This window comes from Bacillus sp. A015 (genome assembly GCF_053851875.1).
Genome location: NZ_JBSPZB010000005.1, coordinates 1 through 57,671, shown reverse-complemented (window position 1 = coordinate 57,671; position 57,671 = coordinate 1). Strand labels below are relative to the sequence as shown.

Sequence of the window (57,671 nt, the reverse complement as noted above, 5' to 3'; positions counted from 1 at the left end):
GAATCTTTTCGATGTTTTGTTGTATACGGATGAGCACATCAGTGAGACGCTTTCGTTCTTCATCACTTACGTTTTCAAGCATTTCTGAGATAAATCGTTCTTTTTCTTTTTTAGAAGCTTCGATTCTTGTTCTGCCTTCCTCTGTCAGACGGACAAGCGTGACTCGATTATCTTCCGGCTTTCTTCTACGCGTGACCATTCCTTTTGTTTCTAACTGTTTTAAGTGACGTGTCACAGCCGCACTATCAATATTTACTTTTTTCTGTAAATCTGATTGGCTGATTTCATCGGCTTGGAATAACAGTGATAGCAACTCCAGTCTTGATTGGCTGATGCCCGTGCATGCTTCGAACTTCACGCCCATCATACGGTTCACGCACTGCAAACGATATAATACCTCTGCTTCTTCAGAGCAAAATGCAGTCAATGCCATCCCCTCTTTTCTATTCAGATCAATTAGTTGATATATCAATCATTGACTCGTCAACTAATATACACCCATTGTTTCATGATTGCAAGAGGTTTGTTTCATAAGATAAATCAACTCTACCAAAATAAATAAAAAGTCTAGTATTTAAATCCACCAAAAAAAATATTGACTTTATTACTATAAAATGTAATTATTATAAAAGTAAGCTAAAATATAATAAAGGATGATAATTTTGAAAAAGAATTTTCTTAAGTTTTTAACAGTTATTATGATTTGTTTAATTATGATTATGCCAATAGTAACTCAAGCAGCAACAGCAACTAAAGATTTCAAATTTGATATGACCCACCAATTATATATTGGTAAATACAAGTCAACTAAAAATTCTGTAACTGGAAAGATAAACATGACAAGTTGGGGTGGTGATACCTATTTTACCATTCATGTATATGAACAAAAGAACTGGTGGAGTAATGCTCAGTTAGTTACTCGTCTAGGATTTGAAAAATCCAGTAAAGGTTCCCCATATACAGATACCGACTATTCTGTAGAAAAAGGGCACACATATAGCTACGAAATATGGAAAAATTATAATTATAAGAGAATCAAAGGTAATGGTTCTCTGAGTTACTGATAATCTTAGATTCAGGGAGAGTCTCATATGTTAAATCCTTTTCTACCCTATTTCATTATATGTGGGATTAGTTTAGTGATCTTCGTATATAAATTTATGCGCGGTACTACAAGTAAAATCTTATTTCTATACTATATATTGTTTTCTTTATATATTGCTAGTCTTGTTTCACTAACTTTTTTTCCATTTCCTTATCAAAAGAAGTTAATAGAAATCATGATAGAAGACAATTTAGGTACTATTCATAATTTTATACCTTTTAAAACAATAATTGTCACACTTGAATTAGGCCTGACATCATTTATAAAACAAATCATTGGAAACGTTATTCTATTCATACCACTTGGATTTATTCTGCCTATTCTTTCTTCATTTTACCAATTACGAAAGGTTATTTATATAGGTTTCCTAGTGAGCCTGAGCATTGAATTGATACAATTTGGTTTAGATTTGATTGTAGGCTACAATTATAGAAGTTTTGATGTTGATGACATCATAACAAATACTTTAGGTACTTTAATTGGAGTCATAATTTATAAGTATTCAAAGAATTTATTAGATAAGTACAACTTAACACTACGTTAATATTTTTAGCAAAAAAGGACAAAAGCAATGGATCACTTTTGTCCTTTTTTCTATTCTGTAATAACTGTATGAATTAAAGTTGGTGCATCGGCATGATCAGCAATGCGGATGTTGTCGTAAATTTTCTCCATCACATTCGCAACATCTTCACGATTCGCATGCAGCGTCACGAGAGACTCGCCTTTTTCTACACGATCGCCCACTTTTTTGTTCAGCATAATGCCGACAGATAAATCGATATCATCTTCTTTTGTTGCACGTCCTGCTCCAAGAATCATCGCTGCAACACCGATTTCGTCTGCGACGATTTCAGCGACAACACCTGCTTCTTTAGCAGGTACTTCGATTTGGTAAGGTGCTTGCGGCAGTTTTTCAGGCTGATCCACAATCGAGCTGTCTCCACCTTGGTTTTCTAAGAATTCCTTGAATTTCTCTAGTGCTTTTCCGTTTTTCATCACTTCAATCAGCTTTTCTCTCGCTTCATCAAGTGTGTTCGCTTTTTTCGCAAGAACGACCATTTGACTTCCTAGTGTGAGTACAAGCTCATTTAAGTCTTCAGGACCTTCACCACGCAGTGTGTCGATAGCTTCCTTCACTTCTAAGGCATTTCCAATCGCTAAGCCTAGCGGCTGAGACATGTCAGAAATTACAGCCATCGTTTGTCTGCCAACGTTGTTTCCGATACGAACCATTGCTTTTGCCAGCTTCTCAGAGTCTTCAGGTGTTTTCATGAAGGCACCTGCACCCGTTTTCACGTCTAGTACGATGGCATCTGCACCAGCAGCAATTTTCTTACTCATAATCGAGCTTGCAATGAGCGGGATGGAGTTAACGGTCCCTGTCACATCACGAAGAGCATACAGCTTTTTATCAGCTGGCGTGAGGTTGCCTGATTGCCCAATGACTGCTACTTTATGACGGTTCACCAGCTCGATGAACTCGTCTTTTGTAATTTCTACGTGGAAGCCTTTCACAGCTTCAAGCTTGTCCACTGTTCCACCTGTATGCCCAAGGCCGCGCCCAGACATTTTCGCAACAGGTACATCAAGTGCTGCAACAAGAGGAGCGAGTACAAGAGTTGTTGTATCGCCTACGCCGCCTGTTGAGTGCTTATCTACTTTAATGCCGTCAATGGCAGACAGGTCAATCGTATCCCCTGAGTTCGCCATAGCGAGTGTTAAGTCTGCACGTTCTTGATCCGTCATATCTTGGAAGAAAATCGCCATAGCCAAGGCACTTGCTTGGTAGTCAGGAATTGTTCCGTCCGTATATCCTTTGACAAAGAAAGAAATTTCCTCTGAAGATAATTCTTTTCCGTCACGTTTTTTCGCAATGATATCTACCATTCTCATTGTTCTCACCATTCCTTTTTTAAATTAGTAAATCAAACCGACAACGCCTGCAGTTAAGAAGCTGACGAGTGTTGCACCGAATAACAGTTTTAATCCAAAGCGTGCGACAACGTTTCCTTGTTTTTCGTTTAAGCCTTTGACTGCTCCAGCAATGATACCGATAGAGGAGAAGTTCGCAAATGACACAAGGAATACAGAGATGATGGCTTCTGTACGTGCAGTAAATTGGAAAGCATCACCTGAAAGGATTTGCATCGCCACAAATTCGTTGGACACCATTTTGGTTGCCATAATACTTCCTGCCTGTACCGCCTCGCTCCAAGGTACACCGACAAGGAAAGCAAATGGAGCAAAAACATATCCAAGTACATCTTGGAAAGAAACGCCAATGACCGCTGTGAAGATTCCATTAATCATCGCAATTAACGCAACGAATCCAATCAGCATCGCAGCTACAACAATGGCTACTTTGAAACCATCCATAATATATTCGCCAAGCATTTCAAAGAAGGATTGTTTTTCTTCTTCTACAACTTCGAGCATGTCTTCGTCCTTAGACACTTCATATGGATTGATGATAGACGCGATAATAAATCCACCAAATAGGTTCAGCACAAGTGCTGTCACAACGTACTCTGGTTTAATCATTTGCATGTACGCACCGACAATGGACATCGATACAGTCGACATCGCAGATGCACACAATGTATAAAGACGCTGCTGTGGTAATAATCCGAGCTGTTTCTTAATGGAAATAAAGACTTCTGATTGACCTAAAATTGCAGATGCTACTGCGTTGTAGGATTCTAGTTTCCCCATTCCATTTACTTTACTAAGCAAATACCCAATTCCGCGTACGATAAGCGGGAGAATACGCCAATGCTGCAGGATACCGATCAAGGCAGAAATAAAGACAATCGGCAGCAAGACGTTAATGAAGAAAGTTGACGCATTATCATTCATTAACCCGCCAAATACGAAGTTGATTCCTTCACCGGCATAGCCTAGAAGCATTTGGAATCCTTTTGCAAATCCTCCGACTAGGAAATTTCCAACACCTGTATTGAGCAGAATATAACCTAAAATAAATTGCAGTACAATCATGACAATGACTGGACGGAATTTCACTCGTTTTTTCCCATTACTAGCCAGCCATGCAATGGCGAGAATCACCAGCAAACCGATGATACCAATCACGTATTTCATGTTTTTCCTCCTCGAATGAATTCGTTTACATTAATGCGCTTGTATGGAACAAACCCTATTTCGCAAACAAAGTGCGGAAGAAATTCCCATAAATGAGATCCTTCCGCATATGACTTTTTCATTATTTAATGCGTCATGAATGTTATCCTACCATAGGACCGTATGAATTAATAGTCTTTCGAAGGAGCTGATTGATCCCCTTTAATAATGGAAACGCCTGCACTGGCACCAATGCGGGTAGCACCTGCAGCTGTCATAGCCTCAACATCTTCTTTTGTTCTCACGCCGCCTGATGCTTTCACACCGATGTCAGGTCCTACTGTTTTACGCATCAATGCGATGTCCTCAGCGGTTGCACCGCCTGTACTAAATCCAGTCGATGTTTTCACAAAATCAGCGCCAGCTTTCACAGAAAGCTCACAAGCTCGTACTTTCTCTTCATCTGTGAGTAAACACGCTTCAATGATGACTTTCACAAGTGCCTTACCTTTCGCTGCGTCTACAACCGCACGGATATCTTGTTCAACCACATCATATGCGCCGTCTTTCAGTGCCGCAATATTGATGACCATGTCCACTTCTGTTGCTCCGTTTTCAATCGCATCCATTGTTTCGAATGCTTTGACCGCCGTTGTACTTGCGCCTAACGGGAAACCGATGACTGTACATACATCAACGCCTGTTCCTGCTAGTTCTTTCGCTGCAAGTGACACCCATGTTGGATTGACACAAACGGATGCAAATTGATGAGTTTTTGCTTCTTCAAGTAACTGCAAAATCGCAGCTTTAGTTGTATCTGGTTTTAGTGCTGTATGATCAATGAGCTTTGCTATCGTCATGCTTCACACTTCCTTTTAATTATGATACTTTCATCATAAATGACTATTGAACAATTGTAAACATAGTTATGAAATTTTGTTCATCTATTTTGTGACATTTAAAAGAGCTCTTGCTGTGTGCTGATCAATGATCAATACGTTCGCATATTTTCCTCTAAGTGCCCCGTGGATAGAGGCAACCTTTCGATGGCCGCCAGCGGCAAGAATGGAGCGTTCTTTCTTTCTTAAGTCATCAAGCTCCACACCGATTGTGCGATTGTTAATCGCTTCACTGCAAATGCGCCCTTCTTGATCATAAAAGCGCGAACAGATATCTCCGACACTGGATGACTTGAGCAGCGCTTTTTCTTCTTCACGGAAATAACCAAGCCTAAACAAAAGCGCCTCATCCCTTACCGTCCCAACAGTAAACACAGCGATATTCGCCTGTTTGCCCATTTCAATGATCCGCTGAATATGTCTGTCCTGTTCGACCATCTCTTTAACGGCTGCACTATCAAACACAACAGGAAGCGGCAAATAGCGTGGTGCTGTTTGAAAGGCCTCCGCAAACAGCTGGATGGTTTCCGCAGAATATGTATTGACATGTGAGTGGCTGATTCCGCCCTTCAGCTGGACAACCTCTACACCTTTTACCTGTTTAGGTTGCATGTTTTGTGCAATTTGATACATCGTGGTTCCCCAGCTCACCCCGACGATATCACCGTCTTTCACCGTGTCTTGCAAGTAATCTGCACCAAATTGGCTCAGGTAATCGGTGATGGTCGGATAGTCGTCCTTTGGCGAAAACACTACATGAGCTTCGAGCAGATCGTATTTTTCCTTGAGCAATGAAGACAGCTCGTTTAAATCCTCAAACGGGTCCATCACCGTGATTTGGACGTACCCTTTTTCCTTCGCATATTGAAGCAACCGAGACACAGTCGGTCTAGACAGATCAAGCTGTTTGGCGATTTCCTGCTGGCTGTAATCAGATAAATAATAGAGCCTTGCCGCTTCAATACTTAGTTGCTGTTTCTCCCGATCCATTCGTACGCCTCCTTTTTTTCTTCTATCATAACAAATTGTTCACCTGATCATGCACAAATGTTCATTTGAAGAAAATCGTATAGGCGGCACGGAAGGTCTCATTCTTCTCTAAAGTTTGAATACCGAATTTCTCCTTGTACTGCCCATTCGTCCCTTCCATATCGGCGATGCCATACCAAGGCTCAATACAAACAAAAGGAGCCATCGTTCTCTTTTCTTGATCATAAGGAGACCAAATGCCAACGAACGGAAAACCACTGAGGTCGACCTCAACCCCATGACCCTCTTGAGAAGTCAATGACACTCGATTGATATGACTAAAGATCATCGCATCATGCTGGAAAAGCTCTGCCTGGAGCTTAATCGGCTCAAGCTGAACACCTTTCTTCTCTCTTACAAGTGAATCCTGAAGTTCATATTGGACTGGATCATGTTCGGTGGAAGGTGTCAATGTCAGTGAATAGTCTGCTGTTTGCTCCCCTTCAACAAGCGGGACATGAAATGCTGGGTGCCCACCAATAGAGAAATACATCGTGTCATCTCCGTCATGATCAATTTCCCAGGAAATCGTCAGCCCATTTTCCGACAGTTCATAACGAATGCAAGCTGTAAATTCATAAGGATATTGCTCAACGTGGCGGCCATTTGATTGATATTGAAAAGCCACTTTATCTTTCGCTTCTTCAAATAGATCAAAATCGACATCACGAAGAAATCCATGCTGCGAGAGCTCATACGTTTGATCGCCTATCTTGTATTGATCATCCTTTAATCGTCCAACAATCGGAAATAAGACGGGTGAGACCCTGCCCCAATAAGCCGGATCACCAGACCACATATAGTGACGCCCACTTTCCTTGTGAAGCACCTCTCTGACTTCGGCACCCCTCTTATTGATCTGAATCAATAACTGATCATTTTCAATTGTTCTCATTCAACACATCCCCTTTCCTTCTTCTTTTATTATGACAGGGATTTTGGTTTTGAGTATAAAAATAAGACAATCGCTCCCAACCCATCCATTTCTTCTTCATATAAAAAAATTTTTTAAAAAAGACAGAAATTCGCCAACAAAATGTGATGCTGATTCGTCTAATCTTATATAAAATAAAAGAATCGTTGTTCTTTTGGAGTAACAACAAATAAGAAGCGTTCGACATTGATGGGGGATTCATTTTCATGAACAGCAAGGAAAACCGTTTACGTTACATATTAGGATTAGATGGGCTGAGGGCTGTTGCCGTATTGGCGGTCATTGCTTATCACTTACATATCGGACCCGCAAGCGGCGGGTTTCTTGGCGTTGATTTGTTTTTTGTGATTTCTGGTTACTTGATTACGACGATCTTGCTGCATAAGCAGGATTTGGGCTATCAAGAGCTTTTGCCATTTTGGATGGGCCGGATCAGAAGGCTTCTTCCAGCTGCCTACGTCATGATTTTTTTAACTGTCAGCTGGTGCGCCATTGCTGGTTCAAACGCATTATTGTCCATTCGTGGCGATGCCTTATCGTCCTTTTTTTATGTGAGTAACTGGTGGTACATTTTTCATCAGCTTTCTTACTTTGACAGCTTCAATGCTGTATCTCCACTGAAAAATTTGTGGTCTTTGGCAATAGAAGAGCAATTTTATATTATTTGGCCGGTGCTGTTGATTGCTGGACTGAAATGGATGAAAAATAGAGCCCACCTCTCCATGATCACCTTTGGCCTTGCACTCGTCTCCGCCTTATGGATGGCGATTCTCTATTCGCCAGATACTGACCCAAGCAGGGTTTATTATGGAACAGACACTCGTGCATTTGCGCTCCTGATTGGGTGCAGTCTCGCATTTGTATGGCCGATGCAAAGACTGTCCAGCAGAAAATTACTTCCTGTTGGCAGACGTATTTTACATATCGCTGGATTTGGTTCATTTGCGATTTTCCTTCTATGTGTTTATGCAGTGGACGAATTTGACAGCTTTCTCTACCAGGGCGGTATGTTTTTATTCTGTCTTAATGCAGCCATCTTAATTGCATGCATATGCCACCCTGCAAGTCTCGTGGGGAAATGGCTGTCCTTTAAACCCCTCGTCTGGCTTGGGAAGCGGTCTTATGGTATTTACCTGTGGCATTATCCCATCATTGTGCTGACCACACCGGTTATTGAAATTGGACAGCCTTCCATGGGGCGTGTCACATTGCAGCTCATGGCAATTCTACTGATTGCAGAGGCTTCCTATCGCTGGATCGAACAGCCCATTCGACAGCTTGGATTCAGACAATATTTTGCCTCTTGGTCTATTTGGAAAAAAGGAATCAAACAATGGTCTATGTCCAATAAAGTGTTCCTTGGGATTACCGCAGCTCTCTTGATTTTGTTTACAATTGGCATGTCTAGCTCGTCTCATACATCCCCACATGCCAAGGAAGTGACACAAATTAAGACGGCACCAAAAAAAGCAGGAGACCCTTCGGAATCAAAAGCGAAGAAAAAGAAAGAAAAACACGGGAAAAAAGCAGCAGATCACAAACAATTTCATCAAGTTCTCGCCATTGGTGATTCCGTCATGTTAGATATTGCTCCTAATCTCGAAAAGGTATATGAACAAATCACCATTGATGCGAAGGTTGGCAGACAAATGAACGAAGCCAGCAGTATCGCCCCTCAATATGCTTCATTTAATCATGCTGATGCCGCCGTTATTATTGAGCTTGGCACAAATGGTTATTTTACTGAGGGCACTTTGACATCATTCATTCAGCATTTTTCAAAAGCACACATTTTTCTTGTGAACACGAGAGTTCCAAGGTCTTGGGAAAATGATGTAAATGCAGTGATTCAGCGAGTGGCCGATCAACATCGCAATGTGACCTTGGTCGATTGGCATTCGGCCGCTACAGGACAGCCAGCCTATTTTCAGCCAGATGGTGTCCATCTTTCAACAAAAGGATCTGACACATTGACACAGCTCATTACAGCAAGCATCAAGAAAAAAGGAGATGTGTCGTCATCATCATAAAAAGACTAGCATGGCGCTAGTCTCAGCGTGTAGACAAACCCTCGCATTCGGTGTCAGTCCTGTGTGCCGGTGCTCACGAATGTCAAATTCGCTCCGCTCCGGTACTCGTCCTTCCTAGACTGCAAAGGTTTTCTATCACGCTGAAAAGAAGACAAAGGGCTAAAATGAAGATCATTTTAGCCCTTTGTCAACAATCTGAGACTAGCATGGGCGCTAGTCTTCTTTTATGCCGTCAAAAGGCTGGCTCTAATCGCTAACGCCCGCTCTTCCTTCGTTTTTTGATCAACCAAAGCGAAATCACCGTTCGCATATTTTAGTGAAAATAATTCTTCAATATGAAAAACGCCTGGCTGAAATCGTCTGTTCAATAAGTGCAGGGCCGTGGCACAGGCGACTTGAGCTGTTGCCTGAGACTCATCGTGTCCTTTAATTCCAAGCGTTGAATGATGAACCCTTTCCCCATTCATTCCTGTCACATCCACTTTGACCGCATATTGATCTGTCCCCATTTGAGAGGATTGAATCAACGAGATGGCTCGTTCCTTGATCTTCGGTAAGGTGAGAAATGACGTCATTCCAAGACTCCTCGCGAAAGCCAATGCGCGCGTTGCCACGCGGGAATCAAAACAAAGCCTTGTCGTTACAGAAGGCACGCGAAGCGTTGAAGGCAATGTCTGCTGATCAGAGAAGGGGAATCGATAGGCATACCGCTTTCCAAGTTTCCCGCCAAGGTCTACCTGTTTCCCTCCAGTAAAACTTTTGACTCTTTTCCGCTGACGATGCTCGGTGAGCTCATAGTCAGAATGGACATGATCAATGGTCCATTCAATGGCGGCTTTTCCATGCTGATCGCCCATCCCAAACATAATGCTAATATCCATTTGATCCACTGAAGCGAGCTTAGATGCCGCTTTCGCTGCTAATAAATTCGTAAGACCAGGCGCAAGCCCTACACTGAGCAAAGCAGTTGCGCCCATGCACTGCTGATCCAGCTTTGCCATCTGCTCCATATATACCCCCTTTGCCGAAATATCGAGATAATCGATCCCTGACCGCAAACAGGCTTCAGCAAATGACGTGTCGTCTTGATCAAGACACATGATCACCAGCTTCGTTTCATCCATCCAGCCCGAATTTAACGGCTTTTTGACATCTATTTGATAAGGACGAACCCGCCCTTTTGTCTTGCGTGAAAATTGTTCAGCCTTCTCGTAGCTCCGGCCTGCCGCAAAAATTTGCCCCGGGTACATTTCACTTAACTGAAGACATATTTGCTGTCCGACATGTCCATAGCCTCCAATCACCATCACCTGTGATCTCATCTCTCATCCGCCTCTCTACGACCTCGCTTGCAAACAAGTCCTTTGATCATGCCAGCCTGAAAATAAGGTCTGATGTCTTCAAATCCTGCTTCGATTAAATGTCCGTTCATCTCTTTCTCAGACACAGGGTGCGTCGTGTCTCCCAGCCTTTCTTTAAAGGAAATAAACACTTCTTTTTCCAGGTATTGACGCTGCATGAATAGGGAAAGCATATGAAGCTCCTGCTGAAATGCGTGAGACTTCATATCTCCTTGAATAAAAGCCATCACAAGCGGTGCCCCTGGTTGAAGCCGGCGGGCAATCTCCTGTAAAAATGGCAGCCGATCTTTTACAAAATGAATCACAAGCATGTTCACCGCTGCATCGTACACAGTTTCAGCCGACACCTTGTCTAATGCGGTCTCATGCCAAGTGACGCGTTCCTCCATATGAAGCTGTGCAACCCGCCGTTTGGCCCTATCAAGCATGGACGGAGACGGATCAACCCCTGTGATTTGCCAGTCTTCTTTTCTTTGGAGCATGTTGATGATCTCTTCGCCCCCACCCGCTCCGACAGTCAGAATGCGAGAGGCCGCTCCCTTTAATTCGGTTTCTAATACATCTACTGACAGCTCATGCAAGAGATGATAGCCAGGTACTTTATGTGCAATTGTTGCTGCGTATGATTCAGCAACGGGATCGTGCCAATGCTGGTTTCCTTTCATGTGCTTCTCCCCCAGTTCCTTTCCGCTTTACATGGTTTCCTGTACACTAATGGTATGACATCTTTATTGTAAAAAGAGACATCAGAAAAAACGATCCCTAAAAGTGGGGATTTTTGAGGAGGAGATCAAGTGACCAATCCAGCCACTCATTTTCAGCAGCTGAGACAACACATTCGGGACGAGCTTGCCGCTATCTGTGATTTTGATGGCGCCTGCATCACAACCATTGATCCAGCCACCCTCCTCTCAACAGGTTCCTTCACAGATGAACCGATTGAAGAAATTCATGACCAGCTGTTTCAAAATGAATTTTTAAAAAAGGACGTGCACCAGCATGAATCTCTAGCCAAAGGACCTGTGCATGCTGCGAGCCTGGTCCAGAGCGGAGAATATCTCAACAGCGAGCGCTATCAGCACATCTTGACACCTAAAGGATGGGCAGATGAATTGCGGGCAGCCCTTGTGATTCAAGGAGAATGCTGGGGAATCGCCAGCCTCTATCGTAAAAAGGGAAAGGAACCTTTTCATGAACAAGACATACAAGCGGTCATCCATCAAACACCAGCACTCGCAGCCAAGCTGAGAGATGAGCTTTTCAAAAAAAGAGACACTGAAGCTGATGATGCGGCGAATCAGCAAGGATTCATCATTCTTTCTCATGATCACACCCTTCTTTATGGAAATGAGACAGGGCTTCATTGGCTTCATACCTTCCAAACCTTTGAGCAAATCCATGACCGTGCCGTCATGCCCCGCCCGTTCAGAGCATTAAGCGCTAAGCTTTTATACGGCGGCAGCGCCCAAACCGCAGCCAGCATGACGAGAATGCCTACGGGGCTTTTTCTCTCTCTTCAGGCTTTTCGATTAGAGCAGGCAGCCGGGCAGGCAGAAACCGTCATGATTCATATCAAGCGAGCCCAAACGAGTGATATTCTTCCTTATGCAGCGAAAACGTATCGGCTGACAGAAAGAGAGATGAACGTCCTTGACTGTTTATTAAAGGGCCAGTCTACAAAGGAAATCGCCAGTACGTTATTTATTTCAACCCATACCGTCCATGATCATGTAAAGGCGATGCTGCAAAAAACGAATTTGAGCAGCAGACGTATGCTCGTTTACTTTTTCTCAAACATATAAAAAAAGCGGCTACCTCATGGGTAGACCGCTCTTTCCTTATTTTCTTAGGACTAGCTCATGCAGCACATGTGCCACTCCGGCTTCATTATTGGATTTTGTTACAACATCCGCTACTGCTTTAACATCATCAATGGCATTTCCCATGGCAACGCCACAGCCTGCAAACTCCAGCATCGACACGTCGTTTCCGTTGTCACCAATGGCCATGACTTCTTCGCGAGAAATCCCCAGCTCATGAGCTAGAAGCTTCACGGCATTTCCTTTGCTCACATCAGGGTGCAGGATTTCAAGGAAGAAATCCGTGCTTTTTACCATCATATATTTGTCCTTCACCTCAGACGGGATGGCTTGTATCGTCTTTTCCAAACGTTCCGGCTGATCAATATACATCATTTTCGGCAGTCTCATTGATTGATCTGCCTCTTCGACAGGTACATACTTAAGCGGCAATTTCGTTAAGTACGATTCAAGTACCGTGTATTCACTAATATCGCGATTTGGTGTGTACAAATGAGCTGAATCGAAATAATGCATCGGCGTGTCCAGCTGACGGCTCAGTTCATATAAAGAGGTCAAATCATCATAGGATAAAGTCAGTTCTGACACCACTTCGTTTGTATGGCTATTTTGTACAAGCGCTCCATTATAGGCAATCACATAATCTCCCTCTTGATCGAGTTGAAGCTCTTTTAAGTAGCGGTGCACCCCGCCAATCGGCCGGCCTGTACATAAAACAATTTTAACGCCTTCTGCCTTTGCCTGTTGAATCGCTTCAAACACCTCATCTGGCACCATATGCTGATCATTTAATAACGTACCATCCATATCAATTGCGACTAATTTATACATTCACTGCTCCCCTTTTCTCAGCAAAACGTGCTGTCACTATTTTGAGCAATCATCTACATGATCACATGATGTTTCATCATACTATTTACCTATTTTAGCCTATCGTTTTTTTCTCAAGCTGTCTACTTGTTACCACCTGTAACAAAAATCACTTTATCCTACTCTATTATAACGTATTCTATTGATCCTGCTTTGAGGAGAACTTACCTCCTTTTTTAATGAAACAAAAGGAATAAATAATTACTATAGAATATTTTGAAACTAGCAGTTCTAATTGTATGATGAATAGCAAAGAAAGGAGGTGAAGGTAATGATTACATTTACGAGAGGGAAATTGTCGAAAATGTCTGGTGTACATATTGAAACCATTCGTTTTTACGAAAATGAGGGTGTGCTCCCCGAACCAAAAAGAGCGCATAACGGCTATCGTCTATATGATAAAAATTATGTACTCATGCTATCCTTTATCACTGAAGCGAGAAAGCTAGATTTCTCACTCAAAGAAATTCGCGAAATTATCACGTCACTATTCGAGAAACAGTCCAAAACAGAAGCTGAACAGCTGCTCGAACAAAAAGTAGAAGATATTCAAAAATCCATCCATGAGTTAAAAAAGAGGAAGGCCGCCATTCAATTGTTAACGAAACAAACATTAGCCAACATCAGCTAATTGTAAGGGCTCCCAAAGATGTGCCGGTATTCTTTACTGGCACCCCTATGCACCTAGCTAACGAGTACACATTCTATGAAAACATCAGGTATACTAGAGACAGCTTTACGTGACATCAAACGAGTTTGGAAGGGGTTTTGAGTAGAATGAAAATTGCAACCATTGGAACAGGTGTGATTGTGGAAGGCTTTCTGCAGGCAATTGAACAGCTGGAAGGTGCCTCTTGTCACGCTGTCTATTCAAGAAAGGAAGCAACGGCAAAGAAACTCGCAGATCAATTTGGTGTGCAAACCACTTATACAGATTTAACCGCTATGCTAGAAGATCCACACATAGAGGCTGTTTATATCGCATCACCGAATCGTTTACATAGCGAGCATGCCACGGCTGCATTGAAGAACGGAAAACATGTGATTTGCGAAAAGCCTTTCACCTCTAATGTGAAAGAGCTGGAAGCCTTAATCGCTCTCGCAAAGGAAAAGCAGCTCCTCCTATTTGAAGCCATTACGACCGTTCATATGCCAAACTATCATTTAATCAAAAAGCACCTTCATCAATTAGGCAGAATCAAACTGGTCCAATGCAACTATAGTCAATATTCAAGTAAATATAATCAGCTGCTAGCCGGTGAAACGCCGAATGTCTTTAACCCAGAATTCTCTGGAGGAGCCTTGATGGATATTAATATCTATAATGTCCATTTCATCATGAATCTCTTTGGATCACCGGAGCAGGTTCGCTACCAGGCCAACCGCCATCCAAACGGCATTGACACATCTGGTGTTTTGACGTTCACTTACAATGATTTTATTGCGACAAGTGTCGGCAGTAAGGATACAAGCAGCATGAACTTCGCATTGATTCAAGGAGAAAAAGGATTCATGCATGTGAAAAATGGGGCCAATGGCTGTGAGGAAGTGCTGCTGCATGTTGATGACAAGGTCATCTCACTCAATGCACAAACGAATCCAAACCGCCTGTTTTATGAAGCAGAAGCTTTCCAGCACATTATTGAAACAGACAATCATGAACAGTGCTATGCATGGCTTGAAGAAAGTCTCTCTGTCATGAAAGCCCTTGAAGCCGCTAGAAAAGATGCAGGTATTGTTTTCCCTGCAGATCATGCTTAAGCAAAAAACCGCCTTCTACCGAGAGGGCGGTTTTAAGGTTAAATACTCTTTGAATACGCCACAAGACGCTGAGACATATGATTCACTTCATCGACTGAAGCATTTACTTGCTCTGTTAAAGCAGCCTGTGTTTGCGTAAGAGCTGTCATATTCGAGATGTTTTCAAGAATTTCATCAATTTGCGTTTTCATTTCAGTTAAACTAGACTCAATATTTTCTGTTGCATTGGCACTATGCAGCGCCAGCTTACGCACTTCATCTGCGACGACTGAGAATCCTCGTCCTTGCTCACCAGCTCTAGCTGCTTCGATCGCAGCATTCAAACCAAGTAGGTTCGTTTGGTTCGCCACTTCTTTGATCAAGTCAGAAATATTTTTCGTCTCATCTGCACTGTTTTTCGCTAGATTTGCGGCAGACGTTGACTGCTCTTGAGCTACAGCAAGTTCCTGCGCTTGGTTTGTAACAGAGCTAATGCCCGATACCATCTCACTAATAGAACTTGAAAGCTGTTCTACTTGAGAAGCCATTTCATTGGCTGTTTTCTCTTTATTTTTTTCTAAAGTGATATCACGAATGGTTCCTGCAACACGAAGAGGTACACCTTTCTCATCACGAATGGTTTCACCACCCGCATGATACCAGCGGTACTCGCCATTTTTACTCTGCAATCTATAATCAATGTCAAATGGTGTGCGCCCAGAGTGGTCATTTAAATGATCCGCAAAGGCTTGCAGGGCCATTTCTTGATCCTCAGGATGCAAACGATCGCTCCAGCTGCTCAACACGTTCGGGAAATCTTTTTCATCTGTGAAGCCAAGCGTTTTTCTAAATTGTGGAGACCACCAGAATTCGTTGTTTGGATTGACTGGATCTCCTGCCTCTACGACCATGTCCCAAGGAGCTTCCACAAGCGCACGGTTGATCAGGTCATATCTTGTCACGAATGCTTGCAGCTCTTTTTCTTTCAATTTTTGATCATGAATATCAAAAAGAGCCCCCGCCACACGAAGAGGTACACCCTTTCGATCACGAATAGTCGTTCCTGTTGCTTTGAACCAGCGATAATCTCCGTTTTTCAACTTTAAGCGATATTCGATATCATATGGCGTACGACCAGAATGATCCAATAAATGCGTAGAGAACCCATTCAAGGTGTATTCTTGTTCATCTGGATGAATTCGAGATGCCCAGCTGTCTAAGACATTCGGAAAATCGTGCTCATTTTGAAAGCCGAGCATTTTCCGAAAATCATCCGTCCATGTGAATTCATTTTTAGGATTCACTGGATCTCCTGCTACGACCGTCATATCCCATAAACCAACTTGAATAGCTTTTGTCACTAAATTCATACGCATATGAATATTTTCATGCGCTTCCTGCATCTTTTGCAAAGCTTCATTTATTTGAGCCACTGCTTCTATCGTTTGACTAGAAGAGAACGCAGCAGTATCTAGTCTCCCTGAAAAATCTCCCTTCTCGATTTGTTCTATTAATTGACTGCTTTCACTTAGAAGGATACCCGACGATGAATCATTTGCTTTTCTCATAAACATCTTCAATAACTCCTTTCAGCTCTTTCATACATATTTGAAATATTTTACAGTTATAAACAATCCTTTATTAGGTCTTTAGTAATGCAAATGATATATCGACAAAAACAGACAATTGTTTATGTCATCAATAAGGAAAATGTTCATTTTTTCACGAGGTTTCATATTTTGGTTTTGGGTTAAGGAAGGAATTTATGGAGATAAGTAGCTAAATTGATAGAATAAACCGTCTATTTTGTCTGAAAAATCTCTTTTTTTATATTGACACTGGCGTCTTGAAAAAAGAAAATGGAACATAAGCATTTTTAAAAAAGGAGAACGACATGAGCGCGAATCAGGAACAACAAGAATTAAAAAAGCTTTTATCGCCGCGTCACATTCGCATGATTGCGTTGGGCGGGGTCATTGGTACAGGAATCTTTAAAGGAAGTGCCGATACAATCGGTTTAGCAGGTCCTGGAGTCATCTTTTCCTATGTATTTGCCGGATTGCTACTTCTCATTGTCATGGCAGCCTTGGCTGAAATGGCCATTGTCTATCCGGGGAATAACCTTCGCGACCTTATACAGATTGCGCTTGGTCAACGTTTTTCATTTGTAGTCGGCTGGGTTTACTGTTTTATGTGGCTCACTGTGTGTGTCATCGAGATCATTGCAGCAGGCAGCCTGCTCCAATATTGGATGCCGAACGTGCCGCTATGGTCACTATGTTTACTTTGCTCGCTTTTAGTCATCGGAATTAACTTAAATAATGTAAAATATTTTGGTGAAATTGAGTTTTGGTTCGCTGGAATGAAGATTTTCGTTATTATTGTCTTTATTATTCTCGGTGCAGCATTATTATTTGGGATCATTCCGAACGAACAAAGCACACCTGCTCTCACCAATTATCAAAACTTCATCCCGAACGGATGGGGCGCGATCTTTGCATCTTTATTAGTGGTTATTTTCTCTTATGGGGGCTCTGAATTGATCGGGCTGACCATTACAGAAACAAAGGATGCGGAGAAGGTCTTACCTAGTGTTGTCAAAAGTATGATGTGGCGTATTATTTTATTTTACACATTGCCAATTTTGATTATCTGCGGTCTCATTCCTTGGAATCAAATCGATCCAAATAACAGCCCTTTTGTCCAAGTCTTCTCTGCTGCTGGTATGCAAGGCGCCTCTCACTTCATTAATTTCGTATTGATTACAGCCGTTCTATCTGCGGCCAATTCTGGAATTTATGGGACGACGAGAATGATTCATTCTCTATCTAAATCAGACGGCGGTCCGAAAAAGCTGGCACAGGTCAATAAAAGAGGCGTACCTATTTTGAGTTTATGGGTAACCGTTCTGTTTCTTCTAATCGGAACATTCTTTGCTTACTTATATCCAGAGCAAATTTTTAGTTATATGCTGGCTATTCCTGGTTTTGCTGTTTCCCTTATTTGGATCAGCATTTGTATGGCACATTTGAAACTGCGTCCAACATATCCACAGGAGCCATATTTCAAGGTTTGGCTGTTTCCGTATTTGACGTTATTTGCAGGTCTTGTACTAAGTGTGAGTTTTGTTATGTTCCTATTCAGACAAGAAAACTTGCCTAGCTCGATTATTAGCATCGGTTTCTTAGTCGCTGCCATTATTGCTTCATTCTTAATGAAAAAGAAGGCTTAAACGCTAAAACCCGCCATAGAGGCGGGTTTTTTTCATGAGCTGCTGTCTTCTGTCACTTCAAAATCAACCGACGCTTTTGGGACACCGTTGATGATAATCGATAAAGTATGGGTTCCCGCATAATGCTTTCTCGTCGTCATATTTTGAAAAGACTGGGACCTGACGAATTCTCTACGTATCGCTGAGCCTGTTTCAAATTCTGTGATTTTAAATACCTTTTGATTGCGGGTACCCCGAGCTTTAACGTAATCAATGGCATACTCTACGCGCAGCTTTAGTGGCTTATCAGCCTGAAGAGTAAAATGAAAGGCCATTTTTTCTCCAATTCGAATAGAATGTTGCGCTACCTTTAAATCTGTTACTTGAATGGACGGATCGTCTCCATAGCCAAACATGGCCATAATATCTGGATCGCCTTTTTTTAGTAATGTACGGGATGCATGTTTGACAATCCAGTTCGTATGTTCATTGGTTCCATACCAGCCTTTGACCGTTTGCTTCATCAGATCAGGCTGAATTGCGGAAATATCATTTAAATGATTCGCTACACTTTTTTGCACATACCTCGCCGGATCCGATTTCAAGTTTTCCAAAATAGGCCGTGTAACCGAAGGATTCTTTTTAAGCGCAGGAACAGATACCCCCCATGGCAAACGTGGTCTGCATCCTTCACTAGCCAGCCGGCGGATATGCTCATTTTGATCCTGTGACCACACCAGCATCTGCGCCAGCATGTTGTCTTGATCTTGAATCAGAAATGGCCGAACAGCAAATTCAGAAGTGGAAAAAGGTGTAAAGAATTCGAGCGCCTTAATCGAGATATCCCAATGTGCCAGACCGTACGTCTCGACGTAGTCTGGAAATACGAGCGCACTAAGTCCTGAAAAATGCGGTGCTACCTGACGCAGCACTTCAATTGCCTGCTCATAATCCTCAGGCAGACAGGCATGCATCGATTCAGTGACTCTTCTCATCCGTCCTTTTAGCTCGAGCTGCTGCCAACCCTCTTGAAGCACGAGCCGCTGGAATTCAACAGCATCAAATACAGTCGACTCTTGTGCTAGTTTCTCCGCTAATTCTTGAATAAATAATTCATGATATACATGTTTTAATGGTTCGATCGTATCCGCCTCCCACATCTCAATAACATTATTTTACCCCAATCCGAAAAAAGTGGCATCGCAACAAGCTAAAAACAGCCCAATTCCGGAGAACTAGGCTGTTGCGTTCGCTATATAAACATATTAATGATCATAATAAATGCAATGGCACTAACGGAAATAATCGTCTCCATAGCAGTCCATGTCAAAAACGTCTCTTTAATGGTCATACCAAAATACTCTTTAATCAGCCAAAAACCCGAGTCATTGACATGAGACAAAATCAACGAACCCGCTCCTGTTGCTAACACAAGAAGCTCTCTGCTCACATCCGGCATGGATGCAGCAATTGGGGCTACAATACCAGCTGCTGTCATCATGGATACCGTAGCAGATCCTGTTGCCACACGAATGACCGCAGCAATCAGCCAGCTAAGCAAAATCGGTGAGATTGGCGAGTGTTTGGCTAAATCAGCAATATAATCACCAACACCCGAATCGATGAGCACATTATTGAAGGCCCCGCCTGCTCCAATGACAAGCAAAATGGATGCGATCGGTCCTAAGCACTCATTACTAAAGGAAAGCACCCGGTCACGGCTCATCCCTTGCATAAAGCCGAGGCTGAAGAAAGAATACACCGTTGCAATCAGCAGGGCTGTAATTGGATCTCCGATATACTTGAACACCTGAAACCAAATACTTTCCTCTGGCAAAATAATATCCGCCAATGTGGCAAGCAGCATGAGAATCACCGGCACCAAAATGGTAAACATCGTATTCGCAAAGCCAGGAAGCTTTCGATCTTCATTTCGTTCAGTGAATTGTTTTCTGAGCATCTCTGGAACTGGCTTATGTATCCGTTTGCCAATCCACTTTCCATATAGCGGTCCAGCAATGATAGCTGTCGGCAAACCGACAATAATGGAAAAGAAGATGGTTTTCCCCACGTTGGCATGATAGATGCCCACTGCTGCCATTGCAGCTGGATGAGGCGGCACAAGACCATGCACAACAGACAATCCAGCGATTAACGAAAGCCCAATCGTCACGAGCGATATGCCTGTTTCAATCGCAATGGTAAAAAGTAAAGGAATGAGAAGAACGAATCCGACCTGGAAAAACACGGGTATCCCCACGATAAAGGCAACGAACATCATCGCCCAATGCACATTCTTCGTCCCAAATCGGCCGATTAACGTTTGAGCAATCCGTTCAGCTCCCCCTGATTCAGCCATCATTTTCCCAAGCATGGTTCCAAGCGCAAGAACAATCGCCAGCAATGATAAAGTATTTCCTAATCCCGTTTTAATCGATTGAATGATTTCCTGCAAATCCATCCCTGTGGCAAAGCCGACAAGCATAGAGGTAATAATTAAACTCACAAACGGATTCAACTTAGCGACTGTAATGAGAATGAGTAAAAGGACAATCGCCGCAATCACGATGAATAAAAGCATGTTTTCCCACCTTTCCCCTGATGTTTAACGATTTTGTTTTAATTGCAGCGCACTAATGACATCAAATTCATCCTTCAGTTTGTCATAGAGACGCTCATATAAATAAAACAGCTCTATGTATGTCTCATTGTTCTTCATATTTGGTTCATGACGGGCAGAGATCCGAATCCACTCTTGAACCTCTTCCATCTCTTCCATATGACCTAAACTATGAAGTGCGAGGACAGCCGCCCCAAGTGCCGAAGCCTCATAACTTTCTGGAACAAGTACTTCTCTGCCCATCGTATCCGCTAAAATTTGCCGCCATAGCGGAGATCTTGCAAACCCCCCCGAAGCCCGGACATCCTTTGCTGAACCAGTTAAATCTCTTAATGCAACACCGATCGAGAAAACACTCATAATAACGCCTTCTAATACAGCTCTAATAAAATGCTCCCGTTTATGCTGAAGGCCGATACCAAAAAAAGTGCCTCTCGCATTTGGATTCCAATAAGGTGCACGTTCACCTGTTAAAAATGGTAGAAACAGCAGTCCCTCTGAGCCAGCTGGCACCTTTTCCGCAATATCAATCATGAGATCGTAAGGATCCACACCAAGACGCTTTGCAACCTCTACCTCTGAAGAACCAAATTCATCCTTAAGCCATCTCAGCATAATTCCGCCATTATTGGTCGGTCCTCCTACCACCCAATGCTTGTCCGTCAGCGCATAGCAAAACGTTCTTGATTGCTCATCTGTGATTGGCTTATCTACGACTGTACGGACTGCACCGCTTGTCCCAATCGTGACAGCCACCTCTCCTTTACCAATCGCACCGACACCTAGATTTGCTAGAACACCATCATTCGCACCAACGACAAAAGGTGTATCTTCTGCAATGCCCATTCGCAGCGCAATCTCTGGCTGAAGCCCTCTCAGCTGATGCGTCGTCGGGACAAGTTCAGACAGCTGATTTTCCTCAATTCCAGCAATGCAAAGTGCCTTCTCGTCCCATTGAAGCGTTTCCAAATGAAGCAGTCCTGTTGCTGAAGCGATTGAATAATCAACCACATACTGACCGAAGAAATGATAGAGAATATATTCTTTTATGGAAATAAATTTTGCTGCCTGCTTGAAGACATCAGGCGTCATTTCCTTTATCCATCGTATTTTTGAAAGCGGTGACATTGGATGGATTGGTGTGCCGGTTCTTTTATAAATTTGAAAGCCATCCATGTCCGTAATGATTCGTTTCGCTTGTTCTGCACTTCTGTTATCTGCCCAAATGATACTGTTCGTTAAAGCCTTGCCATCCTCATCCATCACAATTAAGGAATGCATCGCCGTACTAATCCCGACGCCTATGAGATTCTTTACATCAAATGCTGCTTTCGTCAATGCGCCTCTTACACTCGCAATGACGGCTTCTAATATGTGTTCAGGATCCTGCTCAATCCATGCTGGCTGGGGCTGAATGAGATCATAAGGAATCGAATGCTTTGCTATCACTTTCCCCTGTGGTCCAAACAGAACCGCCTTTGTACTAGTTGTGCCAATATCCAAACCAATTACCGCCTGGTTCCCCTTCATCTGTATCACGCCCAATCATTGATTTGAAATAAAATGTCGTGGTGCCGGTGTACCTGATAAATCCCATTATAGGAATATTTTTTTCGACATTCAACAATCAAAAAGAAAATAATTTTCATTTAAAACCTCAGAAACGTTACCACAACAGCATTTTTCACTAATAGAAAAATTTATTTTTGAAACCATTACACCCTTTTTTGAGAAATGGTTTCTCTCATTTGCTTTAAGTTTGTTAAAGTTTCCTGCTGTCTTAAATGCGCAAGTGCAAAATATAGGACGTCAATGACAGTGAGCTGAGCAAGCCTTGCAGACATCGCTTCTGTTCGAAATGCCGTTTCTTGCGTCGATGTATACAAAGTAACATCTGCAAGCTGACTCAATGGCGAGCGCTGGTAGCTTGTAATGCCAATGGTTTTCGCTCCTTTTTCCTTGGCTGTTTTCATCGCATCAAGTAAATCTTTATTTCGACCAGAATGAGATATACCGAGCACTGTGCTCTTTTGATCAAGCAGACCTGCCGACATTGCTTGAAAGTGAGAATCTGTATGAACAATACAATTGATGCCTGTCCTCATAAATTTGTGAAAAGCATCTGTGGCGATGAGACCAGACCCACCGCTCCCATAAAACTCTAAGCGCTCAGCTTCATGGATTAATTGTATGGCTTTTTCTACATCTTCTGGATTCAACAATTGAAAACTATCCTTTAATGCAGTTATATTCGCCTGAAATACCTTTTGCATAAAAACAGCGGTATCATCGTCAAGACTCATCTCTTCATCTACATAATCAGGCTTTGCTTGATCTATTTCCTGGGCAATAGCAATCTTCAAATCTTGATAACCCTCAAATCCAAGCCTTTTACAGAGACGAAAAATCGTTGCCTCTGAGCTCGCTGTCTTTTTGGCAAGCTCTACAATAGACAAATGGATGATGTCGCGGGGTTCACTCGTAATAAGTTCTGCAATTGCTTTCAACTTTGGCGGCAATCCTCTGCTTGCTGCCCGTATCTTTTCAATACTACTTAAACTGACAGAAGCCAATCGACTTCACTCCTTTCTCATTAATGTGAGCGCATACATTTCCTCATGTTCCCATCTTATAAAAAAGAATCCTGTTTGCACAGACTTCTTTTTTAAGAATTCATGACTTGGATCAATAATTCAAAGAAAGCCTCAGCATCTACATCCATACATACTTGGACGTTGCGCTCTTTCTCCCATTGATGCTGAAAATCACATATCATCTGACCATCACAAAACTCACTCTTCGTCTCCACGTCTACATGAAAATCCTGTGTGCTCACCAGCTGCTTGTCAATCGCAAGACTCACAGCAAGCGGATCATGCATCGCACACGCCCACACACCATTCCGTTCAAAATAACGCTGTCGGTAAATGCATGTACTCTCTCTTATATAACTCGCCAAAGCTTCATTCTGAATGGCGTCGATTTTTTCATCCGTTAACAAGACCTGCCTTGTGACATCTAATCCAACTTGAGTCAATGAAGGGAACCCAGCCTCAAGCACCACTTTCGCCGCTTCTGGGTCTGCATATGTATTGAATTCCGCAATAGGTGTAACGTTCCCCTGTCCCTGCACGACACCACCCATAAAAATGACTTCTTTGACGTGATGAATCAGCTCAGGGCATTTTTTCACCGCAAGGGCTAAATTTGTTAAAGGTCCTGTCAACACAAGCGTGACCTGCTGCGAATACTGAAGCACCTGTTCAATGATAAAATCAGGAGCGAAACCAGCATCTGCTGTCTTCTTAGGCTGGGCATCCTTTAAAGCACCTCCTATTCCATCCTCCCCGTGAACCCTGTGTTCATAATGAGGTGCTCTTAAAAGAGGAGTCGCTGAACCTTTAATGACAGGGATTTCATCTGCCTCAACCAACTCCAGCACTTTACACGTATTCAATGTAGCCGCATCAACAGACACATTCCCGCACACTGTTGTAATCCCCAAAATATCAAACTGCTTACTTTTAACTGCAAGCAAAATACCAATCGCATCATCTATTCCAGTATCCACATCTAAGATCAATTTCTTTGTATTTGCCATGGCTGAAATCTCTCCCTTAATTGAAAGTGTTGTTAGGGGAATGATAGCATATCCCTCTGTCATCAATTTAGGGAATAAATATCTTTTTGACGTTTGTTTTACTCTTTTTCGCCGATGTCTTTTAGATACTGTTCTCGTTCTTTTTCGGTAAAACTTTTAAGATAATCCTCTATCACTTTAGGTTCACCTTTATATTCATCCCAGTCTATAAAACGATCTGATAAATCAATAGAAAGTTTCATTGTATTTCTCATAAAAGACAAAACTCCTTAATGAACTTTAAACAGCCGACTATTGAATTTGACAAAATAAAAACAGGTAAGCTAGTACCTGTTCAGGCTGTCGAGAAAATCTCGACAGTTTTTTTGAAGGTCTAGATACACCGTATATTGAATGTAACGAAAGCGAAAAACACCATATATCGTTTCGTGAACAGTTAAAAAGACAAAAATGAGGGCTTTGTTGACACCTTGTCTTGAAAACCCCCACTTTCTCTTTAATCTGAACAGGTAAGCTAGTACCTGTTTTACTCTTTTTCTCCAATGTCTTTGAGATATTGTTCGCGTTCTTTTTCGGAAAGGCTATTTAGAAAATCTTCTTTCACTTGAGGATCAAAATCATCCCAATTCTCAAAACGATCCCCTAGCTCAGATGAATAACTCATTGAACCTATTTCATTTGTTCTATACTTTAATGAAGCGGAGAAATTGAATTTTTTTGGATCATCATTCACATATCCTCTAACTACAATAAAGCCCATTGGACTAATCGTCACTTCATTTTCAAAAGTAATATCCTTTATAAAATGATGTATATCCATTTCATGTAAATCTTTTTCGATTTTCGGTCTCATTTTCTTTGCGAATTCTTCTGCCTTTTGTTGTTCACTTTTCTCTTTTTCTTGCACGGTATTCTTTCCTCCTGAATCATTTGGCTTACTTAGTTTTTTATTTTGAGAAATTATCGCAGATATTGAAATAATTATTATGATAGCCAAAACAATTAAAAGCTTTACTGTATTCTTCATTAGTAACAATATCCACCTTTATAAATTTTTAATCATGGGCTTAATCTCCCCACACTTACAATAGAAATTTATCAAGCTCTATAATATAATTATTAAGATAAATATTACAGGAGTGACATTTTTGTCTAAAAAAATATCTCAATTTCAACTTAACGATCAAGACTATATCTTAATATCAGAAGAATCCTATAAAATAGAAAATTATAACGCATCCAAAATAATTAAATTAGACGACGGAAAAATCATGCACGTAATTGACTACAAAGAAACCAAAAACGGCCTTAATGCACTAACCCTTGTCTCAAGAGAGGATTATCGTATTTCTAACAATGGCAAAGACCTCCACAAAATCAAAAACGCAGTCATCGCTTACCGCGGTTCAGAACCGATTGGCGCAGGCCAATATAAAGATACCATTAAAAAACATGGAAAAAAAGAGTCAGATGATCTTCTTTCTACCATTTTGACGAAGCTGCCTCCTTTTCGTCAGTCACAGACGTCAAAGGAAGTTACGACGAAGGTGGCGACAGGGACAACGACCTATACAAATGAAATTGTTCAAGATTGGATGATTTCAGATACAAAGTATCTGATTAAAAATATCCCTTTTGAACACGGCGCAGAGAATCAAATGGTTCAAGCAGATCGTTATGCAAAAGAGATACATAAGAAAATGCCGAATGCCAAGATGTATGTCACAGGGCATTCACTCGGCGGGTCTAATGCTTCCTATGTTCTTGTGAAAAATGACTTTATTAAAGGCGGCATGACGTTTGAGAATCCAAATATTTACCCAAATCTATCAGATGGTTTACAAGCCAGAGCACTAAAAGGCGATTACCGCAGTAGATTAACAGAATATATCAATCTAAACGACGGGCTTTCTCTTTTAAATCGACATACGACAGAAATTGGTCAAGTGAAAGTCATGTATGATGCGCTCTTCCTGAAGGTGTCGATTACTCCGAGGACTCCTCAAAAGCCGTCCAAATCATGAAAGACCTCCTCAATCGGGCAATGAGTGTGAATCCTTCACTGGATGCGAATTTGTTCCTTGAAGCCCTCGCTGGCAGTCATGGCTTAGACAGGTATGCATTTTCGTCAGATGGCTCCGTTCAAACCATTGATGATATGTTACGAAAAAACCCTTCTCTCACCACAGCCATGTTACATCAGTTGAGCCAGTCGAATGTTCATCCACAAAGCGTGGTGGCTATTTTAATTAAGTCTCATGTTCTCATGAACACAGGGCGTAAATTCTCGACATATGCCGAGCACAATATGCAGCAAATCATTCAAAACATCGAGAAACTAGATGACAAAGTGGATCAATCTGTGGAACGGGTACGCTCAAGATACAAACAAATTGTTGGCTTTGGTTCGTATGACCAGCTGACGGCTTCAGACGTTGATGCTGTCATTCGCCACTTAAAAACAGAGGGCCTTGAAAATGAATTCTATTCAGTCAAAAAGTATGATACAGCCATTGATAACGCGATGAATATGAAGAGATGGCTCGACTCACTATCAGATGATATGAGCCAGCTAGGGAAACAATACCACGATGCGGATACAGCCCTTGCAAAGAATATGGGCATTTCTTAAGGAGAACGAAGAATGGAATTTTCAAAGAAACAACCAACAGATGCAGATCGTTTTTTGCAACGAATGACAGATACGCATACATCAAGCTCCGTCTTTTCTCAAACAAACTTTCATACAGAAGATATGACACCAGCAGAGCTGGCTGCTTTAAAAGCAAAGATCAAAGAAGAACAGAAAACAGCACTAATCAGAGCCATCCGGCATCAGCTTCAACATGAATTTGCAGAAGACCAAAAAGAAGCGGGAGAAATTTTAGATCTGATTGATGAACTTCTGATCAAAGTCTATAAACATAAAAAGCAAATTCACACGCATATGTCAGGTCAAGCCATTGACGCATTAATAGAAAAAATCGAACAAAGACTCACGTTTTTCGAACTGAAAGAAGATGTTCAATCCGCCATCAACTCGATCGGCATTTAAATGAACCTTCAGACCGATGAATCTTTTCCCCGCCTCACTCGTATATACTAAAAGAGTGATTGATTTGAAAGGAGATTTGTTTGTGGGATATATTTTGTTATTTTCGGTTGTGATCGGTCTTGTCTTGACCCTTTTGCTCACACCGCTCAGGTTGATCGTTAGAAAGAAAGGGACGGAACAGCAGGTTCCTCTTATGTGGATTGCAGGCCTTGCTTTGCTGTTCATGATCGGTATTTTTGTTTTCTATTACATGACCAATTTAGACCGTAACCCTTCATCCCTATGGCTGATTGGACTTGTTGTAACAGCAGCAGGCGCCTTTTTGTCAGTCGGATTGGAGCGGAAGATCAAAGGCGTGTTGTTCCTTATTCTTTTGCTGCTTGGTGTTTATATGGCGACAGCTTTTCTATTCAATGCGAATGAGAAATTCGATGTCTCCAAAATGGAGCAAAAAGTGGAAATCAAAGCGTTCGATGAGACAGAAACACCTGCGAGTGTACCGCCTCAATTTGCTCGCAATAAAATGAAGAAATCGTTCGGACAGGTGCCAAACACAAGCTACTACGAGCTTGGCAGCTTGCAAATTCAGAAGGTCAATGGTGAGTATGTGTACATCGCACCAGTGGAATTCTCGGATTTCTTTAAATGGATTCGTTCAGGCAGTACGCCGGGTTACTTTACATTAAGTGCGACCGACTCATCTGCTAATCCAAAGTTTGTGAAAACAGAGATGGTCTATACACCTTCCTCCTATTTCAACAAAGAAATTGAGCGGCATATCCGTCTCCAGTATCCAGATTTGATTTTCTATGGAGACACTCAGCTGGAAATCAATGATGATGGCAAGCCTTATTACATTCAAACGTATGGCGATTTCATCTCTGCCAGAAACGGCTTTAAAGCGTCAGGCGTGGTCGTTGTTGATGCCAAAACTGGCGCAACGAAGAAATACTCCTTAGATCAAGTACCTGCCTTTATCGATGGTGCTGTTTCACCAGAGGCGATTAGTCTGCAAAACAGTTATTTCGGAAACTATGTTCACGGTTTCTGGAACAGTATGTTTGGAAAATCGGATGTGAAGCTGCCTTCAGACGAGGGGACAGAAGCCAATGTGAGTCCAGTGTTTGATTCAAAAGGAGAGATGTATTACTTCACCGATTTCACAAGTCCGAAAGAGGGCGTTGATTCCATGCTCGGGTATGCCCTGACAAATGCCCGAACAGGAAAGGCCACGTATTACACCGGGAATCTTGAAGAGTCTTATATGGATTCTCAAGGAGCTTTGCAAATTATTGAGAAACGATTCATCGAGAAGAAATGGAAAGGGAGCATGCCGATTCTTTATAATTTCTATGGAGAAGCCAGCTGGCTCACACCTGTTCTCGATTCAAATGGGTTCCTGCAAAACTACTTTATTGTCTCTGCGGCCAACCCTGAAATCTCTGCGTACGCTTCAACACCAAACGAAGCACTAAGAGCCTATAAAACAGCTCTTCAAAAGGGCGGCGGTACCGTCAACAGTTCATCTAAGCAAGAAAAGAAAGATACGACAGGCAAAGTGAAGAGAGTGTATAAGGAAAAGACCGGTGATGATACAACCGTCACCTTCCTGCTCGACGATGGGAAAAATTACACCATGTCATCTGAAAAAGAGCCTCTTATTATTTACTTAAAAGAAGGGGATCAAGTCACCATTAAGTACACAGATACAGGTGAAATCTTCCTTCCAGTCGATGAAATAAACATCAAAGGATTATAAAAAAAGACGCTTCTCCTATTGCGGAGAAGCGTCTTTTCTCTCTTTCCTTAACAATTCAACAAGCAATTCCTTATTTTTATTCCCGCCTGTCATCGGTGATTCGACATAGGAAAATTTCCGTTTAAAGTCCATTCCCCTCACAGAAATGACAGCCAATTCCCCGCCAATGCTGCCTCGCTGGAGAACATATTTAGATAAAACAGACAGCCCCATCCCGTGAATGACAGCCTCTTTGATGGCCTGGTTGCTGCTAAATGTCACAAAGGTCCGCGCTTTCAGTCCATTTGATTTCAGGACGTGCTGTAAGTATTCTCCGGTCCCTGATCCCTCTTCTCTCGTGATCCATGTTTCGTTTTGCAATTGATCAATCGTGACATCCTTTTTCTTTGCAAACGGGTGGTCTAATGGGGCAACGATGTAGAGTTCATCCTCTAGAAAGGTTTCCACAGAAAGTTCTTTGTCATTTGTCTGTCCTTCAATGAGACCGATATCGACATGGAACAAACGGACATGTCTTGCGATTGCCTCTGTATTATCAATGACCACCTCAATATCAACATGCGGATAGAGCTGATGAAACTCCGCCAATATTTGCGGCAGCACGTACTCACCAATCGTGAAGCTCGCTCCAATCGTCAGCTTCCCTCTTGCCAGATGATGATGCTCATAAATATCCTGCTTCGCCTGTTCATATAAACGAATGATTTGTTTTGAACGATGGTATAACATATCCCCAGTTGGTGTAACGGTTAATTGCTTTGGCGAACGATTGAGCAGAACGGTCTGGAATTCCTGCTCCAAGTTCTTAATATGAAGACTGACACTCGGCTGAGAAATCCGCAGCTTCTGGGCTGCTTTTGTGAAGTTTTTCTCCTCCACGACTGTCACAAAAGTCTTCAGTGCATCATAATACATCTGTCCCTCTCCTATCAGAAATCTTAATCCAACACCTTCATTACATATATCTTACTAATTCCTTTCCAGCTCGTAAAGAACCACCTAAACGAAAACAATTTAATAAAAATATTTACTAATTTTTTTAAAGACTCTATACTGAGAGGAGATATTTTCTATAGGAGGTGCTGATTTGGCAGCAAAAATAAAAGATATTGCTAAAAAAGCTGGATTATCGATTGCGACTGTGTCTCGCGTACTGAACCAAGATCCGAATCTTTCTGTCACGGATCAAACACGTGAAAAAGTATACGCCGCCGCGGAGGCTTTATCCTATCAAAAAAAGACATTCAAACATTCCTTAAAAAAAATCGCCTTTCTCTATTGGATGACCGAAAAGGAAGAGCTTGAAGATATTTATTTTAAATCCATTCGTCTAGGCATTGAGGAACTCACTAATACCCGGAGTTTAAATGTCACCGCTTACAATCCAACTGATGGTCTACACTCCATTGATCCTTCTACAGAGGGGATCATTGCTATCGGCCGATTTAAAAAGTCAGAGCTTGACCAATTATATGCGATTACACATCACATCGTCTTTATTGATACGTCTCCAGATGAAGACCGCTTTGATTCTGTAAAACCAAACCTGAAACGAATTGTTGAAAAGATCATTGATTCCTTTATCGAAAAACAGCACAAATCGATCGGATTCATTGGGGGGACAGACCTTGATCTCAATACAAATATGCACATTCCAGATATTCGTGAAACGACCTTCCGCGAGTACATGTCGGCAAACAATGAGCTGGATGAGCGATTGGTCTATATCGGTCACCATTTCTCTGTAGATGAGGGCTATTCGCTCATGATGAAGGCGATCGACGAGCTCGGTGATGATCTGCCCACCGCCTTTTGTGTCGCAAGTGATCCCCTTGCCATTGGCTGTTTACAAGCATTAAATGAGCGCGGATTTTCCCTGCCGAATCGCGTCAGCGTCTTTAGTATCAACGATATTCACGTCTCTCAATATGTCTCACCACCGCTCACAACCTATCATATCCATACATCTTTACTTTGTGAGACAGCGGTCGATTTACTTTTAGAAAGACTTGTTGACGGCAGAACATTACCTAAAACCGTGCTGATTGCCTCAGAACCTGTCTTTCGGAAAAGCACCATATAAACAGCTAGAAGCCCCGCCCAATGTGGAGGGCTTCTTTTCTCTCTAAACCAGTAAAATATTTTACTTAATAAATTTAATAAAATATGTTTACTTTTTTTACTTAAGTTGATATTCTCACATTAAGAAAGCGTTTTCTTATTATCTGTGAAAAAAGAACGAGAGGGGATTACAATGAAAAAGGGAAAATGGGCGATATTATCGGCAGTCGTTGGTGCTGCTGTGCTGCTGCTTTCAGCATGCGGACCAGGAGATGACAATTCAAGCGGCACACAGCCGGCATCTACAGGTACAAAGACCTTGCTAGTGTGGGAGGATGTCAAAAAGTCTGATGGGATTCAAGACGCTGTAAAAGAATTCGAAAAACAAAACGATGTGAAAATCAAAGTAGTCGAAAAAGCGTATGCTGACCAATTAGAAGCTCTCCGTCTTGATGGGGCGGCAGGGACAGGTCCAGATGTGATCACCATGCCTCACGATCAAATTGGATCAGCTGTAACGGAGGGGCTATTACAGGAAATCAAACCAGATCAAAAAGTGATTGATTCCTTCACAGACGAATCTATTCAATCACAAACGGTGAATGGCAAGCTGTATGGTCTGCCAAAATCTGTTGAAACCACCGTGCTTTTTTATAACAAAGATCTTGTGAAAAAGGCACCAACTACACTTGATGGCTGGTATGATCTTTCGAAAAAGCTGACAAAGGACGGTAAATACGGTTTTGTCGCGAAATGGGATGAAATTTACTACGCACAAAGTGTGTTAGGCGGATCAGGGGGCTATATTTTCAAACAGAAAAGCGATGGCTCTTATGATGTCAATGATATCGGTCTGAATAACGATGGCGCCATCGAAGGCGGAGAGTACATTCAGAAATTCTTTAGCGAAGGGCTTTTCCCGAAAGGCATCATTGGTGAACAAGGTATCAACGTCCTCAACTCCTTATTCACAGAGAAAAAGGCAGCGGCTATTATTTCTGGTCCGTGGTCATTTGGTCCATATAAAGAAGCTGGTATTGACTATGGCGTGACCGAACTGCCAACACTCCCTAATGGAAAACATATGAGCTCATTCTTAGGTGTGAAGAGCTACAACGTCTCCTCTTATTCTAAAAATAAAGAACTTGCTGAGAAATTTGTTGAGTTTATCACGAACGAAAAAAATTCGAAGAAGCGCTTTGAAGTAACAGAGGAAATTCCACCAGTGAAAAAGCTGATGAAAGATCCAATCATTACTGAAAACGCAAATGCGGATGCTGTTTCAAAACAAACGAAATATGCCACGCTGACACCGAACAACCCAGAAATGGCAGAGGTGTGGAAGCCGATTGACAGCGCATTAGGGCTGATTGCGACCGGCCGTACAGATGTGAAAAAGGCATTTGATGATGCGGTCAAACAAATCGACTCTCAAATCAAAGCGAATCACTCAAAATAAACATCGAACGCGGGTAGCCTTGCGTCTATCAAGCTGCCCGTTGTTTCATCTAATTTCATACGAAGTAGGTGTTAGACGTGACGGGTAACCTTGAACTAGACCGCACACACACAGTGGAACTAAAGACACACCGGAGACGGGCGCTAATGTTCTCTCTTATACCCGGGATGGGGCAAATATACAACAAACAGTATAGCAAAGGGGCACTCTTTTTCCTGTTCGGCGTCTCTTTTCTGATTGTATTTTATGATTTATTCAATATTGGCTTCTGGGGATTGTTCACACTTGGTACGATGCTGCCTCGTGACAACTCTGTCTTCCTTTTAGCAAAGGGGATTATTGCGCTTTTAACAGCTGGATTTGGTATCGGATTTTACGTGCTCATGATGCGTGATGCATTTATGAACGGAAAGAAACGTGATCAAGGGGTTCCGCTTCATTCCATCCGTGCTCAATATCATCAGCTCATCGATCAAGGCTTTCCTTACTTAATGAGCACTCCTGCTTTCTTTTTACTTTTATTTTCTGTTGTCTTTCCTATCATGTTCAGCTTTGCGATTGCCTTTACGAACTACGATTTATACCACTCGCCACCTGCCAATCTCATTGATTGGGTAGGGGTCAAAAACTTTCAAAATATCTTTTCGATCGATATTTGGAGAGACACATTCATTGATGTACTTGGCTGGACCGTCGTATGGACATTGGCTGCTTCGACCCTTCAATGTGCCGTCGGCATCTTTCTAGCTGTCCTGCTCAATCAGAAGGATTTAAAAGGGAAACGGTTTTTTAGAACGATTTTGATTCTGCCTTGGGCTGTTCCGGGGTTTGTGACCATTTTGGTGTTTGCCGGACTGTTCAACGACACGTTTGGTGCCATCAACAATACGCTTTTTGCATCGATTGGGATTGATCCAAAGCCGTGGCTGACAGATCCATTTTGGAGCAAAATTGCCCTCATTGCGATGCAGACTTGGCTTGGATTTCCTTTTGTTTTCATTATGACAACCGGTGTTTTGCAGGCCATTCCTGAAGATTTATACGAGGCAGCGACCATTGATGGAGCAAACTTCTTTCAGAAATTCCGGTCCATCACATTACCGCTTGTCCTCTATTCAATTGCACCTATATTAATCACGCAATATACCTTTAACTTTAACAACTTTAATATCATCTACTTATTTAATGGCGGAGGACCGCCTGTTGCTGGGTCAACAGCTGGGGGTACGGACATATTGGTTTCTTGGATTTACAAGCTAACGATGCAGTCCTCTCAATACGCACTGGCTGCCGCTGTGACGATCTTACTTTCGATCTTTGTCATTGCCATTGCACTCTGGCAGTTTAAGAGAACGAATTCATTCAAAGAGGAGGACATGATGTGATATGGGATCAAAACAACAAAAACTCATTCGCCTGAGTATCACTTATTTTATCCTTTTCATTGCCTCCGCTTGTATTCTATATCCACTGCTTTGGACGATCGGTGCTTCCTTTAATCCTGGGAACAGCCTCATGAGCACAAGCATGTTTCCGAAGAATCCAACGATCAGCCACTTCACCGAGCTGTTCTTTGGTCAAGGGGCACTTTATGCAAATTGGTATTGGAACTCAATGAAGATCAGCATTGCCACCATGATCTTAACGCTGATTCTCGTCAGCTTTACAGGCTATGCCTTTTCCAGATTCCGTTTCAAAGGACGGAAAAATGGGCTGATGCTCTTTTTGCTGCTGCAAATAATTCCTCAATTTTCTGCGCTGATTGCGATTTTTGTTCTGGCTCAAATGCTTGGACTGATTAACAGCCACTTTGCACTGATTTTGATTTATGCAGGCGGACAAATTCCGATGAATACGTATTTAATGAAAGGCTATCTTGATGCGATTCCGAAGGATCTCGATGAATCAGCCAGAATGGACGGTGCAGGGCATTTCCGGATTTTCATCCAAATTATTATGCCGCTCGCCAAGCCGATTTTAGCCGTTGTCGCCATCAACTCATTTACAGGACCACTGGGTGATTTCATCATCTCCAGTGTCATTGTCCGATCACCCGAAATGTATACGCTCCCAATCGGTCTGTACAATCTCGTTTCAGACAAAATGGGTGCCAGCTACACGACCTTTGCAGCCGGGGCTTTACTGATTGCGATTCCTGTCGCTTTATTGTTTCTTGTTTTACAAAAACAATTTGTATCCGGCCTCACACAAGGCGGGACAAAAGGATAAGGAGAGATTTGATGAAAAAATGGATGCTCGTCACTGTTGTCGTTTTCTTTCTTATGGGGTTAGGTATTCTGCCTGAAGCAAAAGCAGACACGATTTCTGTTCGGCCGATTAATGGACTGCAAGGGGACTTCATCAAAGGGGCCGATATTTCGATGCTTGCAGAAGTCGAGAGAAGCGGCGGCAGATACTACGACCAGAACGGACAGCAGGTTGATCCGCTTAAACTATTAAAGGACAAAGGCGTCAACTATGTGCGCATCAGACTGTGGAACCATCCATACGACAATCAAGGCCGTGCCTATAACGGCGGGACAAATGATTTAAACACAGCCATCGCTCTATCGAAACGAGCAAAAGCACAAAACATGAAAGTGCTGCTTGATTTTCACTACAGTGATTTCTGGACCGATCCTGGTAAACAGTTTAAACCGAAGGCTTGGGCGTCCCTCTCACAAAGCGATTTAGAAAAGGCTGTCGGCACTTACACAAGTGATGTGCTAAAAGCGATGAGGGCGCAAAATGCCTTGCCGAACATGGTACAGGTCGGGAATGAATTGAACTCCGGTATGCTGTGGCCGAACGGAAAGAGCTGGGGTGAAGGCGGCGGTGAATTTGACCGGCTCGCTGCTTTGCTAAAGGCTGGCACAAATGCTGTTCGCTCTGTCGATTCGAACATTAAAGTCATGCTTCATCTTGCACATGGAGGAGACAATGGCGCATCTCGCTGGTGGTTTGATGAAATCACAAAACGAGGCGTCACATTCGATACGATCGGTTTGTCTTATTATCCGTATTGGGATGGTGGATTCAGCGGCCTTTCCTCCAATATGAATGATATTAGTGCCCGCTATAACAAAGACGTCATTGTGGTGGAAACCGCCTATGGGTTTACAACAGCAAATGGTGACAACTTAGAAAACTCATTTAATCAAGACTCCGTCAAAACAGCTGGGTATCCAGCTTCACCGCAAGGGCAGGCATCTTTTATACGAGATGTATCAGAAAAAATTTCACAAGTGAAAAACAATCGCGGGAAAGGGTTCTTTTATTGGGAGCCGCTTTGGATTCCAGCGAAAGGTGCTCCGTGGTCTAGTCAATACGGGCTAGCTTATATTCAAACAACCGGTACGGTCGGAAATGCTTGGGAAAATCAGGCCATGTTTGATTTCAACGGAAAAGCACTGCCTTCTCTCGATGTATTTAAACAAATGACACCGTAATTAAAAGGATAGGACGTGACAAAATGGGAAAGCGTTACCCGCTCGTTCACCCAAATGTGAAAGGCTTTTTGCATGGTGGTGATTATAATCCAGATCAATGGCTCCATATGCCAGAGATCATTGACGAAGATTTTCGATTAATGAAGCTTGCACACTGTCAAACATTCTCCATCAACATTTTCGCATGGAGTAAGCTAGAGCCAGAAGAAGGTCAATATGACTTTGCATGGCTGGATGACATCATGAACCGCTTGGCAGCGCAGGGGGCTCACGCCATTCTCGCAACACCAAGCGGGGCAAGGCCTGCTTGGCTGTCACAAACATATCCAGAAGTATTACGCGTCGAAGCGAACCGCCAGCGTAACTTACACGGGCTTCGGCATAATCATTGCTTCACCTCACCGGTTTATCGAGAAAAAACGAATACACTCAACCGGTTGCTTGCTGAACGCTACAAGGATCATCCAGCACTGATCATGTGGCACATTTCGAATGAGTACGGCGGCGAATGCCATTGCGATCTTTGCCAGGAGGCCTTCCGACATTACCTGAAAGACAAATACAACCATGACCTTGATGCATTGAATCAAGCATGGTGGACGGGATTTTGGAGTCACATCTATAGTGATTGGGCACAAATTGAGTCACCTGCACCGCATGGGGAGCACATGATTCACGGCATGAACCTAGATTGGAAGCGCTTTGTCACAGCTCAAACAATCAATTTTTATCAAAATGAGATTGAGCCGCTGCGAGAATTGACGCCTCATATCCCAGTGACCACCAACTTTATGGGCGACTATCCGCATATGCGTCCATTCCTTGGGCTCGATTATCATCAATTTGCAAAAGAAGTCGACGTGATCTCATGGGATAGTTACCCTGCATGGCATAGCGGCAGAGAAACAACTGCCGAATTAGCGTCAAACGTCGCCTTCGTTCACGATTTGTATCGTTCGTTAAAGGACGGACAGCCGTTTCTCGTGATGGAAAGCACACCGAGCCTCGTGAACTGGCATGATGTGAATAAAGTCAAACATAAAGGAATGGCACACCTCTCTGCCATGCAGGCGATCGCCCACGGATCAGACTCCGTGCTGTATTTCCAGTGGAGACAAGGACGAGGCGCCTCTGAGAAATTCCACGGTGCAGTTGTTGACCATTCAGGGCATGAACATACGCGTGTGTTTCAAGAGGTGGCTGATCTAGGGAAACAACTAGAGCAGCTGCAGCCGATTGCGGGCACATCCGTTCAACCTGAGGTCGCGATCATATACGATTGGGAAAACCACTGGGCGATTGATGATGCTCAAGCCTTAAATAATACAAACAAACGCTATGTGGAGGCTTGTCAAACTCACTATCGCAGCTTCTGGAAAAAGGGCATCCCTGTTGACATTGTCGGAATGGAAAAGGATTTCTCATCCTACCGGGTGCTGGTTGGGCCAATGCTCTACATGATCAAACCAGGCGTCGCAGAAAAGATTGAAGCCTTTGTCAAAGAGGGCGGCATTTTTGTTGCGACATACTGGAGCGGTATGGTTGACGAAAACGATCTCTGTTTCCTCGGCGGTTTCCCGGGCCCTCTCCGCAATGTACTTGGCATTTGGGCAGAGGAAATCAACACATTGATGCCAGATGAACACGTCTTAATGACCACAGGGAATGGACGCACCTACCATGTCGGCCAATATTGCGAATCCATTCATCCTGAAACGGCCTCTGTGTTAGGGCATTTTGAGAATGGCTGCTATGAAGGACAGCCAGCCCTTACTGTCCGTCCATTTGGAAATGGGAAAGCGTACTATATGGCTTCCGAAAATGAGCAGGCTTTTTATGATGAGTTTTACGAGGATCTCATCGCAGGCACTGGCATACAGCCTGTCCTATCTTCTGCGATCCCAGAGGGAGTCAGTGTACAAAAGAGAACAGATGGCACTCAGGACTTTGTGTTTATGATGAATTTTACAGAACAGCAGCAGGGCATCTCACTAGATTCAATGGAAGGCTATGAAAATATGCTGACTGGACAGCATGTGCCCGAGCAGCTTCAACTTGATCCTTACGAATACATCATCTTGAAAAAATAGATTGAAAGATGCGTCCATTCATTGGACGCTTTTCGATTTTAATAATTCTAAATACCTATATAAATTCTTTTAATTATAGATATGCAATATTCACTTGAAGTGTTATTTTTATCTAAATTTTTTGACATGTTTGACACAGCGCCCCGACTGGATTCACCATCCTTTTTTACCATTGTATAGGTATGAAAGTGGTTGCCTAATACTCATATTTTTGATACTCTTTTTTTCAATGCAGCTGTGGGACTGCATTGTGTTAAAAAGAGCAAACAAATGTAAACGGTTTATTGTAGGGGGAGGGGCTTATGTTAACGTTTGTTGGATTGTTGATTATTTTAACGATTGTTGTATTGCTGATTTGGGGGAAAGCAAGTCCAATTGTCGCCATGGTCATGGTACCTTTGATAGGGGCGCTCATTGCGGGATTTGGTATCAATGACATTCAAACCTTTTTTGAAGAAGGGATTATCAAAGTATTGCCAGTGGCGATCATGTTTATCTTCGCCATTTTATTTTTTGGCATTTTACAAGATACAGGGTTCTTTGAACCTGTTATTAAAGCTTTAATTAAGCTGACAAAAGGAAATGTTGTCACGGTTGCGATGGGAACTGCTTTGATTGGGGTCATCGCACACTTAGATGGAGCAGGAGCTACGACCTTTTTATTAACTGTACCTGCACTGCTTCCGCTTTATAAAAAATTACATATGAGTCCTTACTTACTGCTGTTATTAATCGGGACGAGTGCCGGCTTAACCAACATGGTGCCATGGGCTGGACCGACCGGACGAGCAGCAAGTGTCTTGAATATGGATCCATCAGAGCTATGGGTGCCGCTCATACCAATTCAGCTCATCGGAGTCGTTCTCGTGTTGGGGATGGCGTTCATCTTAGGGAAAAGAGAAGAGAAACGTATTAGGGTGAAAATTGCTGCAAACGAAGTAGCCGCTGTCCAACTAGAAGGCGCTGATTGGGACCAGGCTATTCAATCTATCAGCGAAACAGGCGACGCCTCTTTAAAACGTTATCACCTCATCTGGGTGAATTTCATCCTGTTTTTGGCTGTTGTTGTCCTTCTTGTGCTGAGTGTGATTCCAGCCAGTTACATGTTTATGATTGGACTTTCTCTTGCGCTGTTGATTAACTATCCGAATGTGAATGTACAAATGGAAAGAATCAAGGCTCATGCACCTAGTGCGCTGATGATGGCTGCTGTCATCTTCTCTGCAGGTTCATTTCTAGGCATACTCGAAGGGACGGGAATGCTCAAAGCAATAGCTGTTGACAGCGTTCAAATTCTACCTGCTTTCCTGCTTCCATTTTTACATATCATTGTGGGGGTGTTTGGAGTACCGCTTGATATGCTGACAAGTACAGATGCCTATTATTATGCACTTCTGCCAATTGTCGAATCGATTACATCTGAGGTTGGCGTGTCAGGCACTTCAGCAGCATATGCCATGATGATTGGAAATATCATCGGAACCTTTGTCAGTCCACTTGCTCCTGCTGTTTGGCTTGCCATAGGTCTTGCAGGGGTCGACATGGGAAAACATATCCGCTACTCCTTCTTTTGGATGTGGGGATTCAGTATCGTTTTACTCATCGTCGCCAAGCTGATTGGCATCATATAAAAAAGAAAGACATGCGCATATGGGCGCATGTCTTTTTCTTTGATTTATGAAGGATATTCACTTGTGTGCACTTCTGTTTTCGGTTTTTTAATCAGTGACATCAACCCAACGATAAGCAACAAGATCATCGGAACGAAGGCAAGACCAACGGTTCCAATTAAAAGAGTCACAGCCGAAACCAAGAAAAGAATACCAGAAAGCACAGCACGGCGGTCTGTTTTTAAGAAAATCACGCCTACAATGGTTAACACAGCCGCAATCGCGGAAACCACCATGAACTGAGTGCCAAATGCATGGACCGAAGCCTGAAGTGTTTCGATTGGCAACGTTTCGCCTTCCTCTTGTAACACTTCATTGATTTGATCATAAAACGATTGATCCACGGAGAGCATCAATGCCCCAAAACCAATTCCAATCACATTGAGGACAATACTAATAATCCCCATTACTTTTTCACCTTTACGTTTAATCATGTGTAAACCTCCTAAAAAGTTAAATTAACTGCCTGTTTTCACTTCTCGCTTTTGGAAGACAATTAAAGCAATCGCCAAGAAGATAGCCCAATAGATAACGAGGACTGTTAATGAGAATCCTAGAGACATGCCTTCGATAAAAGGAACATCTTCCATAAAATATTGAGATGGATCATTCGCAAATAGCAAATACCTTGCCCAATCGAAGAAGAACATTAAAATACTTGTAATCGTTCCACCTACAATATAGGCTAACACACTGATGGCGATGGAGATAGCCTCACTTCTAAACACCGTTGAGATTGCAAAAGAAAGTGTCCCCAGGACGACAAACATTGCACAATGAGCAAGATAATAAAAGACCATATTTGCAAACTGTGAACGTTCAATCACTTCACCATTTTGATAGACCAAATTCACATAATCGGTGTTAAATCCGAAGAAGATGGCACCCAAGATAAATGACAGGATAAATAGTACCACGACAAGTAAAAGAGAATACAGCTGAACCGTCATATATTTAGATATTAGGATCTTTAACCTTGATGGTGGACGAATCAGTAATAATTTAATGGTACCATGCTTATATTCAGCCGACACAATGGTGGAAGCAATGATGATCACAAACACACCTACAAGCTGGAGTAAATTGGCGTTTGTTTTGACATAATCCCATGCATTGTCGCTAAATTGATTAGCTGGCGGCAAATTATGTTTAATTCGATGGTCATTAATAGCTATTTTTCTTTCCAGACTTCGTTTAAAGAAACCATTTTCCGTTTCTTTGAGTTCTTTCTTGTTTTCATCATTCATCAGTTGCAGCTCAGTCTTCCAATCACTTGACGATTGATCATCGTCATTTGTCTTAACTGCAAAGATCAGCGTGGCAATCATGCCTAAAACAAGAAGTCCAACCATAATCCAAGTACCAACACGATAACTGATCTTCATCCACTCGTTTTGAATGAGGCGAATCATACGTCTGCCTCCTTTTTACCTGTTAAGCTTAAGAACTTATCTTCTAAGGTTTGTTTTTCTATTTTGATTTCGTACAAATGAATAGAAGCCTCACTCAAATGACGAATCAATTGCGGCATTTTCTCTTCTAGGATGGAGAAGAATAAGTACTGCTCCTCTTCTCTAACCGTGATGCCTTCCTCGAATGCCTCAATGAGCTTTTGAGCTTCTTCTAGCTCACTTGATGCTACTTTCATTCGATAATTGACCAAATCATCCTGCTTCGTCTCCGCACGCTGATCCTCAATCGCAATCAGCTTTCCTTTTTGGATAATGGCGAAACGATCACACATCAATTCCATTTCTGACATGAGATGACTAGAAACGATGACAGCAAGACCTTCTTCCTTTGCCAGCCTTCTCAAGTAATCTCGTATCATTCGAATTCCCTCTGGATCTAGTCCATTGGTCGGCTCATCTAAGATTAGCAGTTTCGGTTTATGTATCAATGCCTGAGCAATACCCAAACGCTGCTTCATTCCTAATGAAAACGTACGGACACGCTTATGTTTCACATGCTGCAAACTAACTAGTTCTAGCAGTTCATCAATTCGACCTTCATCCACTTTTCCATTCATTCTGGCAAAATGAACAAGGTTTTGCCTTGCCGTTAAATGATTATACATTTCTGGATTTTCAATAATCGCACCGACATCTTGGATGGCATGCTGATAGGAGGTTTGAATACTATGTCCATTAATCTGAATGTCACCAGATGTAATCGGAGAAAGACCGACCATCATGCGAATGGTTGTTGTTTTCCCCGCGCCATTCGGTCCTAAAAAGCCAAAGACTTCTCCCGCTTGGACAGAAAAGCTCAAGTCTTGAACAATCTTTTTCCCGCGAATATGCCTAGATACATTATGCAGTTCTAAAACGTTCGTCACGTTACCTCTCCTTCTTTGTCTAAGTATCATCTATCAATCTATTTCCTGATAAACACCATGATCCGTCAAAAATAGAAGAACACTTCCATATGGTACAGCAATGCCCAAAAATTGTGAAGGGAATTAGCCAAAATTTAGAGAATCCTCTGCCTTTTTTAAGGTAGGGTTAAGGTAATGATTTAAAATGATCTAATTCTTTATTTTATTAATAGATATCAATATGAAGACTATGATGTATAAAATTATGATGGCATTAAGGAATTCCTCTAAAGTAGTGTTTCTACTCTCTTAACATAAATATATAATAGAGGCACGCGATAAGATGGACAGTTAGGTCACCCTGTTTTTTTTCAATAATAACTGTTGCAGGAGGTATAATTTTATCGTACGTAATTTCAGCTATAGTCTGCTCTGAGTCTTCCAATCTAACACGTTTATCTGCGAAATCTTTCTTTAGATAATACGTAGTATCATTTATTATTAAATTCATCGTTGGATTTGCTTTCATTTTAGTTCTATCTTCTAATAAAAACCTTCCTTTATCCTTACATTCTATAACCCAATTTGAACGATACATTGATTTGAGGGATATATTTTCTATAGCTTTTACAATAGTATTAGCATTCGAATCCATTACCTCTACATTCACAAAAAACTCATCAAATATGTGATCAATTACTCTCTCAACTTTATTTTTATAAAATCTTTTTATTAATCCAATTTCGACATCTTCTTTATTAGTAATAGGTATACATTTAGTCGTTTTTTTCATAACAGGTTTTTTAAAATATCCAAATTCCATTTTTATCACCCCATTTATAATTTAAAGCTTATTAGAAGTATAGAGATCAAATAATGTTCCCAATAAAATACAAATGGAATTTTGTATTTTAGGTTTTGATTAAAAAATACCTTCGAATATCCTTTTGTATAGTCAATAATTAGCTTTAGAAACTTTATAAAAAAATATAAAACACCTAATTATTAAGGAATATGTTTCCTTTAACAATTTAGGTGCTTTTTGCACAATAACAACAATCATATATTTATTTCTAAATAATTAAGAAACAAATGAAGCAGACAAACCCGCTCTAAAAATTTCTGTTGCTAGCTATTCATGGACAAGTTCTAATTACTGAAAAGAATGAGATCTTGCTCTTTTCTATCGTTATACCTTTTTCACAAACTCTGACTTTAACTTCATAGCGCCAAAGCTAGGAATTTTACAATCAATGTTATGATCGCCTTCAACTAAACGAATGCCTTTGACCTTCGTCCCTATTTTTAAAACCGAAGAAGAACCTTTCACTTTTAAATCTTTAATGACAGTGACTGTGTCGCCATCACTTAACAGGTTCCCATTCGCATCTTTAACAACAAGCTGCTCCTCTGCCGCTTGTTCTTGTTCTAGTGACCATTCATGCGCACATTCAGGGCAGATAAGCAGACTGCCGTCCTCGTAAGTATAGGATGAACTGCACGAAGGACAATTCGGTAGATTAGACATTTGTATTTCCTCCACATTTCTATTTCATTTATCACTATTTTACCACATTTCTATAGAAATGAACGTGATAGAAAAGGAAACATTTTTCATCATTTACTTCTCTCTTCCAAATGTCATCACAGCCGCAATATTCCGCGCAGTTCTCTCTACGTGAAGAGCCGCATCATGCATCGCATCAGAAAGAGAGATGACACCTGGAACGATACTAAAAAGGGCATCAATTCCATGATCATGTACGACTGTACTGTCTTCTGAGAGTGATCCTGCAATGCCAATTACAGGGAGACCATACTGTTTGGCTGCTTTGGCTACACCGATCGGCGTTTTTCCATAGATGGTCTGCCGATCGATTCGGCCTTCCCCAGTAATGACGAGGTCTGCCTCCTCGATGACGTCATTAAAATGAACGGCCTTCAGTACAATATCGATTCCTGTTTGAAGATCAGCCTGTAAAAAGCCTAATAAACTCGCACCAAGTCCTCCTGCTGCTCCTGCACCGGCTGCATCAGCAATAGATACATTAAACTCCTTTTCTGCTACTTGTGCAAAATGAGCTAAGTTCTTGTCTAACACTTGAACCATTTCGTCATCTGCTCCCTTTTGAGGTCCGAATACGGCAGACGCCCCTCTCTCTCCCGTTAAAGGATTATCCACATCACAAGCTGCCTCCAGCCGGACGAATTGCAGTCTTGGATCAAGTCCAGATAGATCAATAGAAGCTAATTGATTCAGTGACCCGCCGCCCGGCATGAGGTCTTGTCCTGTTTTATCGAGAAAAGCTGCACCTAATCCTTGCATCATCCCAGTGCCGCCATCATTCGTTGCACTTCCGCCAAGCCCAATGATTACATGATTCGCTCCCTTATCCAGTGCCGCAAGCATTAATTCTCCCGTTCCTCTAGACGTCGTGTATAACGGATTGCGTTTTTTGGGCGGGACCAGATGTAATCCAGAGGCTGCGGCCATCTCTATGACAGCGGTCTGACCATCCCCCAACATGCCAAAAAAGGCATCCACAGGTTCCCCAAGCGGACCCGTAACCACTTGATTGACAATATGCCCACCTGTCGCATCAACCAACGATTGAACCGTACCCTCTCCTCCATCTGCCATTGGAAGTTTGAGATACTCTGCGGTTGGCAAAATAGAACGAAACCCTCGCTCAATGGCACAGGCCGTCTCATAAGCAGACAAACTTTCTTTAAATGAATCTGGTGCGATCACAATTTTCATCCAAAAACCCCTCGTTTCTCATCATGTCCTCAGCCGAACAGCTGAAAAATGCCAAAGATAATGGTCGATACAACGGTTAAAGTCAAACCAATTAACGATTCAAAAGGCATTAATTTCAACCGTTCTTTGATGTCCATTTGCACACTTCCTGCTGTTGCATGGAAAAAGCTCCCGTGCGGCATATGATCAAGCACCGTTGCTCCAGCATGAATCATGGCTGCGCCTGAAAGAGCAGATACGCCAAGCCCAATCAGTGTGCCGCTAAATACCCCACTGGCGACCGCCGTTCCTGCTGTTGTCGAAGCGGTTGCTGCTGACATAAAAATACCTGACGTTGGTGCAAGCAAATAAGGAGGCAGTCCCGATGCATCAAGTGCTTGAATAAACACATCTTTTAAGGAAGAATTCGATACGATTCCTGCTAGTGTGCCTGTCCCTAATAACATAATCGCTACGCCCGACATTTTATGAAGTCCCGACATCGCATAATCATTGATATACTTTCCTTTTTTCATCAAAAGAGCGCCTACAATGCCTCCAATCGGTAAGGCAACCATTGGATCTATATTGATTTGAAATAGCGGCCTTAGAGTCAACAATAAAATGGTAACAAGCGGACCAGCCAATGCTTGAAAAAAAGCAGGCACTTGAACCTTGCTTTGGTCGGCTTCCTCTTCAAAAACGGGTGTCCCTTTATTTCCGAGCTTTTTGGCTAACACGTACGTGACAGCTAATCCAAACACAGCCGGAATGACACCTGCAGCCATCATGGAAGTAAGTGGTACACCAAAAGCATCAGAGGCTGCAATCGCATTAGGGTTCGGCGACATGATATTTCCTGCCTTCCCGCCGCCAATCATGGCAAGTAAAATCCCCATTTTTGAAAGCTTTGCCCGTTTGGCAATGGCAAGTGCAATTGGTGATACCGTGATGACTGCTACATCTACAAAAACGCCCACCGTTGTTAAAATCATCGTTGCAAGTGCGAGTGCTAAAAGGGCCCTCGCCTCTCCTAGCTTTTTCACGATGGCCTCAGCGATAGATAACGCTGCACCTGACTCAATCAAAACGCCAGCCAGTACACCTGCGGCCATAATTCTAAGGACAGCCGGAATCATGTCCTTAGCTCCTTCCATCATGACGTTGACGGTCTGAACAATATCTACACCGCCAACCAAACCGCCTATGAATGCACCTGCCAGCATGCCATATGCAGGTGAGACTTTTTTTAGAATGAGAACAATAGCGATCACAAGCGCCATCATGGCACCCAGTGTACTAACAGTCACATCTCCACTCATTCTCAATCCCCCCAAATTGTCTTTTCTTAATTGTAAGCGTTTACTCATCGGGATCGAGTTGTGAATCTATATGATCTTTTTTTATTTATCACTTCATTCAATTGTGCAAATGCACAATTAAGGTAGTTGACTCATTAACTGCGCCATATAGAGCTCCATCAACTGTTTCACATGACGAGGGTCTTTCCCGGTTATTGCTTGAATTTTATCTAAACGATATCGCAGTGTATTGCGATGAATAAATAAGCGATCCACGCTTCTTTGCAAATCGCCCCCCTCTTCAATGTATACCTTTAACGTATGGACGAGCTCCGTTTCTTGTGCAAGCGGCTTGTAAAAATCAGTCCATCTATTTTCCCCTTCAGCGGTTCCTGCTCTTATGAATAAGCTTTCCAGCTGATAAGATTCAAAGAAAAATATACTTTCATCTGGATCAAGAACCTTCCCCAACCGCAGGGCATCTCTCGCCTGCTGAAAAGACAATGGTAATTGACTCATGTCCTCAGCGACAGTCCCTACACCTACAAGCACTTGCCTATCTACTGCTCTCACCATCGTTCTCTGCAGCTGCTCGGTCACATGCTTCAGACTATGTTCATGAATCGGCTGCCTGAAAAGAATCAATTCATGAAGGAAGGTCATGCCTAGTAAATCGGCCGCATTCTTATCGTATTGAATCGCATGCATCATTTTGTGCACAGTGTCCTCGGAGGATGGAACTGGCTGAAAAATAATTGCCATTCGCCGCTTATCTAAATCCATCCCCAGCCAGGCCGCTCGATTCTTTAGCTGATGATCACCCGCGTCAGAATCAGAAATCAACTGATTGACAATTTCACTTTCTATTCGCTGCCGCCACTGAACTCGTTCAAGCAGAAAAGATTGTTCTAACACCAGCTCAGCTGCCATTTTCACCAGCTCTGCATGATGCCGAATGTCCTCTGGCTCACCAGTAATCCCAATCACACCAACTACTTGTTCACGAAAGCATATAGGCAAATTGATTCCGGGCATCGCTCCCTTTAAACGGAAGGATTTCTCCTGGTCAATTTCCACACTGTTCCCGCTCGTCAGCACAAGCCGTGCACCATCATGTTTCTGTCCAATCCTTTTTCGTTCACCAGAACCAATAATCACACCATCTGCATTCATGACATTGATGTTTTTATGTAAAATACGCATCGTACGTTCAACCATTTCTTGAGCCAATTCACTGGTTAAAAATTGCATGCAGCATCTCTCCTGAAGGTGTTTTCATTCAATGTATCATAGTGTTATTGCACAATAAATGCAAAATTCTCAAAAAACAGCCGTTGACAAAGGTACGTTGAAAAGTGTTTAATCAAAACAAGGGACCGACCGACAGTCTAGTCAAAAGAAAGGATGGCTTTATGAGAACCGTTAAACACCCTGAAGAACGCAAAAATGACATCTTAAACGCAGCAGAGGTGCTTTTCTCAACCAAAGGCTATCAGCAAACAACGATTATTGACATATTAAAAGCCGTTGGCATTGCAAAAGGCACATTCTATTATTACTTTACATCCAAAGAAGAAGTGATGGATGCCATTATTGATAGGATCATCAAAGCAGATATCATCGTGGCAAAGCGTATTGCGGCTGATCCAGACCTGCCAGTCGTCGATAAACTATTTCATATCATCATGGCGCAATCACCTAAGCAAGGAAGCAATAAACAGGGCATGATCGAACAATTTCATCAACCTTCTAATGCAGAAATGCATCAAAAAAGCTTGATCAAAGCCATTAAAGAACTTTCACCAGTTTTGGCAGATGTCATTCAGCAAGGTGCAGAGAAAGGGACATTTCAAACGAAGTATCCGCAAGAGACGGTTGAATTTCTCCTTGCTTCTGCACAGGTCATATTTGATGAAGGTCTTTTCCAATGGACCGCCGAAGAAAGTATACAAAGAGCTCTAGCTTTTATCGATCTCCTCGAATCCTCTTTACATGCAGAAAAGGGAAGCTTCTCCTTCCTTCTCAAGCGATTAACTGGAGAGGGAGATGAAAATAATCAGTGATTGGTCACTTCAATACCAATCCTGCATACATTATAGACTGACGGTCGGTCTAAAAGGAGAGTGATATTCATGTTTTTGTTATCCAAAAGAGGCCCCAACCACTTTATGTACCTTGTTCTCGGACAGATTATTTCCGTTTTCGGGTCTTCCTTGATTCGGTTTGTTTTATCTTTACACGTGCTGGATATGACACAGCGTGTAGACTTATATGCCTTACTTTTCGCTTTATCCAATGTCCCGCTCCTCCTTTCCCCATTAGCAGGGGCAATTGCTGATCGGTTTAACAGAAGGAACTTAATGATTTTATTTGATGTCCTCACTGGCATCATGATTCTGGCCTTTTATTTCTGGTTATTTTCAGGAAATGATTCACTCTATATGATCGGAGCCGTCATGATACTGCTTGGCGTGATGAGTACGTTTTACGCTCCTGCTGTGATGTCCAGCATTCCACAGCTAGTGAAAGAAGAACAATTAGAACAAGCAAACGGCATCGTAAATGGTGTGCAGGCTCTTTCAGGTGTTCTCGCTCCTATTATCGGCGGAGTTCTGTACGGACTTATCGGGAGTCAATCCATCATAGGGGCTAGTGCCATCATATTTTTTCTATCCGCATGCATGCTTTTACGGTTAAATATTTCCTTCTCACCTAGCCTGCTAACGGAGTCCATGAGTAAAGTGCTCGTGAAAGATATGAAGCAGGGATTTTCTTATATAGGTAGCCAGCCATTTTTAAAAAGAGCCATGCTGCTTGCAGCGATGTTAAATTTCATCCTCACACCATTTTTTATCGTTGGTGGTCCAATCATTTTAAGGGTCATAATGAAAAGCAGTGACATCATGTATGGGATTGGAATGGGCTTGATTGAGTTTGCTGTCATCGCAGGGGCACTGCTAGTTGGACTCGTAGCAAAGCATTGGCGCATTCCTACTTTATATCGCTGGCTGCTCGTCATCGCCATCATTTTACTGCCTGTGGCTTTTTCAACAACAAAAATGGCCCTTCAATTTGGCACATATCCAGCCTATTTTCTCTTTTTAGCAGGATGTATCCCAATTGCTATGCTGCTCACAATGATTTCAATCGTTGTCATCTCACATGTTCAAAAGAAAACACCAAATGCTCAATTAGGAAAAGTCATGGCCAATCTGACAATGGTTTCTCAATGTGCTGCTCCGCTTGGTCAAATGATGTATGGGTTCTTGTTCAACACCTTTTCAACCAACATGTATGTGACCGTGCTAATAGTCAGTATCTTCATGTTTGCTCTAGCCTTCTTAACAAAAAATATGCTTCACCATGAAGGAGAATCAGCCTCATGAGATTGACGTTTATAAAGAAAGACTTAATCCGCCACCGGCTCATTTCAATCGGCTTAACCCTTTGCATCATGATGACATCGTTTTTAGCAACAAGCGCCGCTCAAATGACAGCTCAGCTGAATGGTTCCATTTCTAACCTACTCCATTCAGCCAAAGCACCAGACTTTGTCCAAATGCATGACGGCACCCTAGATGAAAAAGACATTCAAACATTTTCAAGCAATCAGCCCATGGTAAAAGCACATCAAATTGTCCCAATGATTCCAATTGAACATGCCAGCATCAAGTTCGGACATGAGCCTGCCAAAGCAGGTGTGATGGATCATTTATTTGTGAAACAAAATCGTTTTTTTGATTTTCTTTTAAACGAGCGAAATGAAAAACTAACTGTAAACAAAGGGGAAGTGGCTGTCCCCATCTATTTTCAACAAAAGTATCATCTCAAGATAGGGGAAACGTTAAAGATTGAAAAAGGGTCTAATCATTTCTCTTTTCAAATCAAAGCGTTCTTACGAGATGCGCAAATGAACCCCAGCCTTGTCAGTTCAAAAAGATTCCTCCTTCATGACGAGGATTGGGACGCACTGAATCACGAGTTTCCAAAAAAGGAGTACTTGATCGAATTTTTACTGCATGATGCCGAGCAGGCAGATGCTTTTCAATCAATTTATCAATCATCAAAGCTGCCACAACAAGGTCCAGCTGTTACATTACCCTTACTACGTATGCTGAATGCATTGACAGATGGAATGGTTATTGCCATTCTCCTGCTTGTGTGCATGCTGCTCATTAGTATAGCCCTTCTCTCTCTCCATCTTGCTATGACAGCTGCTATAGAAGAGGATGAACGTGAAATTGGAATACTGAAGGTGCTGGGGATTCCTTTATCAAAAATTAAGCAATTATACGTTGGGAAGTATGCTGTGCTTGCCTGTGCAGGGTGTATAGCAGGATATTTGTTAACGCTTATGTTTGGTGATATGTTTACGGCCAATATTCAGCAATATATGGGGAATGACTCTTCTTTTGCTCAATGGCTGATCCCGCTTTTCGTTTCTATTTTGACGGCAATGATCGTCATCTCATGTAGCTATGCTGTCCTAAGAAAGTTTGGTCAAGTATCGGCAGCTCAAGCGCTTCAAGGTGGCGTCACTTCACCAAATCACAAAAAACAAATTCCCATGCACCTCAAGAGAAACAGGTTCCTCCCGGTCAATATATGGTTTGGTTTAAAAGATCTGTTCTCGCGAATAAAGTTGTATACAACGATTACCTGCATTATCGCACTTTGTACATTTTTGATGCTGATGCCTATTCAGCTATGGCACACTTTACAATCACCAGATTTCATCACATATCTTGGCTCTGGCAAAAGTGACCTTCGAATCGACATTCGACAAGGAAATGATTTAGAGAAAAGTACAAATAAAATCGAGTCTATGATTCGCGAAGATCTAGACATTCAAACATCTGCCGTATATGAAACAACTTCTCTCCAGTCTAAAGCAAAGGATAATACATTAGAAACGCTCTATTTAGAAACAGGTGATCTCTCAGCATTCCCTCTCACCTATTTAAAAGGACGAGAACCTTTCAAGGATGGAGATATCGCCTTATCAGTGCTAAGTGCAGACTCACTTCAGAAAAAGGTAGGAGAAAAAATCACTCTCGTAACAAATGGGCATGAAATTCAAAGAATGGTGACTGGCATTTACCAGGACGTCATCAACGGAGGAAAAACAGCAAAAGCATTATCACAACCTTTTCCTCAATCACCTCTTTGGAAAACCATTCAAATTCAACTGAAACAAGGAATAAATATTACAGAAAAAAAGGCAGCATTAGAAACAAGTATGTCTCCTGCAAAAGTGACAGATATGAAAGAATACGTTCATCAAACCATCGGCAGCACAGCATCTTTAGTAAAGGTGGTTGCATTTTTCTCTACAATAGCTGCTTTTGGAACCGCCAGTCTGATGCTATTAATGTTTCTGCACATGTTAAAGGCGAAAGATTCAAGTCGTAACCATATGTTAAGAATGATTGGATTTTCTATAAAAGATTTAACGGGACAATACTTAACAAGTTTTATCGTGGTTCTCTCTTTTGGCGTCTTTATTGGAACCATCGCTGTCAATACCATTGGTTCTGCTTTAATGAGTGTAGGTGGCGCATCCTTAGGGGCATCAAGCCTTCATTGGTTGGCACCACAATGGGTGTCAGTCGTGTACCCACTCTCACTGTTTATCGTCAGCTTAGCTTTAACCTCTTGGTTATTGAAGACGTTTTTTTCTAGCAAAACCACCCAACATACACTTTCATAAGGAGATGTTTCACATGGAACACTTAATAGAAACAGAGCGATTGTCTTTGCAAATTGATTCATTAAAAGGGCAAAAGCAAACCATTCTTAAAAATATTCATTTATCGATTAAGTCCGGAGAGTTCGTGACCATTATGGGACCTTCCGGGTGCGGGAAAACCTCTTTGCTTTATCAGCTTAGCGGTATAGAAACAGCCTCAGCGGGAGAGATCAAATATAAAGACCAATTACTATCAAAAATGACAGACAAACAGTTAACGGCTCTGCGCTTAACAGAGATGGGGTTCGTCTTTCAACACAGCCACTTACTAAAGAATCTCAATTTATTTGATAACATTATTGCTGCAGCTTATTTAGCGAAAAAAAAGCCGAGAAAAGAAGTAAATGAACGAGCTAAATATTTAATGGAGAAACTTGATATTGATCATTTAGCGGATAGATATTTGTCAGAAGTATCTGGTGGACAGCTCCAAAGAGCCTCTATCTGTCGAGCTCTTATGAATGAACCAGACATTCTTTTTGCCGATGAGCCAACAGGTGCCCTAAATTCAAGCACCACAAAGGAAGTCATGAATATTTTTTCAAAAATTCACTCTGAAGGAACAACTCTACTTCTCGTCACACATGATCCGAAAGTTGCTCTCCGCTCTGAAAGAATGATGTTTATGAATGATGGAGAAATTGTAGCCAGTTTATATTTAGGGAAATACGAACGCTTAACTGCTGAGAAACGAGAAATTAGGTTAAATAATTGGTTACAAGATTTAGGATTTTAACGGGGGTATAAACAGGCAGAGAGCTGCCTGTTTTACTTTTTCTGACACTCAAACGAATAATCCATAGACAAGTAATTAGTTTCTACTATGATTTTGCCATCTGCTTGTTGACATGACTCTGTCAGCAGTTCAATTTCTTTGCTATAAAAGTATCTCTTTGACATGTAAAGAGTCACTAGAACGAGTAAAAGCGTCGTGATCATTAGTGTGATTTTCCAGTTTAAGATTTGAGATCTTTTTTTCATTTCAACATCCTTTCTAAAATACGAGAGTTTTTATAATTTGTACTTATATTCACCTTTGTCCACTTCTGTCAGTTTCTTTTCCATCATGATCTAGCAACATCATAACTGATTTTCCCTGCTAGATCGACCTTTCAATCTTCCTCTTCCATACCTAAAATTGCTTTATTTTAACTATATGGGGTGATGTTTTCGAACATAAAGATAAAACTGATTGTATTTATCACTTTTTTAGACTTCAAAAAAAAGATTTTATTCATTTGTACAAACAATCATTCACCGTTACAATATCGTACATCACATGACCTAAGGTCCTTTTTATTACCTCTTGTCAATCACCTCGCAGAAACGATTATATTTTACCAAAAATTGTGATATCGTTTTTTAGTGAAACAGGCGAAAGGATCTTAAAGAGGTGAAATTTTGATGACTATCATTTCAGCTGAACAGGTGGGGAACCGTTTAAATGATTGGCGAATTGCGATTCGTAAGCATGATGTACAGAGTGCAAAGGCAATGTACACAGAATTACAGGAATTACTTCAAGAAATGGAAGAGAATCAGGAGGTCTTGACTTATTATTCATTGCTAGAAGGCAAGTATAAACTCATGTTATATGAACGAAGAGGTAAAGAACTAAATGAACAGACAGAGCTAGATTGTCCCTCTAAAACAAACGACTTAATTGAATACTATTTTTACCTGTACAAAGCCCTTTACGCTTCATATAAAAGAGACTATGCATCAGCGATCGGACTATTTAAAATTGCCGAGAAAAAACTACAAAACATTCCTGATGAAATAGAAGTAGCAGAATTCCATACAAAGATCGCAAACTTATATATGCTGCTTCGTCAAAGCCTGATTTCACTTCACTATATTCAGAATGCCATTGATATTTTTAAAAGTCATGAAGGCTATGAAAGAAGACTGGCGGCAGCCATTGTGATCGCCGCTGCTAATTTTATGGATATTGGTGACTTCATAAGAGCAGAAAGCTACTACAAAAAAGCATTACACATCGCAAACAGTCTAAACGATCATTTTCTAACATCACAGCTGTATCATAATATCAGCATTCTGTATGCTGAAACTGGAGAATCAAAAAAATGTATCGATGCACTAGAACAGGCTCTTAGTGATGATGACTACCTTTCATCGTGTTATTTCCATCACTCCATGTTTATGTTAATAAAAGAGCTGCTCTCCATCGATGAAAGAACACAAGCACTCTATTATTTCGAATTGGTCAAACAAAAACATGCAACGGAGAAAAGCCCCATCTATACAGCAAAAATGAATTTGCTCCACCATCTATATTTCACTGAGGATATGGTCAAAAAAGCTCAAGCCTGTTTCGATGAAATCAGCATTTTGAAAGAATTAAAGGATGCGGAGGGTGCCCGTGAATTAAGTGCACTGGCTGCCAGACACTTTGAAGAGCTGGGGGCAATTCATCAAGCCTATCTCTTTTTAAAGGACGCCTATCACATGGAACACACTACACTTGACTGGAGGAATTCAAATGAAAAAAATGAGTTTACTGATTTTCACTTTAGCCATCGTTGTTTTCGGACAAACAGTGTCTTTCAATTCCTTAAATGAAACGAATCCTGGTACAACAGAACGACCTATCGGAACATAATATAAACCGGGACAATACAAAGAACCACTCGCCTTATTACAAGGCAAGTGGTTCCATATTTATTTTAATTCTTGATAAGAAATGAGGCGGTGGATATGTACCGCAAGATAAGTAAGTTCATCATTAGAAATGACGATACTATGCACCTGTTTAATATAATCTTTGATTTTGAAGGCAACATCCATCGCTTGAGGATACAAGTGAGCAATTTGTTCAAACAACTCATTTTCTTGATCTGATAATAATTTATTTGCATAAAATCTTTCTACAAAGAATTTCACATGGGTAATGAACCGGCTGTAATGAATATTCTCTTGATCCATTTTCATATTTAACGTATATCGCACGAGATTGACAATACTCCCGATCATCTTGGCATACTTCATGCCATCTTTCGAATCGGATTCTTCACCTAGTGCATTGATTAAATGAAAGGCGATATTGGCCGCTTCTTCCTTTGGTAATTGTATGCCAAATGTCTCATTAACCAACTCAAGCGCATAATTACCTACTTCAAATTCTTCAGTATAATAGTTTTTGATTTCCCAGTACACGCGATTTGTGATATTAATATTCTTTTTGTGTCGTTCTACTGCAAAATTCAAATGGTCCATTAAGGTGAAATAGACACCTGAATTTAGGTTTCTGTTCAAGCGCTTTTCTGCGTATTGAACGATGTGCTGAGTTAAATCTATGAACTCTTGAGGCATTGAATCTAACAGTTGGAGAAATTCTTTTGCCCTCATATTATCAACTGACATAAATACTTGGTCTGCCTTCTTCTCTTCTATCATTTGACCCAGCTTCTGTCCATAGCCGATCCCTCGGCCGAATAAAACCATCTCCTGTTGGTTCTGATCTTCAGCCAGGACCACACTCGAGTTTAATTTTAAACATCGTCATCACCTGTTTTCATGATTGTGGTTTTTCAATCAAGCGATTCACCATTTGTCTCAATGACCTTTTGGTACCAATAAAATGAGTCTTTCCGAGAACGCACTACAGCCATGATCCAATATTGGAAGTCAACAGATGACCTTCTTGCCTATGCCAAGATGGAAAAGCATTTGGCGGCTTGGAAGGCATTTAACCTAAGAGCACGGAACAATGGCACAGTCGGGATTTATCATGAAACGTATCAAGTTCAAGCCGGCTCGTATGAATCAGTTTATGTGAACATGCCTTCCTACGGACTGAGCCAAGCGAGAGCTTCTATTCGAAAACAAACAGCGGAAGAACGTCTGGATACAACAAATTCCTAGAGAGCGATTCTCTAGGAATTTCTTTTTGCAACGGTCACAAAATGCTTTAATATGCGGGCTGTTAATCCCCAAATGGTGTAGTTTTCATAATCATAAAACCATTCCTCAATCGAACGGCTCCCCCAGAGGTACTTCTCGCCATTCATGATTTTTTCATAGGGGAAATCCTCAGCTGGTGTTGGCTGAACGGACACATGATGTCGGTACGGCTCATATTGGCTGAGCCATGATAAAGGTATGGTAAAGGTCTCCTCCACTTCCTCTTGATTAAAGGAGTGCTTTACCTTTTGCTCATCAATGATGCCGACATATGGATATACCACGAAGGATGGAGAAGCAATGTAAGGACTGAGCTGCCCAAGGATCTCGACTGATTCAGGCGGAATGCCCAGCTCTTCATGTGTTTCTCGCAGTGCAGCTTCTTGTGCTGTTTCGCCGCCGTCGAGTTTGCCCCCAGGGAAGCTAATATCACCAGGCTGTTTTCTCATCGTCAGCGATCGTACCTCAAATAAAATATGCCATTCCCCGTTAACTTGCACCAAAGGGACAAGGACTGCCGCTTTGAACGCTGTCTCTTCTCCAATAAACAACGGCTGTGATTGATGTAAGTCATTTTTTAATTGATCAATGAACACGGACATCACCTGTTTTCTGTTTCTCTTTCCTTTAGCGTATCATTGTTCACCTTTTGAATAAAGATGATCTTTCTGACAATTATTTTTATCATTTTGACAACTAAACTTGTCAAAATGAATATAATGCTTTACAATCAAGGAAAGATTTCGATCAAAGTTGAGGTGACGGAATGAAAAATCGGCTAAAAGAGCTTCGTGCACGTGATGGTTTGAACCAAACTGAGCTTGCAAAGCGTGCAAAGGTTTCTCGGCAGACCATCAGCTTAATGGAACGCGACGAATTAATGCCGTCGCTCTTGCTCGCTGTTAAGCTTTCACGTATTTTTCAGGAACCCATTGAACGTATTTTTCTATTCGAGGAGGATGAACTCACATGAAAACTGTATACAAGATGGTCTTAGGTGCTCTCCTTGGCTTTCTCGGCGCTTACTGTCTGCTGGCAGCCGAATTTGAGATGACACTTCTTGATGCTGCATTCGAAGCGACTCTTGTCATCAGCGGATTGACGATTCTATTGATTATTTATTGTTTTTCAGGGATTTCACGTATGAAAAAAAGAGTATCACTTTCGGTATCTGGTGATGAGGAGGATGAACTGGAAGCAAAACAGTATCGAACCTTTACTGATTTGACGTTAGCCAATACGGTGAGTACCATTTTGTCCATTATTGCCATCGGTATGGCCATCGTAACCGAGCAGCCTATTTGGCTGATTCTGGTCAATGTTACTTTATTTATCGTCACCATTATCAGTTCTTATGTAGCGATATCCGTTCTAAAGCTTGTCTACCCTAATCGCAACCTACCAAGCCCATCTGACAAAGATTATAGTAAAAAGCTGCTCGCTATTTCTGACGAAGGTGAAAAACATGTGATGCTTGGCGGACTGTTTCACACATATCAATTGATGAATATCCTGTTGATCGGTGCCATGTTTATTTTGATTGTGTATTCCCTTGGGGCCAATCACTCTCAGCTCTTCTCAATCATGGTGATTGGACTTGTTTTAATCATTTTGAATGCAAATTATATGTTCAGGATTAGAAATCGTTAAATGAACAAAAGCACAGCCTAATGCAAAGGCTGTGCTCAGGCTGTCGAGAAAATCTCGACAGCTTTATTTTTCCCTTAAAATTTACATCTCCTCATTTTATAATAGAGAAAAGCCGACTAAAGGAAGGTGTTTTTCTCATGTTCCAC

51 protein-coding genes and 3 pseudogenes (1 of these 54 running past the window's edge) are annotated in these 57,671 nt (G+C 41.8%); 25 read left to right on the top strand and 29 right to left on the bottom strand.

Features of this window, described 5'->3' with window-relative positions; all coding sequences use genetic code 11:
• Positions 1–433, bottom strand: partial view of a MarR family winged helix-turn-helix transcriptional regulator gene (locus ACSLGF_RS06025; protein WP_456003759.1) — the 5' portion only. It extends 11 nt beyond the left edge of the window; 433 of the gene's 444 nt are visible here — the first part of the coding sequence; its start codon is at positions 431–433; the stop codon falls past the left edge of the window.
• Positions 434–662: 229 nt separating this feature from the next.
• Between ACSLGF_RS06025 and ACSLGF_RS06020 the strand changes: the two genes are divergently transcribed.
• Both ACSLGF_RS06020 and ACSLGF_RS06015 read left to right on the top strand, forming a co-directional pair.
• The gene (locus ACSLGF_RS06020) at positions 663–1,064 is read left to right on the top strand and encodes a hypothetical protein (protein ID WP_456003381.1); all 402 of its coding nucleotides are present in this window, start codon (positions 663–665) and stop codon (positions 1,062–1,064) included.
• 27 nt (positions 1,065–1,091) lie between these two features.
• Positions 1,092–1,649 (top strand): VanZ family protein, encoded by a 558-nt coding sequence (locus tag ACSLGF_RS06015; protein ID WP_456003378.1) that lies wholly within the window; start codon positions 1,092–1,094, stop codon positions 1,647–1,649.
• A 50-nt stretch (positions 1,650–1,699) separates the two neighbouring features.
• Here ACSLGF_RS06015 and ACSLGF_RS06010 read toward each other — a convergent pair whose 3' ends face one another.
• The 5 genes from ACSLGF_RS06010 to ACSLGF_RS05990 form a co-directional block, all read right to left on the bottom strand.
• The gene (locus ACSLGF_RS06010) at positions 1,700–3,001 is read right to left on the bottom strand and encodes a pyrimidine-nucleoside phosphorylase (protein ID WP_456003376.1); all 1,302 of its coding nucleotides are present in this window, start codon (positions 2,999–3,001) and stop codon (positions 1,700–1,702) included.
• Positions 3,002–3,025: 24 nt separating this feature from the next.
• A complete protein-coding gene (locus ACSLGF_RS06005) occupies positions 3,026–4,207 on the bottom strand; it encodes a NupC/NupG family nucleoside CNT transporter (protein WP_456003373.1) in 1,182 nt (393 codons plus the stop codon).
• A gap of 167 nt (positions 4,208–4,374) precedes the next feature.
• A complete protein-coding gene (gene deoC, locus ACSLGF_RS06000) occupies positions 4,375–5,046 on the bottom strand; it encodes a deoxyribose-phosphate aldolase (RefSeq protein ID WP_456003370.1) in 672 nt (223 codons plus the stop codon).
• An 84-nt stretch (positions 5,047–5,130) separates the two neighbouring features.
• Positions 5,131–6,075 (bottom strand): sugar-binding transcriptional regulator, encoded by a 945-nt coding sequence (locus ACSLGF_RS05995; RefSeq protein ID WP_456003368.1) that lies wholly within the window; start codon positions 6,073–6,075, stop codon positions 5,131–5,133.
• A gap of 61 nt (positions 6,076–6,136) precedes the next feature.
• Complete coding sequence (locus ACSLGF_RS05990) at positions 6,137–7,009, bottom strand: aldose 1-epimerase family protein (RefSeq protein WP_456003365.1); 873 nt, start codon at positions 7,007–7,009, stop codon at positions 6,137–6,139.
• A 245-nt stretch (positions 7,010–7,254) separates the two neighbouring features.
• Between ACSLGF_RS05990 and ACSLGF_RS05985 the strand changes: the two genes are divergently transcribed.
• A complete protein-coding gene (locus ACSLGF_RS05985; RefSeq protein ID WP_456003363.1) occupies positions 7,255–9,078 on the top strand; it encodes an acyltransferase family protein in 1,824 nt (607 codons plus the stop codon).
• 224 nt (positions 9,079–9,302) lie between these two features.
• Here ACSLGF_RS05985 and ACSLGF_RS05980 read toward each other — a convergent pair whose 3' ends face one another.
• Together ACSLGF_RS05980 and ACSLGF_RS05975 are read right to left on the bottom strand one after the other, a co-directional pair.
• Positions 9,303–10,400: a saccharopine dehydrogenase family protein gene (locus ACSLGF_RS05980; RefSeq protein ID WP_456003361.1), complete on the bottom strand. Its 1,098-nt coding sequence runs from the start codon at positions 10,398–10,400 to the stop codon at positions 9,303–9,305.
• Positions 10,397–11,104 (bottom strand): class I SAM-dependent methyltransferase, encoded by a 708-nt coding sequence (locus ACSLGF_RS05975; RefSeq protein ID WP_456003359.1) that lies wholly within the window; start codon positions 11,102–11,104, stop codon positions 10,397–10,399. The genes ACSLGF_RS05980 and ACSLGF_RS05975 overlap by 4 nt, the downstream gene beginning before the upstream one ends.
• A 129-nt stretch (positions 11,105–11,233) precedes the next feature.
• Between ACSLGF_RS05975 and ACSLGF_RS05970 the strand changes: the two genes are divergently transcribed.
• On the top strand, positions 11,234–12,241 hold the full coding sequence (locus ACSLGF_RS05970; RefSeq protein WP_456003356.1) for a helix-turn-helix transcriptional regulator: 1,008 nt from the start codon (positions 11,234–11,236) through the stop codon (positions 12,239–12,241).
• Positions 12,242–12,277: 36 nt separating this feature from the next.
• On the opposite strand, the gene yidA is transcribed toward ACSLGF_RS05970, so the two are convergent.
• Entirely contained in the window at positions 12,278–13,090 is an 813-nt protein-coding gene (yidA, locus tag ACSLGF_RS05965; protein ID WP_456003354.1) for a sugar-phosphatase, read from the bottom strand.
• 310 nt (positions 13,091–13,400) lie between these two features.
• Here yidA and ACSLGF_RS05960 point away from each other — a divergent pair, with 310 nt between their 5' ends.
• Positions 13,401–13,760, top strand: coding sequence for a MerR family transcriptional regulator (locus ACSLGF_RS05960; RefSeq protein ID WP_456003353.1), 360 nt, complete (start codon positions 13,401–13,403; stop codon positions 13,758–13,760).
• Between the two features lie 146 nt (positions 13,761–13,906).
• Positions 13,907–14,890, top strand: a complete 984-nt coding sequence (locus ACSLGF_RS05955) for a Gfo/Idh/MocA family protein (protein ID WP_456003351.1) — start codon at positions 13,907–13,909, stop codon at positions 14,888–14,890.
• Positions 14,891–14,928: 38 nt separating this feature from the next.
• On the opposite strand, the gene ACSLGF_RS05950 is transcribed toward ACSLGF_RS05955, so the two are convergent.
• Entirely contained in the window at positions 14,929–16,443 is a 1,515-nt protein-coding gene (locus ACSLGF_RS05950; protein ID WP_456003348.1) for a PAS domain-containing protein, read from the bottom strand.
• A gap of 320 nt (positions 16,444–16,763) precedes the next feature.
• Here ACSLGF_RS05950 and ACSLGF_RS05945 point away from each other — a divergent pair, with 320 nt between their 5' ends.
• Complete coding sequence (locus tag ACSLGF_RS05945) at positions 16,764–18,101, top strand: amino acid permease (protein WP_456003346.1); 1,338 nt, start codon at positions 16,764–16,766, stop codon at positions 18,099–18,101.
• A gap of 32 nt (positions 18,102–18,133) precedes the next feature.
• Here ACSLGF_RS05945 and ACSLGF_RS05940 read toward each other — a convergent pair whose 3' ends face one another.
• From ACSLGF_RS05940 to ACSLGF_RS05910, 7 genes and pseudogenes are all read right to left on the bottom strand, one after another.
• Complete coding sequence (locus ACSLGF_RS05940; RefSeq protein WP_456003344.1) at positions 18,134–19,240, bottom strand: hypothetical protein; 1,107 nt, start codon at positions 19,238–19,240, stop codon at positions 18,134–18,136.
• Positions 19,241–19,332: 92 nt separating this feature from the next.
• Entirely contained in the window at positions 19,333–20,661 is a 1,329-nt protein-coding gene (locus ACSLGF_RS05935; RefSeq protein WP_456003342.1) for a GntP family permease, read from the bottom strand.
• A gap of 24 nt (positions 20,662–20,685) precedes the next feature.
• Positions 20,686–22,230, bottom strand: a complete 1,545-nt coding sequence (gene gntK, locus ACSLGF_RS05930) for a gluconokinase (RefSeq protein ID WP_456003340.1) — start codon at positions 22,228–22,230, stop codon at positions 20,686–20,688.
• A gap of 185 nt (positions 22,231–22,415) precedes the next feature.
• The gene (locus ACSLGF_RS05925) at positions 22,416–23,273 is read right to left on the bottom strand and encodes a MurR/RpiR family transcriptional regulator (protein WP_456003337.1); all 858 of its coding nucleotides are present in this window, start codon (positions 23,271–23,273) and stop codon (positions 22,416–22,418) included.
• A gap of 92 nt (positions 23,274–23,365) precedes the next feature.
• Positions 23,366–24,301: a nucleoside hydrolase gene (locus ACSLGF_RS05920; RefSeq protein ID WP_456003334.1), complete on the bottom strand. Its 936-nt coding sequence runs from the start codon at positions 24,299–24,301 to the stop codon at positions 23,366–23,368.
• Between the two features lie 98 nt (positions 24,302–24,399).
• Positions 24,400–24,528 (bottom strand): annotated as a pseudogene (locus ACSLGF_RS05915) (DUF1433 domain-containing protein); the annotation flags it as partial.
• Between the two features lie 299 nt (positions 24,529–24,827).
• Positions 24,828–25,328, bottom strand: a complete 501-nt coding sequence (locus ACSLGF_RS05910; protein ID WP_327924937.1) for a DUF1433 domain-containing protein — start codon at positions 25,326–25,328, stop codon at positions 24,828–24,830.
• A gap of 112 nt (positions 25,329–25,440) precedes the next feature.
• On the opposite strand from ACSLGF_RS05910, the pseudogene ACSLGF_RS05905 reads away from it, so the two are divergent.
• The 3 genes and pseudogenes from ACSLGF_RS05905 to ACSLGF_RS05895 all read left to right on the top strand — a co-directional run bounded on the left by ACSLGF_RS05905 (position 25,441) and on the right by ACSLGF_RS05895 (position 29,115).
• A pseudogene (locus ACSLGF_RS05905) lies at positions 25,441–26,933 on the top strand (lipase family protein).
• Between the two features lie 12 nt (positions 26,934–26,945).
• Entirely contained in the window at positions 26,946–27,356 is a 411-nt protein-coding gene (locus ACSLGF_RS05900) for a hypothetical protein (protein ID WP_099727239.1), read from the top strand.
• A gap of 82 nt (positions 27,357–27,438) precedes the next feature.
• Entirely contained in the window at positions 27,439–29,115 is a 1,677-nt protein-coding gene (locus ACSLGF_RS05895; protein ID WP_456003332.1) for a hypothetical protein, read from the top strand.
• A 15-nt stretch (positions 29,116–29,130) separates the two neighbouring features.
• On the opposite strand, the gene ACSLGF_RS05890 is transcribed toward ACSLGF_RS05895, so the two are convergent.
• Positions 29,131–30,030 carry a LysR family transcriptional regulator gene (locus ACSLGF_RS05890; protein WP_099727241.1) on the bottom strand — a complete coding sequence of 300 codons (900 nt, stop codon included), beginning with the start codon at positions 30,028–30,030 and terminating at the stop codon, positions 29,131–29,133.
• Between the two features lie 172 nt (positions 30,031–30,202).
• On the opposite strand from ACSLGF_RS05890, the gene ACSLGF_RS05885 reads away from it, so the two are divergent.
• The 7 genes from ACSLGF_RS05885 to ACSLGF_RS05855 all read left to right on the top strand — a co-directional run bounded on the left by ACSLGF_RS05885 (position 30,203) and on the right by ACSLGF_RS05855 (position 39,805).
• Complete coding sequence (locus tag ACSLGF_RS05885; RefSeq protein WP_456003330.1) at positions 30,203–31,198, top strand: LacI family DNA-binding transcriptional regulator; 996 nt, start codon at positions 30,203–30,205, stop codon at positions 31,196–31,198.
• Between the two features lie 171 nt (positions 31,199–31,369).
• Complete coding sequence (locus ACSLGF_RS05880) at positions 31,370–32,635, top strand: extracellular solute-binding protein (protein ID WP_456003328.1); 1,266 nt, start codon at positions 31,370–31,372, stop codon at positions 32,633–32,635.
• A gap of 146 nt (positions 32,636–32,781) precedes the next feature.
• Entirely contained in the window at positions 32,782–34,020 is a 1,239-nt protein-coding gene (locus ACSLGF_RS05875; protein WP_456003756.1) for a carbohydrate ABC transporter permease, read from the top strand.
• 1 nt (position 34,021) lies between these two features.
• Positions 34,022–34,864, top strand: coding sequence for a sugar ABC transporter permease (locus tag ACSLGF_RS05870; protein ID WP_456003326.1), 843 nt, complete (start codon positions 34,022–34,024; stop codon positions 34,862–34,864).
• A gap of 11 nt (positions 34,865–34,875) precedes the next feature.
• Complete coding sequence (locus tag ACSLGF_RS05865) at positions 34,876–36,084, top strand: glycoside hydrolase family 53 protein (protein ID WP_456003324.1); 1,209 nt, start codon at positions 34,876–34,878, stop codon at positions 36,082–36,084.
• A gap of 23 nt (positions 36,085–36,107) precedes the next feature.
• Positions 36,108–38,174, top strand: coding sequence for a beta-galactosidase (locus ACSLGF_RS05860; RefSeq protein ID WP_456003322.1), 2,067 nt, complete (start codon positions 36,108–36,110; stop codon positions 38,172–38,174).
• Between the two features lie 302 nt (positions 38,175–38,476).
• The gene (locus ACSLGF_RS05855) at positions 38,477–39,805 is read left to right on the top strand and encodes a CitMHS family transporter (protein WP_456003320.1); all 1,329 of its coding nucleotides are present in this window, start codon (positions 38,477–38,479) and stop codon (positions 39,803–39,805) included.
• Between the two features lie 44 nt (positions 39,806–39,849).
• On the opposite strand, the gene ACSLGF_RS05850 is transcribed toward ACSLGF_RS05855, so the two are convergent.
• The 8 genes from ACSLGF_RS05850 to ACSLGF_RS05815 all read right to left on the bottom strand — a co-directional run bounded on the left by ACSLGF_RS05850 (position 39,850) and on the right by ACSLGF_RS05815 (position 47,453).
• Entirely contained in the window at positions 39,850–40,278 is a 429-nt protein-coding gene (locus tag ACSLGF_RS05850) for a DUF4064 domain-containing protein (RefSeq protein WP_456003318.1), read from the bottom strand.
• A gap of 24 nt (positions 40,279–40,302) precedes the next feature.
• Positions 40,303–41,256, bottom strand: coding sequence for an ABC transporter permease (locus ACSLGF_RS05845; RefSeq protein ID WP_456003316.1), 954 nt, complete (start codon positions 41,254–41,256; stop codon positions 40,303–40,305).
• On the bottom strand, positions 41,253–42,182 hold the full coding sequence (locus ACSLGF_RS05840; protein ID WP_456003314.1) for an ABC transporter ATP-binding protein: 930 nt from the start codon (positions 42,180–42,182) through the stop codon (positions 41,253–41,255). Before ACSLGF_RS05840 ends, ACSLGF_RS05845 begins: the two co-directional genes overlap by 4 nt.
• 280 nt (positions 42,183–42,462) lie before the next feature.
• Positions 42,463–42,984 carry a tubby C-terminal domain-like protein gene (locus ACSLGF_RS05835; RefSeq protein ID WP_456003311.1) on the bottom strand — a complete coding sequence of 174 codons (522 nt, stop codon included), beginning with the start codon at positions 42,982–42,984 and terminating at the stop codon, positions 42,463–42,465.
• Positions 42,985–43,350: 366 nt separating this feature from the next.
• Positions 43,351–43,689, bottom strand: a complete 339-nt coding sequence (locus tag ACSLGF_RS05830; protein WP_034323363.1) for a zinc ribbon domain-containing protein YjdM — start codon at positions 43,687–43,689, stop codon at positions 43,351–43,353.
• A 93-nt stretch (positions 43,690–43,782) separates the two neighbouring features.
• Positions 43,783–44,922 (bottom strand): glycerate kinase, encoded by a 1,140-nt coding sequence (locus ACSLGF_RS05825; protein WP_456003309.1) that lies wholly within the window; start codon positions 44,920–44,922, stop codon positions 43,783–43,785.
• Between the two features lie 29 nt (positions 44,923–44,951).
• Entirely contained in the window at positions 44,952–46,223 is a 1,272-nt protein-coding gene (locus tag ACSLGF_RS05820) for a GntP family permease (RefSeq protein WP_456003307.1), read from the bottom strand.
• A gap of 117 nt (positions 46,224–46,340) precedes the next feature.
• Positions 46,341–47,453 (bottom strand): CdaR family transcriptional regulator, encoded by a 1,113-nt coding sequence (locus tag ACSLGF_RS05815; protein ID WP_456003305.1) that lies wholly within the window; start codon positions 47,451–47,453, stop codon positions 46,341–46,343.
• A 161-nt stretch (positions 47,454–47,614) separates the two neighbouring features.
• Between ACSLGF_RS05815 and ACSLGF_RS05810 the strand changes: the two genes are divergently transcribed.
• The 4 genes from ACSLGF_RS05810 to ACSLGF_RS05795 all read left to right on the top strand — a co-directional run bounded on the left by ACSLGF_RS05810 (position 47,615) and on the right by ACSLGF_RS05795 (position 52,687).
• Positions 47,615–48,265 (top strand): TetR/AcrR family transcriptional regulator, encoded by a 651-nt coding sequence (locus ACSLGF_RS05810; protein ID WP_456003303.1) that lies wholly within the window; start codon positions 47,615–47,617, stop codon positions 48,263–48,265.
• A 69-nt stretch (positions 48,266–48,334) separates the two neighbouring features.
• Positions 48,335–49,588, top strand: a complete 1,254-nt coding sequence (locus ACSLGF_RS05805) for an MFS transporter (protein ID WP_456003301.1) — start codon at positions 48,335–48,337, stop codon at positions 49,586–49,588.
• Positions 49,585–51,912 carry an FtsX-like permease family protein gene (locus ACSLGF_RS05800; RefSeq protein ID WP_456003299.1) on the top strand — a complete coding sequence of 776 codons (2,328 nt, stop codon included), beginning with the start codon at positions 49,585–49,587 and terminating at the stop codon, positions 51,910–51,912. Before ACSLGF_RS05805 ends, ACSLGF_RS05800 begins: the two co-directional genes overlap by 4 nt.
• Before the next feature lie 13 nt (positions 51,913–51,925).
• Positions 51,926–52,687 carry an ABC transporter ATP-binding protein gene (locus tag ACSLGF_RS05795; protein ID WP_456003297.1) on the top strand — a complete coding sequence of 254 codons (762 nt, stop codon included), beginning with the start codon at positions 51,926–51,928 and terminating at the stop codon, positions 52,685–52,687.
• Positions 52,688–52,719: 32 nt separating this feature from the next.
• Here ACSLGF_RS05795 and ACSLGF_RS05790 read toward each other — a convergent pair whose 3' ends face one another.
• Positions 52,720–52,932, bottom strand: a complete 213-nt coding sequence (locus ACSLGF_RS05790) for a hypothetical protein (protein WP_456003295.1) — start codon at positions 52,930–52,932, stop codon at positions 52,720–52,722.
• A gap of 423 nt (positions 52,933–53,355) precedes the next feature.
• On the opposite strand from ACSLGF_RS05790, the gene ACSLGF_RS05785 reads away from it, so the two are divergent.
• The gene (locus ACSLGF_RS05785) at positions 53,356–54,534 is read left to right on the top strand and encodes a response regulator aspartate phosphatase (protein ID WP_456003293.1); all 1,179 of its coding nucleotides are present in this window, start codon (positions 53,356–53,358) and stop codon (positions 54,532–54,534) included.
• Positions 54,535–54,633: 99 nt separating this feature from the next.
• On the opposite strand, the gene ACSLGF_RS05780 is transcribed toward ACSLGF_RS05785, so the two are convergent.
• Positions 54,634–55,449: a PRD domain-containing protein gene (locus tag ACSLGF_RS05780; RefSeq protein WP_456003290.1), complete on the bottom strand. Its 816-nt coding sequence runs from the start codon at positions 55,447–55,449 to the stop codon at positions 54,634–54,636.
• A gap of 111 nt (positions 55,450–55,560) precedes the next feature.
• Between ACSLGF_RS05780 and ACSLGF_RS05775 the strand changes: the two are divergent.
• A pseudogene (locus ACSLGF_RS05775) lies at positions 55,561–55,836 on the top strand (monooxygenase family protein); the annotation flags it as partial.
• An 11-nt stretch (positions 55,837–55,847) separates the two neighbouring features.
• On the opposite strand, the gene ACSLGF_RS05770 reads toward ACSLGF_RS05775, so the two are convergent.
• Complete coding sequence (locus ACSLGF_RS05770; RefSeq protein WP_456003288.1) at positions 55,848–56,471, bottom strand: NUDIX hydrolase; 624 nt, start codon at positions 56,469–56,471, stop codon at positions 55,848–55,850.
• Positions 56,472–56,641: 170 nt separating this feature from the next.
• On the opposite strand from ACSLGF_RS05770, the gene ACSLGF_RS05765 reads away from it, so the two are divergent.
• Together ACSLGF_RS05765 and ACSLGF_RS05760 are read left to right on the top strand one after the other, a co-directional pair.
• The gene (locus tag ACSLGF_RS05765) at positions 56,642–56,848 is read left to right on the top strand and encodes a helix-turn-helix transcriptional regulator (RefSeq protein ID WP_034323321.1); all 207 of its coding nucleotides are present in this window, start codon (positions 56,642–56,644) and stop codon (positions 56,846–56,848) included.
• On the top strand, positions 56,845–57,525 hold the full coding sequence (locus ACSLGF_RS05760; RefSeq protein ID WP_456003286.1) for a DUF3169 family protein: 681 nt from the start codon (positions 56,845–56,847) through the stop codon (positions 57,523–57,525). Before ACSLGF_RS05765 ends, ACSLGF_RS05760 begins: the two co-directional genes overlap by 4 nt.
• Positions 57,526–57,671: the final 146 nt, after the last annotated feature.

Bases quoted from the DNA above. Each gene is read 5' to 3' on its own strand.
- ACSLGF_RS05975 (WP_456003359.1), bottom strand. From the start codon at position 11,104: ATGAAAGGAAACCAGCATTGGCACGATCCCGTTGCTGAATCATACGCA.
- ACSLGF_RS05985 (WP_456003363.1), top strand. From the start codon at position 7,255: ATGAACAGCAAGGAAAACCGTTTACGTTACATATTAGGATTAGATGGG.
- ACSLGF_RS05805 (WP_456003301.1), top strand. From the start codon at position 48,335: ATGTTTTTGTTATCCAAAAGAGGCCCCAACCACTTTATGTACCTTGTT.
- ACSLGF_RS05990 (WP_456003365.1), bottom strand. From the start codon at position 7,009: ATGAGAACAATTGAAAATGATCAGTTATTGATTCAGATCAATAAGAGG.
- ACSLGF_RS05850 (WP_456003318.1), bottom strand. From the start codon at position 40,278: ATGATTAAACGTAAAGGTGAAAAAGTAATGGGGATTATTAGTATTGTC.
- yidA (WP_456003354.1), bottom strand. From the start codon at position 13,090: ATGTATAAATTAGTCGCAATTGATATGGATGGTACGTTATTAAATGAT.
- ACSLGF_RS05865 (WP_456003324.1), top strand. From the start codon at position 34,876: ATGAAAAAATGGATGCTCGTCACTGTTGTCGTTTTCTTTCTTATGGGG.
- ACSLGF_RS05940 (WP_456003344.1), bottom strand. From the start codon at position 19,240: ATGTGGGAGGCGGATACGATCGAACCATTAAAACATGTATATCATGAA.
- ACSLGF_RS05910 (WP_327924937.1), bottom strand. From the start codon at position 25,328: ATGAAGAATACAGTAAAGCTTTTAATTGTTTTGGCTATCATAATAATT.
- ACSLGF_RS06010 (WP_456003376.1), bottom strand. From the start codon at position 3,001: ATGAGAATGGTAGATATCATTGCGAAAAAACGTGACGGAAAAGAATTA.
- ACSLGF_RS05795 (WP_456003297.1), top strand. From the start codon at position 51,926: ATGGAACACTTAATAGAAACAGAGCGATTGTCTTTGCAAATTGATTCA.
- ACSLGF_RS05890 (WP_099727241.1), bottom strand. From the start codon at position 30,030: ATGTATTATGATGCACTGAAGACTTTTGTGACAGTCGTGGAGGAGAAA.
- gntK (WP_456003340.1), bottom strand. From the start codon at position 22,230: ATGAAGGGGAACCAGGCGGTAATTGGTTTGGATATTGGCACAACTAGT.
- ACSLGF_RS05760 (WP_456003286.1), top strand. From the start codon at position 56,845: ATGAAAACTGTATACAAGATGGTCTTAGGTGCTCTCCTTGGCTTTCTC.
- deoC (WP_456003370.1), bottom strand. From the start codon at position 5,046: ATGACGATAGCAAAGCTCATTGATCATACAGCACTAAAACCAGATACA.
- ACSLGF_RS05920 (WP_456003334.1), bottom strand. From the start codon at position 24,301: ATGGCAAATACAAAGAAATTGATCTTAGATGTGGATACTGGAATAGAT.
- ACSLGF_RS05955 (WP_456003351.1), top strand. From the start codon at position 13,907: ATGAAAATTGCAACCATTGGAACAGGTGTGATTGTGGAAGGCTTTCTG.
- ACSLGF_RS05950 (WP_456003348.1), bottom strand. From the start codon at position 16,443: ATGTTTATGAGAAAAGCAAATGATTCATCGTCGGGTATCCTTCTAAGT.
- ACSLGF_RS05860 (WP_456003322.1), top strand. From the start codon at position 36,108: ATGGGAAAGCGTTACCCGCTCGTTCACCCAAATGTGAAAGGCTTTTTG.
- ACSLGF_RS05960 (WP_456003353.1), top strand. From the start codon at position 13,401: ATGATTACATTTACGAGAGGGAAATTGTCGAAAATGTCTGGTGTACAT.
- ACSLGF_RS05825 (WP_456003309.1), bottom strand. From the start codon at position 44,922: ATGAAAATTGTGATCGCACCAGATTCATTTAAAGAAAGTTTGTCTGCT.
- ACSLGF_RS05855 (WP_456003320.1), top strand. From the start codon at position 38,477: ATGTTAACGTTTGTTGGATTGTTGATTATTTTAACGATTGTTGTATTG.
- ACSLGF_RS05800 (WP_456003299.1), top strand. From the start codon at position 49,585: ATGAGATTGACGTTTATAAAGAAAGACTTAATCCGCCACCGGCTCATT.
- ACSLGF_RS05870 (WP_456003326.1), top strand. From the start codon at position 34,022: ATGGGATCAAAACAACAAAAACTCATTCGCCTGAGTATCACTTATTTT.
- ACSLGF_RS05980 (WP_456003361.1), bottom strand. From the start codon at position 10,400: ATGAGATCACAGGTGATGGTGATTGGAGGCTATGGACATGTCGGACAG.
- ACSLGF_RS05945 (WP_456003346.1), top strand. From the start codon at position 16,764: ATGAGCGCGAATCAGGAACAACAAGAATTAAAAAAGCTTTTATCGCCG.
- ACSLGF_RS05830 (WP_034323363.1), bottom strand. From the start codon at position 43,689: ATGTCTAATCTACCGAATTGTCCTTCGTGCAGTTCATCCTATACTTAC.
- ACSLGF_RS05765 (WP_034323321.1), top strand. From the start codon at position 56,642: ATGAAAAATCGGCTAAAAGAGCTTCGTGCACGTGATGGTTTGAACCAA.
- ACSLGF_RS05935 (WP_456003342.1), bottom strand. From the start codon at position 20,661: ATGCTTTTATTCATCGTGATTGCGGCGATTGTCCTTTTACTCATTCTC.
- ACSLGF_RS05835 (WP_456003311.1), bottom strand. From the start codon at position 42,984: ATGGAATTTGGATATTTTAAAAAACCTGTTATGAAAAAAACGACTAAA.
- ACSLGF_RS05845 (WP_456003316.1), bottom strand. From the start codon at position 41,256: ATGATTCGCCTCATTCAAAACGAGTGGATGAAGATCAGTTATCGTGTT.
- ACSLGF_RS06005 (WP_456003373.1), bottom strand. From the start codon at position 4,207: ATGAAATACGTGATTGGTATCATCGGTTTGCTGGTGATTCTCGCCATT.
- ACSLGF_RS05815 (WP_456003305.1), bottom strand. From the start codon at position 47,453: ATGCAATTTTTAACCAGTGAATTGGCTCAAGAAATGGTTGAACGTACG.
- ACSLGF_RS05900 (WP_099727239.1), top strand. From the start codon at position 26,946: ATGGAATTTTCAAAGAAACAACCAACAGATGCAGATCGTTTTTTGCAA.
- ACSLGF_RS05785 (WP_456003293.1), top strand. From the start codon at position 53,356: ATGACTATCATTTCAGCTGAACAGGTGGGGAACCGTTTAAATGATTGG.
- ACSLGF_RS05995 (WP_456003368.1), bottom strand. From the start codon at position 6,075: ATGGATCGGGAGAAACAGCAACTAAGTATTGAAGCGGCAAGGCTCTAT.
- ACSLGF_RS05810 (WP_456003303.1), top strand. From the start codon at position 47,615: ATGAGAACCGTTAAACACCCTGAAGAACGCAAAAATGACATCTTAAAC.
- ACSLGF_RS05820 (WP_456003307.1), bottom strand. From the start codon at position 46,223: ATGAGTGGAGATGTGACTGTTAGTACACTGGGTGCCATGATGGCGCTT.
- ACSLGF_RS06015 (WP_456003378.1), top strand. From the start codon at position 1,092: ATGTTAAATCCTTTTCTACCCTATTTCATTATATGTGGGATTAGTTTA.
- ACSLGF_RS05790 (WP_456003295.1), bottom strand. From the start codon at position 52,932: ATGAAAAAAAGATCTCAAATCTTAAACTGGAAAATCACACTAATGATC.
- ACSLGF_RS05875 (WP_456003756.1), top strand. From the start codon at position 32,782: ATGTTCTCTCTTATACCCGGGATGGGGCAAATATACAACAAACAGTAT.
- ACSLGF_RS05880 (WP_456003328.1), top strand. From the start codon at position 31,370: ATGAAAAAGGGAAAATGGGCGATATTATCGGCAGTCGTTGGTGCTGCT.